Raw genomic sequence first — 57,671 nt, 5'->3', positions numbered from 1 at the left:
GCGCCCGGACCGGGTCGCCCACGTGCTGCAGCACCTGGTGGGCGTGGACGACGTCGAAGGAGTCGTCGGGGAAGTCCAGCGCGTGCACGTCGGCCACGGCGAACTCGATGCCGGCCGTACCCCGCCGCTCCGCCTCGGCGCGGGCCAGGCCGAGCGCCTCGGCGGTGACCTCGGCGGCGGTGACGGCGCCCGGCGCGACCCGCTCGGCCAGGTCCGCGGTGATGGTGCCGGGACCGCAGCCGACGTCCAGCAGCGACATCCCCGGTGACAGGTGGGGGAGCAGGTACGCCGCGGAGTTCTCCGCGGTGCGCCAGCGGTGGGAGCGCAGCACCGACTCGTGGTGCCCGTGGGTGTAGACGGCGTCCTTCGTGGCCATGACCACTCCTTCGGTCGAGTGGATCGACCGTAGCACTTGTCTCAGAAGATGAGAGACATCGTCTCAATAAATGAGAAAGAGAGAATCGATATCGCTGTCTACTTGCTCTTATGGGGAAAAGAGGGCAAGACTCGAATGGGTCGTCACCGTCACCAACGGGGGTGGTTCACGTGCGCGACGAGTTCACCACGCATGAGGTGTGGTCGCTGGAGTGCCAGTGCTGCGGGCGCGTCTGGCAGGAGGAGTACGCCGTCCGCCACACGGCGGACGAGCGCGGCCACGAGGCCGTGATCTGGACCCAGGCGGGGGAGCCGGTCCAGCCCCCGTGGTCGGGGGTGGACTGCCCCGGTTGCGGAGCCTCCAAGGTGAGCGCCTTCCCGCAGGGGGGACGCCTGCGGCCGGCCGCCGCGCGGGTGGACGCGGGCTCCGGTCGTCCGCCGGTGGAGACGCTGTACTCCCCCGTCCCGCGCAAGCCGCCCGTCCCGCTCTACTGACCGCCTCCGGGGCCGGTCCGGCGTCGGTCCGGGAGCGCTCGCCTCGGGTCCGGCCCGGGGAGGGGAGGCCTCCGGGTGGGTCCCGCGTATGCCGGTGGATCCGCGGGGACCGCGCCGCAGCACGCGGCCCCCGCGGTCGGAGCGACCCCTTCGGGATCGCTCTCTGAGGGCATGCCGCGATCATGATGGGGAGAACCCCGCAAAACGGTAAAGACCTGGCGGAACGTCAGCCGGGTCCTGCCGTCGGCCCGGTCTTTTCCCGGCCCGTCCTCTCCCCGGGGGAAGACCTCCCCTGGAGAGGCGGTGGCGGACGGCGGCGACGGATCACGGCCGGGACGAGCCCGCGGCTTCCCGTGGCTCCGGGTCCGGCCCGCAGAGCGATGCGGCCTCGATCCGCGCAAGCCTGCGATCAAGGACGCATGATGTCCACAACAGAAGAGTCGGGGGATTCCTTTCACGGGGAGCGACATTGGGCAAGCACGGAAAGATCCTCGCCGCATGCGCGGGGCTCCTGCTCGGCACGACGCTGTTATCCGCCCCCCAGGCGGCCCTCGCCGCGGCCGATCCCGTCCCGGTGGCCGCCTACGGCATGGAGGAAGGAGCCGGAACCGTCATCGGCGACGCGTCGGGCCAGGGCCACACCGGTACGTCCGCGTCCGGCCTCCCGATCACGTGGGCGGGCGGGAAGTACGGCAGGGCCATCGCCTTGGACCGGAGGAGCAGGGTGACGGTGCCGGATGTCCCGTCTCTGCGCCTGACCTCGGCGATGACGGTGGAGGCCTGGGTGAATCCCGACACGGACCCGGTGAGCGGGGGACTGACCGTCTCCAAGGGCTCCTACGGCTTCTCCGCCACCACGGCGACCGTCGGCACCTCCCCCGCGGGCCGGGTCACCTTCCGGCCCCTGCCCGCGCGGACCTGGAGCCATCTCGCCGCCACCTACGACGGCCAGGCCCTGCGCGTCTACGTCAACGGGGCCCTGGTGGCCTCCCAGCCCGCCCAGGGCGCCATCGGCGTCGGCGCCACCCCGCTCGGCATCTGGGGGACAGGCCTCATCGACGAGGTGCGGATCTACGACACGGCCCTCAGCGAGGCCCAGATCAACGCCGACATGGCCGCACCGGTGGCCGGAGGGTCCCTGAACGGCCCGCCGACCGCGCCGGAGGCCCTGACCGCCGTCCCCGGGTACGGCAAGACCGTGCTCTCCTGGCAGGCGAGCACCGACGACGACGGGATCGCCGGCTACGAGGTCCACCGTTCCGCACGGGCGGACTTCACGCCCACGGGTTCGACTCTGCTGGGCACGGTGACCACCACGTCCTATACGGACGTCCCCAAATACCGTGACACCTATCACTACCGCGTGCGCGCGATGGACACCTCACACCGGCTCGGCCCGCTGTCCGAGCCGGCGTCCGCCAAGGCGATGGAACCCGACAGCCCGCCCGGTGCGCCGTGGGGGGTCAGGGCGTACGGCCACGGCGGCTGGGCGACCGTGTGGTGGGGTGGTGTTTCCGACGACCACCCCGTCCACACCTGGGAGATCCACCGATCGACGGCCTCCGGCTTCGCCCCGTCGGCGGCGACTCTCCTCGCCCTGGTCGACAGCCCGCCCTATGAGTACATGGACACCGTGCAGGAACCCGGTACGTACTACTACCGGGTCATCGGGGTGGACTCGGCCGGCCAGCGCGGCACGCCTTCGGAGGAGCAGCGCGCGGCGGTCGGCCCGGCCCCCGATCTGTCGCAGACCCTGGCCGCGGCCTACGGGATGAACGAAGGCGGCGGCACCACCGTGCGAGACGGCTCGGGCCGGGGCAACACCGGCACGGCCTACGGCGCCGGATGGGCCGACGGCAGATTCGGCACGTCCGTGGAGTTCTCCGCCGGGGGCGCGGTCCTTGTGCCGTCGTCGAAATCGCTGGGAATGACCACCGGCATTACCATGTCCGCCTGGGTCAACCCCACGCGTTCCAAGACGAGCGAGACGATCCTCCGGCGGGGGAGCCTGCAAGAGACCCTCGAACTGTTCACCGCCAAGTCCTCCGCGCCGTACGGCCCCCATGTCCACGCCTCCGACCGGATGAACAGCACGGTCACCGTCCCGAGCGGGCCCAGCCTGCCCACCGGAGTCTGGAGCCATGTGGCGGCCGTCCTCGAAGGCGAGACCGCCGTCCTCTACGTCAACGGAGAAGTGGCGCGGATGGTCCGGTGGAGTCCCCACCTGACCGAGGAGACGGGCCAGCTGAAGATCGGTGGTGACGGATTGAGCCCCTTCGTCGGCAGGGTCGACGAAGTCAAGACCTACAATGCCGCCCTCAGCCCGTCCCAGATCAAGGCCGACATGGAGACGCCCGTTCCCTGACGGCGGAGGTGCGGCCGGCGCGTCCGCGCTCCGGCCGCACCCGCGCTCCGGCACCGGCCTCGCCGGTGTCCGCCCCGACCGCGGGAACGCTCCCGGCCGGCCCCGTCAGAGGCGGAAGCCCGGGTCGGGGACGATCTCGGCGACGTCCATCTGGGCCTTCTGCAGGCGGCCGGAGTAGTCCCAGTTCATCGCCTGCCAGCGGGTGAACTGGTCGAGCACCCACACGCCCGACTGGCGGCTGCCGTTGCCGGACTTGCCGTTCCCGCCGAAGGGCAGGTGCGCCTCGGCTCCCGAGGTGGAGTTGTTGACGCTGACCATGCCCGCGCCGACGCCCGCGCGGAACCGGAAGGCCGCCTTCGGGTCGGTGGTGTAGATCGACGACGAGAGCCCGTACCCGGGCCGGTTGGCCAGCGCGATCGCCTCCTCCAGCGTGCCGAAGGAGGTCACCCCCACGATCGGGCCGAACGTCTCCTCCAGGAAGAGCCGGTCGTCGGCGCGCACGCCGTCCACGACCACCGGGTGGTAGTAGAGGCCGCCGGAGCCGGTGAAGCCGCCCCGGGGGTTCTCCGGCGTGATCCGGCCGACCGGGCCGGAGACGACCGTGTGGTGCGGCTCGATCCAGCCGAGGTACTCCTCATAGCGCTCGGCGAACCTGTGGTCCAGCAGCGGCCCGCAGAGCACCTCCCCGGCCGGGTCGCCGATCTCCGCCCCGGCCACGGCCGCCGTGTAGCGGGCGAGGAACTCGCCGTGCACGCTCTCGTGCACGATCACCGTCCCGAGCGACGTGCAGCGCTGCCCTGCCGTGCCGAACCCGGCGAACAGCGCGCCCTCCACCGCCAGGTCCAGGTCGGCGTCCGGCATGACGACCATCGGGTTCTTGCCGCCCAGCTCCAGGCACGGCGACTGCAGATGACGCCCGCACAGCTCGCCGATCCTCCTGCCGACCCCGCTGGAACCGGTGAACCCGACCTTGTGCACCGTGCCCTCCTCCAGGGCGGTCTCCAGCCCCGCGAAGGTCTGCTCCCCGTCGGCCAGGACGAGGTTCAGCACGCCGTCCGGGAGCCCCGCCGCGGCCAGCAGCCGGTAGAGCGCGTGCGCGGAGGCCGCGGCGTACTCGGCGGGCTTCCACACCACGGCGTTGCCGCACAGCAGCGCCGGGACCAGGTACCACGACGGCACCGCGACCGGGAAGTTCCCCGCGGTGACCACCGCCGCCACCCCGACGGGGACCCGGAAGGTGAACAGGCTCTTGTCCGGCATCTCCGAGGGGACGGTCTGCCCGTAGAGCCGACGCCCCTCGCCCAGGAAGAAATCGCAGGTGTCGACGATCTCCCGGACCTCGCCCAGCGCCTCGGCGTACGGCTTGCCGATCTCCCGGGTGACCAGCCGGGCCAGCGCCTCGGCGTTGGCCTCCACCAGCCGCCCGACCGAGGCGATCACCCGTCCCCGCACCGGCGCGGGCACCCGCGCCCACTCCGCCTGCGCGGCCGCGGCGGTGCGGCAGGCGGCGGCGAACGCGCCGGCGTCGGCCAGGTGGGCGCGCGCGACGACCTCGTCCACGCGGGAGGGGTTGATCGAGTCGTAGGCCGTGCCGCCGGTGGCTTCCTTGCCGCCGACGACGGAGAAGATGTCGAGGGTCACCGTTGACCTCCTTCTTAGGGCGTGTGCCCGCATTCTCCCCGTACTCCGGCGGCCCGTCACTTCCGCTCCGGCCGGGCGCGGAAACCGGAACGGGGCGGGAGCCGCGGAGTTAACGGCGGGGCCGCCCGGGCAGCGAAAGGGTCATGAGTCTGACAAGAGACGACCACAGCGTCGAGATCGGCGGCCACACGGTCTCGGTGACGGGCGACACCGGACCGGTCCACGCCACCTGGGTGCTCCTGATCGACGGCCGGGAGGCCGACCGCGCCAGGGCGGCCGGGGACTTCACCCTCCGCGGCGAGCTGCCCGACGGCTCGGCGGTGCGCGCGGCGGTGCACCAGAGCCTGGTCGGGCCCACCGAGGTCGTCGTCCACCACGGCGACGAAGCGGTCGCGCGGTTCAGGGGCTTCGTCGCCTGAGCATGGGAACGGCGCCGTCTCCGGCGCGTCAGTCCGCCATGCGGAAGTCGGCGAAGTCGAAGCCGGGGGAGACGACGCAGCTCACCAGCACGCCCTGGTCCCCGGCGGGACGGGCGGCCTGCCAGGTGCCGCCGGGGACCAGGGCCTGCGGGACCTGGCCGTCCTCCACCCCCGGGCCGAGCGTCACCGTGCGGACCGGCTGGCCTTCGTGACCGCCCAGGACCAGGGTCAGCGGTCCGCCCCGGTGCCAGAGCCACACCTCGTCGGAGCGGACCACGTGCGGGCGCGACTCCTCGCCGGGCTCCAGCAGGAAGTAGATCCCGGTGGCGGTGGCGCGCGGCCCGCCGTACCCGGGCGGGGCGAGGTCGCAGGAGGTGCGCCAGGTCTCCCGGAACCAGCCGCCCTCGGGATGGGGCAGCAGGTCCAGGGCCTCGGCGAGCGGAGGGCGGGAAGACGTCGTCACCGCACCGATCCTAGGCCGTCGCCGCCCCGGTCCCGGAGGGCGGACGGGACCGGGGCCGGGCACGCCCGGGACGGGCAGGCGGCGGTGAGAGCGTCCGGGACGGGCACGCGACGGGGAGTGCGGAGGTGAGGGCGTCCGGGACGGGCACGCGACGGGGAGCGCGGCGGTGAGGGCGTCCGGAACCATGATCGGAGGTTTTGTCGGGGCGCCCCGATAGCGTGCGGCACGTGATCGAACGGTGGAACCGGGACCAGGTGCTCGCGCTCGCGCCCGACGCCCCGTCCCAGAAGGCGGCCCAGGGGGTCTCCTCGCCCGGCAAGTGGTCGGGCGTCGGAGTCACCGCCGACGCGGTGTGGGGCGAGTGCAAGGGCAGCGGCTCCAAACCCTACCGGGCCTGCGTCGACCTGACCGAGCCCGCCTACAAGTGCACCTGCCCGAGCAGGAAGTTCCCGTGCAAGCACGCCCTCGGCCTGCTGCTGCTCTGGTCGGCCGGCGGCGTCCCGGACGCCGCCGAGCCCGCCGACTGGACGGCCGAGTGGCTCGACCAGCGCCGCGCCCGCGCGGCCAGGCCCGCCCGCGCCGAGCGGAGCGACCCGGCTCCCGACCCGAAGCGGGCGGAGCAGCGCGAGCAGCGGGTCGCGGCCGGCCTGGAGGAGCTGGAGCGCTGGCTGGCCGACCAGGTCAGGCAGGGACTGGCCGGGGCACGGCGGCACGACCAGTGGGACGGGCTGGTCAAGCGCCTGGTCGACGCGCAGGCCCCCGGGGTCGCGGGGACCGTCTCCCGCCTCGGCTCCGTCCTGACGGCCGAGGACTGGCCTGCCCGCCTCCTCGGCGAATACTCCCTGATCCACCTCCTGCTCACCGCCCACCGGCGTGCGGTCCCCGAGGGGGCGCCGGACGCGCTCGGCGCGGGGCTGCGGCAGACCGTGCGCACGCGGATCGGCTTCTCCGTCGCCAAGGAGGAGGTGCTCGCCGGCGAGACGGTCCGCGACCGGTGGGACGTGCTCGGGCGGCGCGACGAGGAGCAGGACCGGCTGACCACGCGGCGGGTGTGGCTGCGCGGCAGGACGACCGGCAGGGCCGCGCTCGTGCTCTCCTTCGCCCCCGCCGGGCAGGCGCTGGACGTCTCCCTGGTCACCGGCACCACGATGGACGCCGGCCTGGCGTTCTACCCCGGCTCGGCGCCGCTCCGCGCCCTGGTCGCGGAGCGCCACGGCGGGGTCTCCGCGGGCGCCCCGCCCGGCTCCTCCCTGGAGGAGGCCCTCGCGGAGGTGGCGGCGGCCCTGGCGGGCGACCCCTGGCTCGACTCGTGGCCGCTCGTGCTCGACCGGGTGGCCCCGGTAAGGGACGGCGGGTGGCTGCTCGGCGGCCCGGACGGCGGGCTCCCGCTGCACCCGTCGGCGGGCGTGCCCTGGCGGCTGCTCGCCGTCTCGGGCGGGCACCCGCTGACCGTCGCCGCTGAGTGGACCCCGCGCGGCCTGCTGCCGCTCGCCGCCTGGAACGAGGAAGGGCTGGTCGTGCTGTGAGCACTCCCGCGAACACCCCGCCGAGCACCCCCGCGACCGGCGTCGCGACCTCCTGGGAGGAGCTGGTCTCCACCGCCCTCGTCGGCACCGACCGCAGGCCGCTGCCCGGCGCGGCGGACCCGGCGGCGGAGCTGCTGGCGCAGGCCGCGGTGCACACCGTGCGGGCCCGCGCCGGGCGGCGGCCCCGCCCCGGGGAGCCGCTGGAGCCCGCCCCGGCCGAGGACCGGCCCGCCGTCCCGCGCGCCGCGGGCGACCGGCTGGCCCGGATCCTCGGCGGCGAGCAGGGCAGACTGCTCACCGAGTGGCTGCGGACCGCCGCCGGGCTCGGCCGCCGGGTCCCGGCGCACCTGCTGCCCGACCTGCTGGACCACGCCGCCCGCGACCGCTCGATCCGGCCCTACGCCGCCGTCCTCGCCGGGCGGCGGGGCCGCTGGCTGGCCCGGCTCAACCCGGCCTGGGACTTCCTGGACCAGGAGGCCGGGGCGGCCCGGCCGAGGCCGGAGGAGTGGGAGCTGGGCACACCCGGTGACCGCCGCGCCCACCTGGCCGCGTTGCGGGCCGCCGACCCCGCCGCCGCCCGCGAACTGCTCGCGGCGGCCTGGGAGAAGGAGACCCCCGACGACCGGGCGGCCTTCCTGGCGATCTTCGCCGACGGGCTCGGTCCCGAGGACGAGCCGTTCCTGGAGGCGGCGCTCGACGACCGCCGCCGCGAGGTCCGCCACCAGGCCGCCGACCTGCTCACCCGGCTGCCGGACTCCCGGCTGGCGCGGCGCATGGCCGAGCGGGCGGCCCGCTGCTTCACCGCGGCGGGCCGCCGGATCCTGGTCGATCCGCCGGAGGAGTGCGACGCCGCGATGGAGCGCGACGGCATCCGGTCCCGGCCGCCGCACGGCACCGGCGCCAGGAGCTGGTGGCTGCAGCAGCTGGTGGCCCGCACCCCGTTGCAGGTGTGGCCCGCTCTGCTCGGCCGCCCGCCGGGCGAGCTGGTCCGCGCGAAGATCCCCGACTGGGAGCGGGAGGTCACCTCCGGATGGGTCAGGGCGACCGTGCTCCAGCTCGATTCCGAATGGGCGCGGGAGCTGTTCGCCAGGGACCCGCTCGCCGACCTGCTGGCCGTACTGCCCCGCGAGGAGCAGGAGGCCGTGGCCGCCGGGTTCGTCCGGGGCCACGGCCTGGACGGGCAGCTCATCATGGTCCTCAGCGGCGCCGCCGCCCCCTGGGGGCCCGCACTGACCCGGGCCGTGCTGCAGAAGATCATCGATCTGTCCGGCACCCAGCCGTGGAACGTCGGCGAGCTGGCCAGGCTGGCCGGCGAGCGCGCCGACCCCGCCCTGCACGGCCTGGCCGAGCGCCTCTCGCTCGAACCCCCCATCCAGGAGGTCGCCGCCCTCCTGCGTTTCCGTGACGACATGCTGAAGGAGCTCATTCCATGACGACGGTGCTGCGCGCCCACGCCGAGGACCAGTACGCCGAGGAGCTGGCGGTGCTGGCCAAGGACGACGACCGGGCCAGGCCGCCGGGCTGGAAGCTGTCGCCGTGGGCGGTGACCACCTACATCCTCGGAGACGGCGACCGGATCACCCCGAAGTACATCGGACCCCGCCGCATCGTGGAGGTGGCGGTGGCGACGCTGGCCACCGACCGGGCGCTGCTGCTGCTCGGCGTGCCCGGGACCGCCAAGACCTGGCTCTCGGAGCACTTGGCCGCCGCGGTCAGCGGCGACTCCACGCTGCTCGTCCAGGGCACGGCGGGCACCGCCGAGGAGGCGATCCGCTACGGCTGGAACTACGCCCGGCTGCTGGCCGAGGGCCCGTCCCGGGACGCGCTCACCCCGAGCCCGGTGATGCGCGCGATGGCCGAGGGACGGATCGCCCGCGTCGAGGAGCTGACCCGGATGCCCTCCGACGTGCAGGACGCGCTGATCACCGTGCTGTCGGAGAAGACGCTGCCGATCCCGGAGCTGAACGAGGAGGTCCAGGCCGCGCGCGGGTTCAACGTCATCGCCACCGCCAACGACCGCGACCGCGGCGTCAACGACCTGTCCAGCGCGCTGCGCCGCAGGTTCAACACCGTGGTGCTGCCGGTGCCGGCCACCGCCGAGGAGGAGGTGGACATCGTCTCCCGCCGGGTGGAGCAGCTCGGCCGCTCCCTGGAGCTGCCCGAGACGCTGACCGGCCTGGAGGAGATCCGCCGCGTCGTCACGGTCTTCCGGGAGCTGCGGACCGGCGTCACCGAGGACGGCCGGACCAAGGTCAAGTCGCCCAGCGGCACCCTCAGCACCGCCGAGGCGATCTCCGTCATCACCAACGGCATCGCCCTGGCCGCCCACTTCGGCGACGGCGTGCTCCGCCCCTCGGACGTGGCCGCCGGGATCGCCGGAGCGGTGGTCCAGGACCCGGTCTCCGACCGCGTCGTCTGGCGCGAGTACCTCGAGACCGTCGTCCGGGAGCGCCAGGACTGGCGCGACTTCTACCGGGCGTGCCGTGACGCGGGCTGAGCCGCGGCCCCTCCCGCCGGCGGCCCCGGGCGGCCCCGGGACCACCGGCGGGCCGCACACCCCCCCGGCCCGCATCACGACAGGAGGCGAGCGATGAACGTGCACGTCCTCGGCGTGCGGCACCACGGTCCCGGCTCGGCGCGCTCCCTGCGCGCGGAGCTGGAGCGGCTGAAGCCCGACGTCGTGCTCATTGAGGGCCCGCCGGAGGCCGACGGGCTCGTGGACCTGGCGCGGGACCCCGACCTGCGGCCGCCGGTGGCGCTGCTGGCGCACGTGCCCGGTGAGCCGTCGAAGGCGGCGTTCTGGCCGTTCGCGGTCTTCTCGCCCGAGTGGCAGGCGATCCGCTACGCGACCGGGGCGGGCGTGCCGGTGCGCTTCTGCGACCTGCCCGCCGCGCACACCCTCGTGGCCTCCCCGGACACGCCGGACGCCCCCGCGGGGGAGGACGGGACCGGAGCCGGTGGGGACGCCGACGCCGGTGCCGATCCCACGGGCACCGGGGACGAGGGGGCGTGGGCCGTACGGGTCGATCCCATCGGGGCGCTCGCCCGCGCCGCCGGTTACGACGACCCCGAGCGGTGGTGGGAGGACGCGGTCGAGCACCGCGGCGACACGCCGTTCCAGGTGATCGCCGAGGCGATGGCCGCGGTCCGCGAGGGGCACGTCCCCGACGCGCACGAGGCGCGGCGCGAGGCCTTCATGCGCCGCACGGTCCGCGGGGCGGTCAAGGACGGGTTCGAGCGGATCGCCGTGGTCTGCGGCGCCTGGCACATGCCCGCGCTGACGGGCGCGCCGGGCACGGGCGGGGGCAGGGCCTGGGGCGCGGGGCTGCCGACGGCGAAGGCGGACGACGCGCTGCTGCGCGGCCTGCCCAAGGCCAAGGTGGAGACGACCTGGGTGCCGTGGACCTACGGCCGGCTGGCGGCCTGGAGCGGGTACGGCGCGGGCGTGACCTCCCCGGGCTGGTACCACCACCTGTTCGCCGCGCCCGACCGGCCGGTGGAGCGGTGGCTGACCGAGGCCGCCGGGGTGCTGCGCGCCGAGGACCTGCCGGTCTCCTCCGCGCACGTCATCGAGGCCGTACGGCTGGCGCGCTCGCTGGCGGTGCTCCGCGGGCGGCCGCTGGCCGGGCTCGCGGAGGTCACCGAGGCGGCCAGGGCGGTCCTGTGCGAGGGCGACGATCTGCCGGTGGAGCTGATCGGGCGGCGCATGGTCGTGGGGGAGAGGCTCGGCCACGTCCCCGACGCCACCCCGATGGTCCCGCTCCAGCGGCACCTGCGCGCCGAGCAGCGGCGGCTGCGGCTCAAGCCCGAGGCGTCGGAGCGCGACCTCGACCTCGACCTGCGCAAGCCGCTCGACCTGGAGCGCAGCAGGCTGCTGCACCGCCTGCGCCTGCTCGGGGTGGGCTGGGGCCGCCCGCGGGAGAGCACGGGCAAGGGCACCTTCCGGGAGTCGTGGACCCTCGCCTGGCGCCCGGAGTTCGACATCGACCTGATCGAGGCGGGCGCCTGGGGCACCACCGTCCCGGCCGCCGCCGCCACCCGCGTCCGGGACCTGGCGTCCGCGGCCGCCTCCCTGGCCGACCTGACGGCGCTGGTCGAGCGCTGCCTCCTGGCCGACCTGCCGGAGGCGCTGCCGGGCGTGCTGGACGCGCTGTCGGCGCGGGCGGCGCTGGACGGGGACGTGACGCACCTGATGGCGGCGCTGCCCGCGATGGTCAGGGCCCAGCGCTACGGCGACGTGCGCGGCACGCCCGCCGGGGGGCTGTCCTCCATCGCCGAGGCGCTGCTGACCCGGATCTGCGTCGGGCTGGCCGCCGCGGCGGCCGGGCTGGACGACGACGCCGCCCGCGACCTGGTCGGCCACGTCGACGCGGTGCACACCGCGGTCGGCCTGCTCGACCCCGGGGAGACCGCGGTGGAGGACGGGCCGAAGGCGCGCTGGCTGGGCGCGCTCCGCGCGGTGTCCCGCCGCTCCGACCTGCACGGCCTGATCGAGGGGCGGCTCGTCCGGATCCTGCTGGACGCCGGCGACCTGGACACCGACCGGGCGGAGCGGCGCATGTCCCGTGCGATGTCCGCCGGGCACCCGCCCGCCCGGGCGGCGGCCTGGATCGAGGGGTTCACCTCGGGAGGCGGGCTGCTGCTGGTCCACGACGCCCGGCTGCTCGGGCTGGTCGACGGGTGGCTGTCCGGGCTGGCCCCGGAGGCGTTCGTGGACGTGCTGCCCCTGCTCCGGCGGGCGTTCGGCGCCTTCGCCGCGCCGGAGCGCCGCTCGATCGGGGAGCGGGTCCGCGGCCTCGGCCGGGGGGCGGCCCAGGGCGCGGCCGAGGCCGACGACGACGTGGACGACGAGCGCGCGGCGGCGGCCGTGCGGACCGTGCTGGCGATTCTGGGGAGGGCCTGATGGACGACGGGGAGCGGCTGCGCCGCTGGCGGCTGGTGCTCGGCGGCGACGCCGACGGCACCGGGTGCGCGCTGAGCGGGACCGACGCGGGGATGGACGGGGCCCTGGCCGCGCTCTACAACGGCGGCGGGGAGGGCTCGCGGGAGCGGAGCGCCGGGCTGGGCGCGTCCGCGCCGAGGGTCGCCCGCTGGCTGGGCGACATCAGGTCCTACTTCCCCTCGACCGTGGTCCAGGTGATGCAGAAGGACGCCGTCGAGCGGCTGAACCTCACCCGGTTGATGCTGGAGCCGGAGATGCTGGAGGCGGTCGAGCCGGACGTCCACCTGGTCGGCACGCTCCTGTCGCTCAACCGGGTGATGCCCGAGAAGGCCAGGGAGTCGGCCCGCGCGCTGGTCCGCAAGGTCGTCTCCGAGCTGGAGCGGCGGCTGGTGCAGAAGACCAAGGCCGCGGTGACCGGCGCGCTGGACCGCTCGGCCCGCACCCACCGGCCCCGGCGGGTCGCCGACATCGACTGGGACCGGACGATCCGGGCCAACCTGAAGAACTACCTGCCCGAGAAGAACACCGTGATCCCCTCGCGGCTGGTCGGGTACGGCAGGCGCCAGCGGGCGGTCCAGCGCGAGGTGGTGCTCTGCATCGACCAGAGCGGTTCGATGGCCGCCTCGGTCGTCTACTCCAGCGTCTTCGGGGCGGTGCTCGCCTCGATGCGGTCGCTGAGGACGTCGCTGGTGGTCTTCGACACCGCGGTCGTCGACCTCACCGACCAGCTGCACGACCCGGTGGAGCTGCTGTTCGGCACCCAGCTCGGCGGCGGCACCGACATCAACCGGGCCATCGCCTACAGCCAGGGTCTCATCACCCGGCCCACCGACTCGATCTTCATCCTGATCAGCGACCTCTACGAGGGCGGGGTCCGGCAGGAGATGCTCCGCCGGGTCGCCCAGATGACCGCGGCCGGGGTGCAGGTGATCGTGCTGCTGGCGCTGTCGGACGAGGGCGCGCCCTTCTACGACCGGGAGAACGCCGCCGCCCTGGCCGCGATGGGGGTGCCCGCCTTCGCCTGCACCCCCGACGCCTTCCCCGACCTGATGGCCGCCGCGATCGAGCGGCGCGACATCGGCCGGTGGGCCGAGCGCCACCTGGAGCGCCCGGCGGGCTGACGGACCCGTCCCGGCGGGAGGCGGCACGGGGGCCGTCTTCCGCCGGGACGTCCGGGGCGCGTCCGGCAGAACGCCGCATGTCTGGCCGCCGGGACGTCCGGCGGGTCGCCTCGCGCCCGGCCGCCGGGACGTCCGGTGCGTGCCCGGCAAGAGGCCTCGCGCCCAGCCGCCGGGACGCTCAGTGCCCGCCGCCCTCCTCCTCGGGACGGGCCCGGAGCGGGAGCAGGAAGGCCGCGGCGAAGGCGACGGCGACCATGCCGCCGCAGACCCAGAGCGTGATCCGCATCGCCTCGGGGAAGGCCCGGCCGCCCTCCAGCAGGCCGAAGAAGAGCGTGCCGACCGCCGCGGCGCCGAGCGCGCCGCCGAGCTGCTGGACGGCGGTGAGCGTGCCGCTGGCGGAGCCGGACTCGTGCGGCTCCACGCCGGCCAGCACGATGTCGAAGAACGGCGCCATGACCATGCTCATGCCGGCGCCGGTGACGAGCAGGGCCGGGGTGAGCTGCCACGGCGTGACGCCCGTGCCGGCCAGGTCGAGGGTGACGGCGATGCCGGCCAGGCCCGCGACCATCACGACGGCGCCCAGGTGGATCAGCCGCCGGCCCGCCCTCTGCGCCAGGCCGGCGGCGTTGACGGCGATGAAGCCGAGCACGGTCCCGACGGCGCTGGGCAGGTTCGCCAGGCCCGCCTTCAGCGGGTCGTAGCCCAGGCCGAGCTGGAAGTACAGGCCGAGCACCATCGAGAAGCCGACCAGCGCGGTGAAGAAGACCAGGCCGGTGACCAGGCCGCCGGTGAAGGCGCGTTTGCGGAACAGGCCCGTCTCGAGCAGCGGGTCGCCGCCCGCGCGCCGCTTGCGGGCCTGGTGGCGGGCGAAGAGCGCGAGCACCGCGGCCGAGGCGGCCACGGAGGCGAAGGCCCAGGCGGGCCAGCCGAGGTCGCGTCCCTGCACCAGGGGGTAGACCAGCAGGAAGGCGGCGGCGGAGACCAGCCCCATGCCGGTGAGATCCAGCCGGGAGGCGCGCTCGCCGCGGGACTCGGGCAGCATGGTGACGGCTCCGGCGACCGCGAGCAGGCCGAGCGGGAGGTTGATCAGGAAGATCATGCGCCAGCCGGTGCCGAACAGGTCGGCGTCGACCAGCCAGCCCGCGAGCACCGGGCCGCCGACCATGGACAGGCCCATGACCGGGCCGAAGGCGCCGAACGCGGCGGCCATCTCCTTCGGCGGGAACATCTCCTTGATCATGCCCAGGCCCTGCGGGAGCATCACCGCGCCGAACAGCCCCTGCAGGATCCGCGCGCCGGTCAGCATCTCGGGGGAGAGGGCCAGGCCGCACAGGAGCGAGCCGGCGGTGAAGCCCAGGGCGCCGACCACGAACATGCGCCTGCGGCCGTAGATGTCGCCGAGGCGCCCGCCGGTGATCAGCCCGACGGCCATCGCCATGGTGTAGCCGGCGCCGAGCCACTGGATCACGCTGGTCGAACCGCCCAGATCGGCGCGGATCGACGGGGCCGCGATGTTGGTGATCACGGAGTCGACCAGGTCCATGACCTCGACGAGGAGGATCACGAAGAGGGCGGGCCAGCGCCATCGGTAGGGCTCGACGGCCGCGGCCTCGGGGCCGGTGGTGGCGGTGCGGGTCATGGGGGTCCCTTCAGAGGGGCGTGCGGCAATTCGCGAACACCGTTCGTCATATACGAACACTGTTATACAAACGAACAGTGTTCGCGTCAAGTACGCCGTTCGTTACCGGTACGGCGTTCGCCGACCGGAAATCCGGCCGGGTAGCATCGCCGCGTGACCGACATCCCAGCCCCGCCCTGGCGCAAGACCCGCGCCCCCAGCGCTCCCCGCACCGCGCTGAGCAGGGAGCTCATCGTCTCCACCGGCCTGCGGATCGTCGATGCCGAAGGGCTGGAGGCGCTGAGCATGCGCAGGGTCGCCCAGGAGCTGGGCACCGGTCCGGCCTCGCTCTACGCGCACGTGGCGAACAAGGAGGAGCTGCTCGACCTGATCTACGACCGGGTCATGGCCGAGATCCACGTCCCCGAACCCGATCCGGAGCGCTGGCTGGAGCAGCTCAGGGAGATGGTCATGGACGCGTTCCGGGTCTTCAGCTCGCACGCCGACATCGCCCGGGTGGGGCTGGCCAACATCCCGACCAGCCCCAACGCGCTGCGCATCGCCGAGGGACAGCTGGCCATCATGCTCGCCGGCGGCGTGCCGCCGCAGATCGCCGCCCTGATGCTCGACCGGTTCGGCATCTACATCTGCGCCGACGCCTACGAGAGCGCGCTCTACATCAACCGGCAGCGCGGCAGCGACAAGGACCTCGACGTCTTCCTGGAGGAGACGTTCGGGCAGATCAAGACCTTCTACCGGAACCTGCCCGCCGACCGCTTCCCCCGCCTCACCGCCCACGTCGACGCGCTGACCGGCCCGGACGGGGACGAGCGGTTCGAGTTCGGCCTCGACCTGATGCTGCGCGGCCTGGCCTCCTACGTCCGGGACGCCGGCGCCGGGAGTCCTACGTCCAAGGGCTGACCCGCCCGGCCGATGCGCCCGCCGGAGCGGCGGCCGTACGGTCCGATCATGACGACGACGGTTCTGGAACCTCCCCTGGGCATATTCGCGCGGCGCCACCGCGCGGTGACGATCGGCATGGTGGCCCTGATCGTGCTGGTCGCCTTCGAGGCGCTGGCGGTGGCGACCGCGATGCCGGTGGTCGGGCGCGAGCTCGACGGGCTGGGCCTGTACGCGCTGGCCTTCAGCGGGGCGCTGGCCGCGGGGATGATCGCCACCGTGCTGGGCGGGCGGTGGGGCGACCTGCGCGGGCCGGTGGTCCCGCTCTGGACGGGCGTGGCGGCCTTCGTGGCGGGACTGCTGGTGGCCGGTACGGCGCCCACCATGGACGTGTTCGTGCTGGGCCGGTTCGTTCAGGGCTTCGGCGGGGGGCTCTTCCAGGTCGCGCTGTACGTGCTGGTCTCCCGGGTCTACCCGGCCGAGACGCATCCGAAGGTCTTCTCGGTCTTCGCCGGGGCCTGGGTGGTGCCCTCCATGGTCGGGCCGGCGATCACCGGCGTGGTGGTCGAGCAACTCGGCTGGCGCTGGGTCTTCCTGGGGGTGCCGCTGCTGGTCGTCCCCGCCGCGCTGCTGCTCTGGCGCGGCCTGGCCGCCGTCCCGCCCGGTGAGCGCCCCGGGCACACCGGGCCCGGGGCGCGGACGCCGATCGCCCGGAGGTTCGGCTGGGCGGTGCTGGCAGCCGCGGGCGCGGCGCTCACGCAGTACGGCGGGGCGGCGCGCGGGGCGGGCGTGATCCTGCTGGCGGCCGGTCTGGCGGCGCTGGTCCCGGCACTGGTCCGGCTGCTCCCGCCGGGCACGCTGCGCGCCGGGCGCGGCCTGCCCACGGTGATCGTGCTGCGCGGGATCGCGGCCGGCACCGTCTTCGGGGGCGAGGTGTACCTGCCGCTCATGCTCACCCAGGAGCGCGGACTCTCCCCGGCGATGGCGGGCATGGTGCTCACCGGCGGCGCGCTCGCCTGGTCGCTCGCCTCCTGGATCGTCGGGCGCAGGCCGTACGACCGGGTCCTGATCCTGCGGACCGGCCCGCTGCTGATCGCGGCGGGGCTGCTGATGATGGCCCTGACCGTGTTCCCGGACGTCCCGGTCGTCCTCGCCTTCGCCGGGGAGATCGTCATGGGCCTCGGGATCGGCAGCGTGTACCCCACGCTCTCGGTGCTCGTCCTGGAGCTGTCCGCGCCGGGGGAGGAGGGCGAGAACAGCGCCTCGATGGGCGTCGGGGAGTCGGCGTTCACGGTGATGACGGTCGCCGCGGTGGGCGCCGTGGTCGCGGCCTTCGGTGCGGCGGGCCCCGTCTACCTGGCCTGCTTCGTGCTGACCGCGCTGATGGCGGTTACCGGCACGCTCGTCGCGGGCCGGGTCCGGGCCTGACGGGAGCATGCCGGCGGCATGGCACCATGGGAAGAACGTGCCTCTTCCTCACGTTGAAGGGTGGGTCCCGCCTCCGGGCGGGATTCGCGTTCACGGCACGGGGAGACCAAGGGGAGTTCATGCCACGCGTGTGCGAGCTGGAGGTGTACCGGCTGGTCCTGCCGTACGGCAGGCGGCCGGAGAGCGTCCTCGTCCGGCTCACCGACTACGGGGGCATGACCGGCTGGGGAGAGGTCGTCGACCCCGGCCCCGCGACCTGGCCCGCCCTGGTGGAGCGGCTGGCCGGGGAACTGGTCGGCGTCGACTGGGAGCACCCGGACGAGCTCGGCGAGATCCCCGGCGGCCCGGCCGCCGACATGGCCTGCTGGGACCTGTGGGCGCGGATGCGCGGCGTCCCGCTCGCCCACGCCCTCGGCGGCAGCCGAACCTCGCTGACGGCCACCGTGCGGATCGGTGCCGAGCGCAACCTGGAGAGCCTGGTCGCCCGGGTCAACCGGCACGTCTGCGCCGGATACGCGCACATCACCATGGACGTCCACCCCGGCTGGGACATCGAGCCGCTGCGCGCCGTCCGCCAGGCCTACCCGGCCCTGGGCATCGGCCTGGACGCCCGCTCCGCCTACACCGACGTCGACGCCCTCGAGGCGCTGGACGCCTACGCGCCCTCCGTCATCGAGCGCCCGTTCACCAACCTGTCGGACCACGCCGACCTGCAGGAGCGCGTCGCCGCGCCGGTGCTGCTGGAGGTGTCGTCGGAGCGGGAGCTGGACGAGGCGATCGCCGCGGGCGCGGGCCGGGCGCTGCTGCTCCGCCCCGCCGTGCTGGGTTCCCTGCGGGGTGTGCGGCGGGTGCACGACGGCGCCGTGGCGGCCGGCTGGGAGGTCGCCTGCGCCGGAGGCCAGGGCACGGGCCTGGCCAGGGCGGCCACCGTCGCCGCGGCCAGCCTGCCCGGGTGCAACCTCCCCTGCGACGTGGCCGAGCCGCCGCGCAGCGCCCAGATCGTCACCCCGCCGGTCGGCGCCTCCGGAGGGGTGGTGGCCGTCCCGCTGACCCAGCCCGGCCTGGGGCACACCATCGACGAGGAACGCGTCCGCCGGCTGGCCAAGCAGTCCCACCGCGTCTGAACGGCGGGCCCGTGCTCCGGCCGGTCCGTAGCGGCCGGTGTGCGTTCCGGTGGTTCGGCCACCGCCCGCAACCGGACCCGGCCGAACCACCGGAACGCACACCCGCACCGGCCACAGCAGAGCACCGGACCCGGCCGCGGCCGTTCAGCCGCAGCCGTCGGTGATGCCCTTGGGCGCGCTCGGATCCGCCGGCCCGGCGGTCGGCTTCGCGGTGGTCTTGACGGGCGCGGAGGCGCTCGGCGTGACGGCCGGCGTGGCCGCCGGGGTGGCGCTCGGCGTGCCGGCGGAGGTGGCGGCCGGAGCGGCGGCGGCCGAGGCGCGGATGGCCTTGGCGGTGACCGCGCGGATCCTGGCCCAGTCGGGGTAGCCGGTGTTGATCAGCGGCGGCACGAACTGCACGCTGGTCACCCTGGCGCCCTTGACCTTCAGCGCCAGCGGGACCAGGTGCTCCAGCATCGGGCGCGGGATGTCCGTCCTGATCAGTTCCCTGGTGGCCAGCGCCACCTGGTTGAACCGGGCCAGCACGGTCGCCGGGTCGGCCTGCTGCAGGATGGCGCCGAGCACGCAGCGCTGGCGGCCCATCCGGCTGAAGTCGTCGCTGTAGGTGCGCGAGCGGGCGAACCACATCGCGTCGGCGCCCCCGAGCTTGCGCCTGCCCGCCTTGACCACGCCCTCGTTGTACTTGCCGAACACCACGTCGTGCGGCACGGTGATCGTCACGCCGCCGAGCGCGTCGATGAGACGGGCGAAGCCCCACATGTTCACCAGGGCGTACCAGTCGATCTTCAACCCGAGCGTGTAGCCGACGGTGTCGATCAGGACCCGGGCGCCCTGCTCCTTCCGGCCGCCGAAGATCTCCGGGTGGGCGTCGGCGTACTCCCAGACCGCGAACAGCAGGTCCTCGCGCCCGCCTCCGGGTCCGGTCGGGAGACGGAAGCCGTTCGGGAACCGCCTGGCCATCGGGCTGCCCGGCACGAAGCGGACGTTCTCCAGGTTGCGGGGAAGGCTGAACAGCACGGTGTTGCCGGTGCGCACGTCGACGCTGGCCACGTTGATGCTGTCGGTGCGGACCCCGGGCCGGTGGTCGTCGGCGTCGCCGCCGAGCAGCAGGATGTTCACCCGGCTGCGGGCCGCCCACGGGTCCTGCTCGCGCCCGGCGGGAAACGTTGCGGCCGGGGAGGCGAAGACGCCCTGGATCGCGGTCTGGGAGGCCGCGGCGAGCTGCCCGACGAACCCGAACGGCAGGAGCACGGCCACCGCGAGCACGCCGGCGACCGTCCCGGCGACGGCCTGCCCCGCGGCGGGCAGCGTGCCGGGGTTCAGCACCATGAAGGAGTGCACGACCAGCGCGAACCAGGCGACCCCCAGGGCGAGCGAGACCACCGTGACGCCCGTCAGCCAGGACGACGCCAGCAGCTGCCCGGCGAGGCTGCCGAGGTCGGAGGTGAGCCCGACCCAGAGCAGGGCGAGCAGCAGCGCGGCGTACAGCGAGAGCAGCGCCAGCCCGGTCCGGCGCCAGCCCGCGCGCAGGTGCGCGGCCCCCGGCGCGATGACCGACAGCGCCGTCCACCCGATGACCGCGCCGATCCCGGGCGGTCTTGATCTGTCCCGCAACTGCTCCCCGTTTCCCGCGCTCCCCGGTGTGCTTGCCGCGCCTCGCGCCCGCGTCCGAGGGCTCGTGCACTCGTGCGCCGCACAGGAGATGGTAGGCGGAAGGGCAGGTCGCACAGGCGAAGAGCGTGTGAACAGATCAGAAAAACATCCCGATTAATCCAGACATTTGAACTGGAATAAGATTCGGTCATGTCCTTCACCGAGATCGAGTACGACGTGGCCGACGGTGTGGCCACCATCACGCTCAACCGCCCGGAACGCCTCAACGCCTTCACCTACGTGATGCGCGCCGAGCTGATCGAGGCCTTCGACCGCGCGGACGCCGACGACGAGGTGCGCGCCGTGGTCGTCACCGGACGGGGCCGGGCCTTCTGCGCCGGGGCCGACCTCGGCGGCGGCGGCGACACCTTCAACCACCGCAGGACCGGGGAGATGTTCGGCGGCGCCGACACCGTCGACGGCTCGCCGCGCGACGGCGGCGGCACGGTCGCCCTGCGCATCGCCCGCTCGCTCAAGCCGGTGATCGGCGCGATCAACGGCCCCGCCGTCGGCGTCGGGGTGACCATGACGCTCCCCATGGACGTCCGGCTCGCCTCCGACACCGCGAAGTTCGGCTTCGTCTTCGCCCGCCGCGGCATCGTGACCGAGGCCGCCTCCAGCTGGTTCCTGCCCCGGATCGTCGGCATCTCCCAGGCGATGGAGTGGGCCGCGACCGGCCGGGTCTTCCCCGCCTCCGAAGCGCTCGGAGGCCGCCTGGTCTCCCGGGTCCTGGCCCCCGCCGACCTGCTCCCGGCCGCCTACGCGCTCGCCCGCGAGATCGCCGACAACACCTCCGCCGTCTCGGTGGCCGCCATCCGCCGGCTCATGTGGTCGGGCCTGTCGGCCGCCTCCCCCTGGGAGGCGCACCGCGCCGACTCGATCCTGATGAACGTCCTCGGCGCCGCCCCGGACGCGGCCGAGGGGGTCACGTCCTTCCTGGAGAAGCGCCCGGCGGACTTCCCGATGAAGGTCAGCCGGGATCTTCCGGACGCCGTTCCCGCCTGGCCCGCCAACCCGTACGAAATATCCTGAAGCGCATGCACGACGTTCTCGGCCCCGACTACGAGCTCACGGTCCTGCCCCTGCCGGACGACTACGAGGGCGAGGTCGTCGCCTCCCTCGTACGGCGCCGCGCCGCGGACCCCGCCGGCAGGGCCGTGCTCTACCTGCACGGCTTCACCGACTACTTCTTCCAGACCCACCTGGCCGAGCACTTCGCCGCCCAGGGGATCGACTTCTACGGCCTGGACCTGCGCAAGTACGGCCGCTCGCTGCTGCCGCACCAGACCCGGGGGTTCGTGCGCAGCGTCACCGAGTACTTCCCGGAGATCGACGAGGCGGTCCGGATCATCCGGGCCGAGCACGGCCACGAGGAGGTGATCCTCAACGCCCACTCCACCGGCGGGCTCGTCGCCGCGCTCTGGGCCGACCGGGTCAGGGGCCGGGGACTGGTCCAGAACCTGGTGCTCAACAGCCCCTTCCTCGACCTCAACGTCCCCGGCCACCTGCGCCTGGCCGCCGACGTGCTGCACCTGCCGCTCTCCCGCCTGCCCGCCCGCGCCGTACTGCCCCTCGGGCTGTCCACCGCGTACGGCACCAGCCTGCACCGCGACCACCACGGCGAGTGGGAGTTCGACCTGGAGTGGAAGCCCGTCGGCGGGTTCCCGGTGCACGCCGCCTGGCTGGCGGCGATCCGCCGCGCCCAGAGACGGCTCCACGGCGGCCTGCGGGTGGACGTGCCGGTCCTGGTGCTCTGCGCGGAGAAGGGCCTGCGGCTGCGCGACTTCGCCCCCGAGGCGCAGGGCGCCGACACCGTGCTCGACCCCGAGCAGATCGCCCGCTGGTCGACCAGGATCGGCGGGCACGTCACCTGCGTCCGGGTGCCCGGCGGCATGCACGACCTGGTGCTGTCGCCCGCGCCCGCGCGCGAGCGGGTCTTCGCCGAGATGGACCGCTGGCTGGCCTGCTACCGCTGAGCGAGCCGCGCCCCCGTGGCCGGTCCCGGCGTCCGGCGCCCCGAGGGGGGCCGGCGTCCGCCGGGACCGGCCACGGGGGCGCCCTGGGAGGCGGCGAGAACGGCCCCCGGGAAACGGTCACCAGGGGAAGGCGAACAGGCCGTAGTAGGCCGCGGCGACCAGCAGCAGCCCGGTGCTGCCCAGGACGCCGGCGATCGCGACGTGCTGCGGGCGGCTGGGCTGCCAGCCCTCCCGCAGCGCCGAGACGACGGCGGCGGTGGCCGTCACCTCCTGCAGCAGCATCAGCACGGCCAGCCCCCGGATGACCAGCCAGCCGGCGAGGACCGCGGGCCAGGCCCCCGCCTGGTTGACCGAGAACAGCACCAGCAGCGTGATGAAGGCCAGCACCGAGGCGAGGAGCCCGGCCCCCGTCCACGCCATCCGGCGGAACCGGCGCCGGATGGGCGGCCAGAGCCGGGCGTTGGCCTCGGCCTGGGGGCGGCTGCCGCGCAGCCGCACCACCATCGCGGCGACCGGGCCGGCCACGTAGCCGACGGCGGCCAGGCAGAGCGTGAGCCCCAGGACCGTGCCCCCGGCGTACCACGGCGCGGACGGGACGTCACTGGCCTCGTAGCGCTGGACCGGGGTGGCGCCGGCGATGCGCGGGGAGGGCGGTGAACCGGAGGGGGGCGCCGCGGGATCCGCCGTGCCGGGCAGGCCCCTGACCCAGTTGGCCAGCGTCTCCAGGTAGCCGGGGGCGAACGGCCCACCGTGCACCCGCATGCCGTGGTCGGCCCCCTCCAGGTAGCGGATCGTGTAGGCGGAGTTGCCGCCCTCGGCGAGCGCGCGGGTGAGGGTCTGGCTGCTCTCCACGAACGGGATCGACGGGTCGCGCGTGCCGTACAGGGCCAGCACCGGCTGGCGGGTCCCGCGCAGCGCCGGCACGCCGTCGTGGCGCAGGAAGTTCATGTCCACCGCGGACATCGCCCGGATGAGCAGCTCGCGCACCCCGCTCGGGGCGTGCAGCCGGTCCAGCTGCTCGCCCAGCGCCCAGCTGACCTGCCGCACGGGTGAGACGTTCGGGGCGGAGACCAGTACGGCGAAGCCGACGTCGGCGCTGCGGGAGGCCGCGATCGGCACCACCCAGCTGCCCTCGCTGACCCCCCACAGCCCGGTGCGGGCCGGGTCCACGTCGGCACGGCCGCGCAGCTGGGCCAGCATGCGCAGCGCGTCGTCGGCGAGCAGGCCGAAGTCGCGGTGGCGGAAGTCGTAGCCGACGGTCCGCTTGTCGTAGACGAGCGTGACGACCCCGGCCCTGGCCAGCCACTCGGCCTGCGCGTCGAACTCGTTCCGCACGCCCGGTCCCGCGCCCTGCACGAAGACCAGTGCGGGATGCCGGCCCGGGGTGAGCGGCGCGCGGATCGTGGCCTCCAGGGTGGTGCCCCTGGCCGGGACGGTGACCTCCCGCACGGAGACGGGCGCCGTCGCGGAGACGGGCCGCAGCTCGTGGGCGGGCTGCGGCGGGAGCGTGCGGAAGGCCGGGTCCACCGTCAGCGGCGACGGGTCGAACGGCGGGGGCAGGGTGTAGCCCACCGTCGCCAGGGCCGCCATGATCAGGCCGGCGGCCACGCCCAACACGCCCCGGCCCACGCGCATGCCGCTCCGCTCCCCGATGGCCGTCCGTCCGAGTTCCGTCTTCGATCTTCAACCCTACCCAGAGTGGAGGAAGCGTGGGTATCCAGTGGATATCGATGAGACCGGCGAGGTGAGAGTGGCGGCATATGTCGCTGAGTCCTGTTAGCTTCAGGCGTCATGCGGGTGCTGCACACATCGGACTGGCACCTGGGCCGTTCGTTCCACCGGGAGAGCCTCCTGGCGGCCCAGGGAGTCTTCGTCGACCATCTGATCGAGACGGTCAGGGCCGAACGGGTCGAGGTGGTCGTCGTCTCGGGCGACGTCTACGACCGGGCGCTGCCGTCGGTCGACGCGGTCGACCTGTGCAACGAGGCGCTGCGGCGGCTGGTCGCCGAGGGCGTGCGGACCGTGCTGATCAGCGGCAACCACGACTCCGCGCGCCGCCTCGGCTTCGGGGCCGATCTGATCGACGCCGCGGGCGTGCACCTGCGCACCGACCCGGCCCGGGTCGGCACGCCCGTGCTCGTCGGCGACGTGGCGTTCTACGGCATCCCCTACCTGGAGCCCGAGCTGGTCCGCGGCCCCTGGGAGCTGACCGAGCGCACCCACACCGCGGCGGTCGGGCACGCCATGTCCCTCGTCCGGGCCGACCTCGCGAGCCGCGGCACCCGGTCGGTGGTGCTGGCCCACGCGTTCGTGACCGGGGGGCGGGCCAGCGACAGCGAGCGCGACATCAGCGTCGGCGGCGTCGCGCACGTCCCGGTCTCGGCCTTCGAGGGCGTCGACTACACGGCCCTCGGCCACCTGCACGGCCGCCAGCGGATGAGCGAGACCGTGCGCTACTCCGGCTCCCCGATCGCCTACTCCTTCTCCGAGCTCGGCCAGGTCAAGGGCTCCTGGCTGGTGGACATCGGCCCGGACGGGTTCGCCGGCGCCGAGTTCGCCGAGGCCCCGGTGCCCCGCAGGCTCGGCCGCCTCGAAGGCCGCCTCGACGACCTGCTCACCTCGGACGCCCACGCCGACCACGAGGACCGCTGGCTCCAGGTGGTGCTGACCGACCCCGTCCGGCCGAAGGGCGCCATGGAGCGTCTGCGCACCCGCTTCCCACACGCGCTCACGCTCTCCTTCGAACCCGAGGGCGGACCGCCGGAGAGCGCGGCCCGGCCCCGGCTGGCCGGCCGCCCCGAGATCGAGGTGGTGCTCGACTTCGTCCGCGAGGTGCGCGGCGAGGCCGCCGACGACGAGGAGACCCGGCTGCTCCGGCAGGCCGTCGAGGAGTCCCGCGCCAAGGAGGCGATGGCGTAGATGCGCCCCCACCGTCTGCAGATCACCGCCTTCGGCTCGTTCCCGGGCGAGGAGGAGGTCGACTTCGACTCCCTGGCCGAGGCCGGGCTGTTCCTGATCCACGGCTCCACCGGCGCGGGCAAGACCACCGTGCTGGACGCGCTCTGCTTCGCCCTGTACGGCCAGGTGCCCGGCCAGCGCAACAGCGCCCGCAGCCTGCGCTGCGACCACGCTCCGCCCGGCCGGGGCCCGCGCGTCGTCCTGGAGGTCACCATCCGGGGCCGCCGGCTGCGCGTCACCCGCTCGCCCGCCTGGCAGCGGCCCAAGCAGCGCGGCACCGGCACCACCCTGGAGCAGGCCAAGGTCCTGCTGGAGGAACTCGAGCCCTCGGGCGAGTGGACCGGCCTGACGACCCGGATGGACGAGGCGGGCGACCTCGTCGGCGGCCTGCTCGGCATGAACCTGGCCCAGTTCTGCCAGGTCGCGATGCTGCCGCAGGGTGACTTCGCGCACTTCCTGCGCGCCGACGGCGAGGAGCGCCGCAAGGTCCTGGAGCGGCTCTTCTCGGTGAAGGTCTACGCCGCCGCCGAGTCCTGGCTCGCCGACCGCCGCACCGCGGCCTTCCGCGACCAGCAGGCCCTGCGCCGGGAGGTCGACTCCGTCGTCAACCGGGTCGAGGAGGCGGCGGGTCCGGGCCTCCTGACCGCCCTCGCCGCGCCGGCGGCCTCCGCGGAGCACACCGTGGAGCACACCGAGGAGACGCGCGATGTGGCCGCCTGGATGGAGGACGACCCGCTGGGCTGGGCCGGGGCGCTGGCCGGGCTCGCGGAGGGGGCGGCCGCGCGGGCGGCCGCCGAATGCGCCCGGAGCGGGAAGGCGGCGCTGGAGGCGCGGCGGCTGCTGGAGGACGGTGTCGCGCTCGCCGACCGGCGACGGCGGCACGCCGAGGCCCTCACCCGGAGCCGGGCGTTGCAGGAGAGCACCGAGGAACGAGCCGACCTGGAGGCCGTCCTGGCCGAGGCGGCCCGGGCCGACCGGGTGCTCCCGCTGATCCGGGAGGTCGAGCAGCGCACCGAGGCCGCGGCCAAGGCCCGCAGCCTGGCCGCCGACGCGCTCAACCGCGCCACCCCCCTCCTGGACCGGGACCCCCTTCACGGCGGTGCCCGGCCGGCGGATCTCGACCGGCTTACCGCGCTGGAACGCGAGCGGCTGGACGAGATCACCCGGCTGGGGGAACTGCGCGCCGAGGAGCCGAGGCTGGCCGCGCTGCTCGAGGAGCGCGGACGGGTGGAGGCGGAGATCGCCCACCTGACCGGTGAGCAGCACGCCGCCGACACGCGGCTGGCGGTCCTCCCCGGTCTGCGGGCCGGGGTGGAGGCCCGTCTCGCCGCCGCCCGTCTCGCCGCGGCCCGACTGCCCGCCGCGGAGGAGGCCAGAAGGGCCGCCGCCCGGCTCGCGGAGCTGGAGACGGACCTCGCCCGGCTCGACGCCCGGCTGCACGACCTGGCCGGGAGGGAGACCTCGCTCGCCGAGGCCCGGCAGAAACTGCCCGCCGCGCTGGGCGAGACCGTCGCCCGGCTGGCCGCCGTGCGGGCCGAGGCCGCCGGGATCCCCGCGGCCCGGGCGGCGGTCGCGACCGCCGCCGCCGTGCTGGACGCCGTCCGGCGGCGCGACGGCCTGACGGTCCGGCTGGAGGAGGCCCGCCGGACCCGCGGCGTGGCCGTCGACCGCGCCCAGGAGTCCCGCGACCGGCTCCAGGAGATCCGCCAGTCCCGGATCGACGGCATGGCGGCCGAGCTCGCCGCCCGGCTCGTCCCCGGGGACCCCTGCGCGGTCTGCGGCTCGCCCGACCACCCCGCCCCGGCCGCCCCCGCCGACGCGGCACCCACGCCGGACGACGAGCGCGCGGCCGAGAACGCCTACGAGGCGGCGCTGAGACTGCGGCAGGACGCCGAGAACGAGGTCGCCGACCTCGCCTCCCGGCTGGACGAGACCCTCGCCGCCGCCGCAGGCCTCACCGCCGGGCAGGCCGGGGAGTCGCTCGCCGCGGCGGAACGGGAACACGCCGCCCTGGCCGGGGCCGCCGCGGGCGAACCGCGGCTGGCCGCCGAGGTGGACCGCCTCACGGCCGAACTCGAGGACGTGCGGGCGCAGGCGGAGGAGGTCACCGGCCTGCTGGCCGAGACCCGGGCCCGGCGGGAGAGCGCCGTGACCGAGCAGGCCCTGCTGTCCCCCCGCCTCCGCGCGGACCGGCACGGGACCGGGGACGCGCGCGAGGACGGGACCGCAGGCGAGACCGGGGAGGCCGATGCCGGGAGCGCGGACGAGACCGGGGAGGCAGGCACCGGGAGCGCGGCCGGGGACGGCGCCGCGGGGCCGGTCGCCCTGGGGGAGGGCCCCGCGTCCTCCGCGGGCCGGGCGGCGCAGGCGCTCCGCCGGGCGGAGGGGACCCTGCGGGAGCTCGGGGAGTCCGCCCGGGCCGTGCCCGGCCTGGAAGCCGAGGCGGCAGGGCTGGCCGCCGAACTGGAGGGGCTGCGGGAGCGGTCGAGGGAACTGGCGGTGGCGCTGTCGGCCCGCCGTACGAACCTGGAGCGGATCATCGCGGACGCGGGCCTGCTGACCGCGCGCCTGGACGCGGCCCGGGGCGGGGACCCGACGCTGGCCGCCCGGCTGGAGCGGCTGGCCGACGAGGCCGGGCTGCTCCGGGAGGCCGCGGAGGCCACCCGGCGGGAGCGGGACGCCGAGGACGAGCTGGAGACGGCCCGGGCACGGGCCGAGGCCGGGGCCGCCGAGGCGGGCTTCGCCGGGATCGAGGACGCCCGGGCCGCGGTCCGCCCCGCGGCCGAGCAGGAGGAGAAGGCCGAGCGGCTCCGCGCGCTCGACCGGGAGCGCGCGGCCGTCGACGCCCAGCTCGCCGATCCGGAGCTGATCGCCGCGGCGGCCGAGCCCGAACCCGATCTGGCCGCACTGAAGTCCGGCCGGGACGCGGCCGACACCGCGCACGCCGCCCTGCTGTCGGCCTCGGACCGGGCGCGCCTTCGCCGCGACCGGCTGGCCGCGCTCCGCACCGAGCTGGCCGAGTGCCTGGACCGGTGGCGGCCCGCCGCCGAACGGCACCGCATCGCCGAGGGCCTCGCCGCGCTGGCCGGCGGGAACTCCGCCGACAACCAGTGGAGCATGCGGTTGTCGGCCTACGTCCTGGGCGAGCGGCTCCGCCAGGTGGTCGCCTCGGCCAACGAGCGCCTGGACCACATGTCGGGCGGGCGCTACCTCCTCCAGCACGACCTGCGCCGCGCGGCGGGAGACCGGAGCCGGTCGGGCGGCGGGCTCGGCCTGCGGATCCTGGACGGCTGGACCGGAGTGGACCGCGACCCCGCCACCCTGTCCGGCGGGGAGGGCTTCATCACCTCGCTGGCGCTGGCCCTCGGCCTGGCCGACGTGGTCACCGCCGAGGCCGGGGGAGTGGAGCTCGGCACGCTCTTCGTCGACGAGGGCTTCGGCACCCTCGACGAGGACACCCTCGACGGCGTCCTGGACATCCTGGACGGCCTGCGCGACGGCGGCCGGGCCGTCGGCATCGTCAGCCACGTCGGCGAGCTGCGCACCCGCATCCCGGCCCGCCTGCACGTCCGCAAGGAGCGCCACGGCTCGACGATCCGCCAATGACGGACCGGTGGGCGGGGCCCGGAGCCGCGCCGGCGGACCCCGGTGGAGGCCCGGGCCCCGCCCGCCGCACCGCCGAGGGCGTCCGGCGGTGCGTCGGGCGCGCCGCCGAGGGCGTCCGGCGGGACCGCCGGGTCACTCCACCGGGACCGGGGGACGGCTGACGGACGACATCAGCGCCCGGACCCGCTCGGCGTGCCGGTCATGGCCGACGATCACCGGCGGCTCGTTGTACGGCATGGCGTCGGAGGAGCGGCGCAGCTTGACGTACTGCCCGCAGGCGTCCACCGCGTAGGGCTCCATGTCGTCCTGGAGCGCGCCGATCACCGTGATCCCGTAGGTCTCGCCGATCCGCCGGAACAGCGCCACGGCCTCGCGCCGGTGCTCCTTGCCGAGGTTGCGGCCCAGTTCGTCCAGGACCAGGCAGAGGTGCCCGCCGCCGGAGGAGGCGATCGCCGCCGCGCAGACCAGCTTCACGGCCTTCTCGTCCATCAGCGCGGTGTTGGCCCTGCGGTTGTACGGCACGAAGGACTGCCCCTCGCCCCGGCGCCACTTGGGCGTCACCCGCCAGGCCCAGCGCTGCTCGGGGTCGGCGGGCGCGGGCGGCACCGGGAACTCCAGCGTCGCGCCGTATCCGCCGTAGGCGGTGTCCAGCTTGTCGAACTCCTCGGCCACCCGGGTCAGCCGCGCCCTGATCGCAGCGGTCAGCGCCGCCCGGTGCACGGCGGTGGACTGGGCCGCCTCCTCGGCGCCCCTGGCGGCGACGGCCAGGTCGCGCTGCCGGGTGGCGAGCTGGGCCTCGATCTGGCGGCGCTGGTGCCGTTCGTACTCCTCCTGGCCGCGCAGGTAGGACGAGAGCGCCGCGCACACGCCGGGGAAGGTCGCCTGCTCCCGCGCCGTCCGGCCCGCACCGGGCTCGGTCCGCTGCCGGATCAGGAACCGCAGTTCCTCCGGCATCTCCTCGTCCTCGCCGGGGAAGGTGTCGCGCAGCGCCTCGTCCAGGCGGCGCTCGGCGGTCCGCCACCACTCCTCGGCGGTCAGCGGGCGCTCGGCCTCGGGCAGCTCCCGCAGCCACTCGCGCGCCTGCTCGGCGGTGCCGCCCCACTCGCGGGTCAGCGCCTCCAGGGCGAGCGCCTCGCGCTCCGCGGCGACCGAGGCCGCCTGCGCCCCGGCCCGGTCCCGCTCGGCCTCGTGCCGGGCCCGCAGGCCCTCCAGCCGCTCGATCTCCATGTTCCTGGTCCGGGAGCGGAAGTCCAGCGCGCCCGCCCGCCGTTCGGCCTCCGCCACCGCCGGGGAGACCTCGGCCAGCGCCCCGGCCAGCTCGGTCAGCCGGGCCCGCCGTTCGGCCAGCCGACGCTCGACGTCGGCCAGCTGCACGGCGGCCCGGGCGCCCTCCAGCCGCCGCCCGGCCTCGGCCACCGCCTCCTCGGCGGCCCGCACGGCCCCGGCCGCCTCCTCCTGCAGGTCGCGTGCCCGGTGCAGGCGCTGCTCGGCGGCCTTGATCCGGGTCTCCCGGCCGGTGGCCACCGCCTCGAAGGCCCCCACCACGGTGACGCCCGCCGCGCTGACCAGCACCGAACCGGGCAGCGCGGACAGGGCCCGCGCCGCCGCCTCCAGGTCGGCGGCGTCGACGACGACCGCGTGCTCCTGCGGCCAGCTCCGGCCGCCGGTGCCGCCGGACGGGGCCGCCACCCCGCCCGGCGGCACGGCGGCACCGCTCTCCGGCGCGGCTCCCCGGCCTCCGGCCGGAACGGCTCCCCCGGGAGCACCGCCCACCGGGAGCCCTCCCGCAGATCCGCCGTCCCGGGCGTGCTCGGCCACGTCGATCGCGTCGAGCAGGCCGGTCGCGCCCACGCCCGCCTCGGCGAGCGCCCGGAGCTGGGCGGCGGCCGGACCGCTCTCGGCGTCGTCCAGCGCGGCCCCGGCGTCCGCGGCCTCGCGGTCGGCCACGCCGAGCGCCTTCAGCGCCTCGCTCGACCGGGCCCGGGCCCGGGCCAGCTCGTCCTCCGCGGCGGGCACGTCCCGGCCGTCGGCCAGCCGCCGCCGCTCCTCCAGGCCGGGGATCCGTCCGCGCAGCTCGTCCGCCGCGCTCTCCGCCACCGCCCGGTCGGCGTCGAGCCGCGCCGCGCGGGCCTGGAGCGCGGCCAGCTCCGCGCGGGCCCCGGCCAGGCTCCGGTCCAGCGTGTCGTCCTTCAGCGTGGCGATCTCCGCGCGGACCGCCTCGATCTCCTCGGCCGCCCGCTCACCCGACCGGCGCAGCCCCTCCAGGTCGGCGGCGAGCGCCTCGTCCCGCAGCACCGCGTCTCCGAGCCTGCGCGCCTGCCGGCCCCGCCAGCAGCGCAGCGCGTCCGCCAGCCGCACCCGGGCGCGGTCGCGCCGGTCGAAGGTCTCCAGCAGGGTCCGGGACTCGTCCTCGAACTCCTTGAGCGTCTCCACGGCCCGCGCCGCCCGCACCCGCTTGGCGTGCTCGTCGCGGCGCGCCTCCCGCTCCTGGTCGAGCTCGGCGTCCAGCCCGGTCAGCGCGGCGATGGCCTCGAAGACCCGCTCGGGGGAGATCTCGTTGAGCGGCTGGGAGAGCAGGTTCGTGGCGACCTTGCTCCGCACCGAGGTGGACAGGAACGACACGCACCGCACGCGGTCGCCGTACAGGAACCTCGTCAGGTCGCGCGCGACCACGTCCCGCCGTCCCGCCGAACGCGGCAGGCCCGCCCAGATCTCGTCGGCCCGGACGACCCGCTCGGCCTCCGAGGCGGCGGCGGCCATCCGCACCCCCCGCGTCCACCGGACCTCCAGGTGCGGGGCCTCCTGGTTGACCCGCAGCCACACGGTCACCGCGTCGGGCAGCCCCGCCTCCGGGGCGCGGGGGTGGTCGAAGACGCCCACGATGTAACCGTGACCGGCGCTCGCCCACGTCCGCCCGCCGCCGCCGGCCGCGAGCTCGGCGTTGAACAGCAGCTCCGCGACCGACTTGGCGCCGGAGGCGAAACGCCACTGCTCGTCGCCGAGCAGGGCCGTGATCATCGCGATGAACGAGGACTTGCCCGCCCCGTTGGAGTCCTTCGGACCGGCCCCGGCGACCACGACGAGCGTGCCGGGGACGATCGGCACGGGGTGCGTGGACAGGCGGGAGATGTTGACCGCCTGCACGGCGATCAGCACCCGGTCGCCGACCACGTCGTGGCCCGGCTCGCCCGCCCGGACCTCCACCGGCACCAGGCTCGCCTGGCTCCCGGGCGCGTCCTTCGCCGTACGGCTCGACTGCTCGGCCAACCTCGTCGTTCCTTCCGTGTTCTGCTCTGATGCGCCCGGCGGCTATCGGCGCCGGGCCCGTACGGCCGCCGCCAGCGGGGTGTGCGGCCCCGCGGCGAGGATCAGCTCCTCCTGCAGGCGCCGCCTGGCCGCCGGGGTCAGCCGGTGGAACTGCGGGCCCGGCACGTAGCCGCCCGCCTCCTCGCCCGACTTCACCTGGGTGACCAGCCCCGCGTGGCGCAGGGTCCGCAGCGCGGCCTCCAGCTCGCCGATGGGCAGCAGGGTGTGCCGCCGCAGCTCCTCCGCCTGGGCGGGGAACGGCGACAGCCAGCTGTCGGCGGGCAGCAGGCCCTCGGCCCGGGGGATCGCCACCGAGTGGACCAGGACCAGCACCAGGACGGCCCGCTCGGCCTCGCCCAGGGCGGTGCCCGCTTCGGCCGCCACGTCGTCGGCGTATCCGGAGGTCCACGTCTCCCGGCCGGAGACCAGGACCCTGCCCCGGCGCCGGAGCATCTCCGCCAGCACGCGGCGGAGCACCGGGTCGCGCAGTGCTGGGAACCGGGCCTCGTGCACCGGCTCGGCCGCGTGCTCCACCGCCATGAACGCGGCGACGACCTCCGCGCGGCGGCGCTCGTCGAACGGGGCGAGCAGGTCGTCGTCCACGCCCTCGGGGAGGTCCAGGCCCGCGGCTGCGCCGTGGCCGGTCTCCCCGGCCACGGGCAGCACGGCGGGGACGCCCTCCTCGCCCGGGCCGGGCAGGCGCCGCACCAGCTCGCGCAGCTGCGCGTGGGAGGCGGCGGGCCAGGAGGCGCACCGGGGGCCGAGCCGTACGGTGCCGTCGGCGACCACCAGCCAGGCCGAGTCGTGCAGGCGGCGCAGGGCGCCGACGGCCCAGTTGCGCATGAGGTCGTCGGCGCGGCCGATCAGCGCCCGGTAGGCCGCCAGCACGTCGTCGACGGGCGCGGGGGTCCCCGGCCACGGGTCGGCGGTCAGGTCGCTCCAGCAGCACTTCAGGGCGGCGGCCAGCACCCGCCGGGTCTCCCCGGACCGTTCCACGGCCACCGGCGAGGCCTGGTATTCGGCCAGGAGCGAGGGGGTCGTCCCGTCCGGCCAGGCGGGCAGCGCCAGACCGGTGCCGTCGCCGCGGCCCAGCCGCGCCATGCCCGGGGGCGCGGCCTCGCCGGGGCCCAGGGGAAGGGGGCCGGTGGACCTGGCCCGGACGTGCGCGAGCGCTGCCGTCCCGGAGACCTTCGCGGCCCCGGAGATCTCGGCCGCCGCGGTGGCCGCGGCGGCGTCGGCGGCGCCGGATCCGGTGGACCCCGGCCGCGGGGCGGGAACCGCGGACCCGGCGGCCGAGGGTGCGGTGCCGGGCGCGCCGGTGCCGTCAGGCGTCATGGCCGGTCCTCTCCAGCAGGCCGTGGGAGAGCCAGGCGGGCTCGGCTCCGGGCTCGGCGGACAGGCCGTCGGACCAGCGCAGGCGGTAGGGCGACTCGGGGCGCAGATCGGCGGCGACGAGGTCGGCGAGCAGGCGGCGGACCGAGACCCACTCGCCGTCGGCGGTGAGCAGCTCCTCCAGCCGGGCCGAGGAACGCCCGCCGAGCGCGGTCTCGGCGACCGAGGCCAGGCGGTCGAGCCCGTCGGCGCCGGGCTCGTAGGAGTCCGCCGGACCGGGGTCGGGCAGCGCGGGGCGCGGAGGGGCGGGCTGGACGGGTGCGGGGCGGGGGCTCTCGTCGACCGCGCGGACGATGGCCGCCGGATCGTGCCACGGGGCGGGGGCGTCGAAGACGAAGCCGTCGAGCACCGCGGCCAGGCGCTCCCTGTCCGCCGTCTGGGCGAACGTCCGCCAGGTCTCGGCGGGCAGCAGCGTGAGGTTCCTCGTCGTGCCCGCGGAGTCGGCGAGCCGGCCGGCGGCGCGGCGGGAGGCGTCGCTGTAGGAGTAGATGGCCGCGCGCAGCTCGGTGCAGGTGCGGTCCAGGTCGGGCCAGCGGGTCAGGATCGTGGCGTGCAGGCTCTGCGCGCGCTGGGCGATCTCCTCGGTGCCCCAGAGCGTGGGCGCCTGCTCCCGGAGCTCCTCGATGGTGCCCCCGGTCAGGGTGATGAGCTCCAGTGCCCAGAGCCGGAAGGCCCGCGCCAGGTTCTGCGCGCTGACGCGCGCCTCCTCCATCGTCGTGCGCGGGTCGGCGACGTTGAGGTCCTCCAGCGCGAGGAGCCGGTGCACCTCGGACTGGCCGCCGTCGTGGAGCATGCGCCGGATGAACATCAGGCCCACCATGCTGGTGAACGACGCCCGGTAGCGGAGCTGGTGGGGCTTGGGGAAGACCTCCCGGACCGCGCCGAGGCCCTTGAGCACCCGCAGGCGGTTCTCGAACATCTCCAGCGGGTGGGCCCGGCAGGCGTGCCGCATCTGCTCGTGGGTCAGCCATTCCTCCCCGGCCTCGGCGAACGCCGTGAACAGGGTCTCGGCGATGTCGACGAGGGCCGGATCGTCCACCACCGCGCCGCTGTCGCGCGCGAGCGCGGCGAACATCCGGCGGTAGGTCGTGAGCACGGCCTCCTCGCTGAGGGCCGAGTCCAGCGTGATCTCGTGGGTCGTCTCTGGCACGCGCCCTACCGTAAGGCTTGCGCCTGACAATCCCGTCCTCCGCGTCCTCCGGACCCCTGCGAACCCCTATAAAAGAGGACATCACGCCTGGTGGGACGGTGTGGTGGCCGGAACCGGTCAGTGTTCGCCGTTCCTTCAGGTTAAATTCGGGTAACGCGGTAGTCGGCCGGTTCCACTGGGTAGCGCCGGGATCCGGGAGACGGATCGTGTGTCACCGTGAGAGGGAGACTGCGCGTGATAAATGTCCTGATAGCTGAGGACATGCACCTCGTCCGGGGGGCGATGGTCGCCCTGCTCTCGACGGAGGAGGACATCGAGGTCGTGGGAGAGTCGGGGCACGGCGACGAGGTGGTGGAGGCGTGCCTGCGCCACCGCCCCGACGTCGCGCTGATCGACATCGGCCTGCCCGGCACCGACGGCATCACCGCCGCGGCGGAGCTCCGGCGCGCCCTCCCCGGCTGCCGTGCGGTCATCCTCACCGGCCTCGCGACGCCGGCCGCGCTGCGCAGGGCGCTGGACGCCGGGGCGCGCGGCTTCGTCGTCAAGGACGCCCCCGCCGGAGAGCTCGCCGAGTGCGTGCGCCGGGTCGCGCGCGGCGAGCAGGTCGTCGACCCCGACCTGGCCGTCGCCGCGCTCAGCGCCAGGGAGAACCCGCTGACCTGCCGGGAGCTGGAGGTCCTGAAAGTGGCCGCCGAGGGGGCCCCGGTCGAGGAGATCGCCGACCGGCTCTACCTGTCCGGGGGCACCGTCCGCAACTACCTGTCGCGGATCCTGTCGAAAGTCGGCGCGAGGACCCGCGTGGAGGCGATCAGGATCGCCAAGCAGGACGGCTGGCTCTGGCCGGACGACCTCAGCGAGGTCGGGCTGGTCCGCCACCGCTCGCGCGTCTGAACCCCGCCTCGCCCCCACTCGCGTACCAGGGCCCCGTCCCCGCCCGCCGCGGCCGTCCGCGCGTCCCGGCCCCCGTCACCGTCCGGGCGGCGGGGGCCCGCGGCCGTCCGCGCGTGGCCCCGTCACCGTTCGGGCGGCGGGGCCTCCAGCCCGGTGTGCGCCGCCAGGAAGGCCAGCATGTCCGCCGCCAGCCAGGCCGCCCGCCCGGCGGCCCGGGCGCCGTGCCCGACGCCCTCCTCGTGGCGGAGCAGGACCGGCCGGTCGCCCGACGTGGCGTGCTGCAGCGCCGCGCACATCTTCCGCGCGTGCATGGGGTCCACCCGGGAGTCGCCGCCGAACGAGGCCAGCAGCGTCGCCGGGTAGTCCACCCCTTCGCGGACCCGGTGGTACGGCGAGTAGCCCAGCAGGTGGCCCAGTTGCTCCGGGTCCTCCGCGGAGCCGTACTCCCCCCGCCAGGACGGGCCCAGGCCGGAGAGCTCGTAGCGGACCATGTCGAGCAGCGGGGCCGAGCAGACGGCGGCGGCGAACAGCTCCGGCCGCTGGGTGATCGCGGCCCCGGCCAGCAGCCCGCCGTTGGACTCGCCGCAGGCGGCCAGCATCCCGGCCGTGGTCCAGCCGTCGGCGATCAGCCGCTCCGCGGCGGCCGTGAAGTCGTCGATGGAGTTCTGCTTGCGCTCCAGCATGCCGTCGCGGTGCCAGGCGGCCCCCTCCTCGCCGCCGCCGCGCACCTGGGCGAGCGCGAAGACGCCCCCGGCCTCCACCCACGGCAGGATGTAGGCGGAGTAGGAGGGGGTCAGCGGGATCCCGAACCCGCCGTAGCCGTACAGGATCGCCGGGCGGGGCCCGGTCCCGGGCCGGGCGAGCACGACCATCCGCACCGGCGTGCCGTCGGCCGAGGCGTAGACGATCTGGCGGGACTCCAGCTCGGGCACGTCGACGGCGCCGGGCGCGGCGGCCCAGAGAGAGGTCCGCCCGGTGCGCGCGTCGTAGCGGTGCACGCTGCCCGGGGTGACGCCGTCGGTGTAGGAGAACCACACCTCGCAGCCCCCCTCGGGGCGCGCGGACATCCGGCCCGCGGTGCCGAGCCCGGGCAGCGGCACCCCTCCCAGCCGCTCGCCGGTGGCCGCGTCGTGCACCCCGATCTCGCTGATCGCGTGCCGGGTCCGGCCGACGAGGAGCACCGGGCGGCAGGGACCGTCGAGGACCGCGAAGTCGGAGATCACCGCCTCGGGATCCGGGCCGACCAGCTCCCGCCAGCCCCCGGGGCCGGGATCGGCCGGATCGGCGACGCACAGCCGGCCCGTGGGCGCGTCCAGCGTGGTGAGCAGGTACAGCCGGCCGTCGCGGCCCACGGCGGGCACCGTGACCGCGCCCGCTCCCTCCTGCACCACCCGCAGGCCGGGCCGCTCGGGCGGGGACGCGGCCAGGTCGGCCAGCCAGACGTCGTTGCCGGCCCCGGCCGGAGCCGAGACCGTCAGCCAGCGGCCGTCGTGGCTGGAGCCCAGGCCGTAGGACCGCTCCTCGGCGCAGATCACGACGTCGTCCGCGGCGGGCGTGCCGAGCCGGTGCAGGCACACCCGCCGGTCGCGGACGTAGAAGAACGCCTTGCCGTCCGGGAGCCAGGCCACCGGGGCGTAGCGGCAGCGGTCGATCGGGCCGTCCACGGTCCGCCGGGCGCCGACGTCCATGACCCGCAGCTCCGACCGCTCGTCCCCGCCCCGCGACAGCTGGTAGGCCAGCAGCCGGCCGGTGAGGTCGGGCTGCCACCGGTCCAGGACGGTCAGCCCGGAGGGGTCGAGCGCGCCCGGGTCGACCAGCGGCTCCTCCGCCCCGTCCGGGCCGGCGGTGTACAGGACCGGGTGCTCCCGCCCGGCCTCGTGACGCAGGAAGAAGCGGCGTTCCCCGCGCCACAGCGGCGGCGTGACCGTTCCGGCGGAACAGAGCCCGGCCACCCGGGCGTGCCAGCGGTCGCGGCCGGGCAGGGCGGCGGCGTGCGCCCGCCACAGGTCCTCCTGGGCGGCCGACCAGCTGCGGGTCCGCGGGCTCGCCGGGTCCTCCAGCCACCGGTACGGGTCCGGTACGGCGTGCCCGTGCAGGAGGTCGGTGACCGGCTGCCGCTCGGCGGGGGGATAGATCATCTGATCGGCTCCTGGACGTCCGGGGTGAGGTCAGGCCGCGTGCCCGGAGGGCGCGTCCGGCCGGGTGCCGGGCGGCGCCTCCGCGGAGGCGGTTCGGGGGTCCCACCGGCCGACCAGGCCGGCGTAGAGGGGGGACGAGGCGAGCAGCTCCCCGTGCGTCCCCAGCCGCACGCGCGTGCCGTCCATGACGAGGACGCGCCGCGCGCGCAGGGCGGAGGCCGGCCGGTGGGCGATGACGAGGAGCGTGCCGCCGCGCCGGGCGAAGGCCTCCTCCGCGCGGGCCTCGGCCACCGGATCGAGATGACAGGTCGCCTCGTCGAGGACGATCAGGCGGGCCGGGGTCAGGTAGGCCCGGGCCAGTGCGACCAACTGGCGTTCACCCGGGGAGAGCAGGGAGGGGCGGATCTCGGCGCGGTAGCCGCCCAGCCGCTCCACCAGCCCGGCCAGGCCGACCGCGGCCACCGCCTCGTCCACCTGCCCGGCGCCGGCCCGCGCGAGGTAGGTCAGGTTCTCCATGAGGGATCCCCGGAAGACGTACGCCTCCTGGGGGATGAGCACCCGCTCGGCCGGGTCGAGGCGGTCGGCGGGCACGCCTCCGACCAGGACCTCGCCCGCCTCCGGCCGCAGCACGCCCGCGATGAGCCCGGCCAGCGTGGACTTGCCGATGCCGCTGGGCCCGACCACGGCGAGGTGGTCCCCGTCGGGGACGGACAGGTCGAGACCGGCGATCACCGGTTCGGCGTGCGGCCCGTAGGCGAACGTCACGCCGCGCAGTTCGGCGCCCCCGTGCGCGGCCGGGAGCCGGTCCCCCGCCGCAAGCGGCCGGTCCGCGCCGGTGCGCGCCGACTCCTCGATGCGGTCGAGGGAGACCCACAACCGGACCCCGCTGACGCCCAGGCCCTCCACGAGGTTGTCCAGGGCCGGGGCCAGCGACTGCGTGACGTAGGCCAGGGCGCCCAGGATCACGCCGGCGCCGGCTCCCTCGGACAGCAGCCACGGGGTGCCGGCCAGTACCAGCACGGCCGGGGACCAGCCGCCCACCGCCAGCGAGAGCGTGCGGGCGGCGGTCACCCGGGCGAGCGCGCGGCCCGCTTCGGCCTGCTCCGTCACCCGGCGCCCCACCGCGGCGGCCGCCCGCTCCTCCGCCGCGCAGGCCGCGATGTCGCGCAGGCCGCCGGCCACGGCCGTGACCGACTCCGCCGTCCGCTCGTCGGCCAGCAGGAACGCCCGCTGCCGCCGGGCCAGGACCGGCAGCGAGAGCAGGAAGAGGCCGAGACCGGCGGCGAAGGGCGGCAGCACCAGCACCAGCACCTGCGGGATCAGCGTCATCAGCCCGAGCAGCACGCTCACCGCGGTGAACACGAAGGACCTGACGACCGTGACGACCGAGGCGAGGGCGTCACGGGCCAGCTCGACCTGGAGGTTCGAGCGGGCCACCGCCGAGGCCTCCGTGCCCGGGCCCGGAGCGGCCGACCGGTCCAGCGCGCCCTCGACGACGTGGCTGAGCAGATCCTCCCGGAACGGCTCCACGATGGCGGCGACGGCCAGCACGACCCGCTGCGCGCCGACCGCGGCGACGAGCCAGGCACCGCCGAGGACCGCCAGCCAGGCCAGGCCGATCGCCGGTCTGCCCGCGGCGAAGCCGTCGTCGATCGCCCGCGCGACGGCCAGGCCGATGAGGAGTGCGGGCGCGCTCTCCAGCACGGACCACAGGCCGAGCCGGACCAGTACGCGCGGATCCCGGCGCAGCGCCCGCAGAACCGGCCGCTTCACGACGCGCCCGCCCGCTCCGCGGCGTCCGTCCGGCGCGGGCGGGGCCCGGGGTCGTCCGGCCCGGTCCGCCGCACCTCGAAGACGGCCCGGTAACCGGGGTCGTCCCAGAGCACCCGGTGCCGGTCGTAGCCGCGGACCCGGCCGCCCTCCAGCCAGATCACCCGGTCGGCCGCCGCCGCGGTCGCGACCCGGTGGGTCACGATCAGCCGGGTACGGCCCGCCAGCTCACCGGCGAGCGTCTCGCTCACCCGGCGCTCGGTCAGGGTGTCCAGGCTGGAGGTGGCGTCGTCCAGGACGAGCAGGCGCCGGCCGTGCGCGAAGGCGCGGGCCAGGCCGAGCCGCTGCCGCTCCCCGCCGGACATCGGCGCGTCGGCGAGCGGGGTGCCGTAGCCCGAGGGCAGTCTCCTGACGAAGGCGTCGGCGCACGCGGCGCGGGCGGCCGCCCGCAGCGCCTCCAGCCGCTCCGGGGTCGGCGGGGCGTCCGGCGCCCCCGGATCCGCTCCGGGGCCGGGCTCCCGCAGGCCGAGGCCGATGGCGTCGGCGACGGTCTCGCCGATCAGGACGGGGCGTTCGAAGGCGTAGCCGACGGCCTCGCCCAGCGCCTCCCGGGACAGGTCCGGCAGCTCGACGCCGTCGAGGAGCACCGCGCCGCCGGAGGGGTCGGCCAGGCGGCCCGCGAGGGCCGCGAGGACCGACTTGCCCGCACCCGACCGGCCGACCACGGCCACCGAGCACCCTCCCGGGACCAGCAGGTCGACGCCGGACAGGCCGTCGGCGGTGACGCCTCTCAGTTCCAGGGTGCCGGGACCGGGAGGCAGGGAGCGGCGGCCGTAGGCCCTGCGCGGTTCGGAGAGCAGCTCGCCGATCCGCCCCGCGGCGGCGCGCGCCCGGGCCAGGCGGCCCACGTAGCCCAGCGCCGAACCGAGCCCGGCGCCGAGGACGACGTAGCGGGCGGCCGAATACAGCTCCCCCGCGGTGAGGTCGCCCGCGGCGAGGCGGAATCCCCCCACCCCGAGCACCGCCACCTCCAGCAGCGGCACCACGACACCGGCCTGCACGCCCGCGCGGGCGTTGGTCCGCCACATCTCCATGGCGTGCGCGCGCAGCCGGGGGAGCGGGGCCAGCACCCGGGCCTTCTCCTCGGCGTGGGTTCCGGCGGCGGCGATGGTGCGCGCGCCGGCCAGGGCGTCGATCAGCCGGGCCGCGATGTCGCCCTGCGCCTCCTGGTAGTCGCCGGCGAGGGTGGTGCTCACCCTGAGGAAGGCCCGGAGTACGAGCACGATGACGACGAGGCCGGCGGCGAGGGTCAGTGTCAGCCAGGGATCGATGAGAGTGAGCGCCACCAGGCCTCCCGCGGTGGGGATGACCAGCGCCGCCCCGGTGACGAGGGTCTCCGGCGCGCGGCCCGCCTCCTCGGCGTTGACACCCGCGCGGGTGGCCAGCTCCCCCTCGGAGAAGCGCCGGCTCAGTGCGGGCCCGGCGCCGAGCACGTGCCGCACGGTCAGGTGGCGCAGCCACTCCGAGGCCCGGGTGCTGCAGGCCCCGGTCGCCCACACCCCGAGGGCGTCGCACGCCACGGCCGCGACCACGATCGCGGCGCAGGCGCCCAGCCACGTCCCGCGGGAGGGGGCGGCCGAGACGAGGGCGTCGACCGTCCGGCCCAGGACGAACGGGAGCGCCAGCTGCGCCAGGGCACCGGTCACGGCGGTGACGGCCAGGACGCCGAGCCACGGGCCGCTGCGCCGTACGATCCGGGCGACCAGCCGATCCGACGACCGCACCCGTCCCTCCTCTCCCGGTGCCGTCCGCAAAGGAAATGCCCGGGACGGCCTCCGCAGGCCGTCCCGGACACGTGTGCCGCTAGTGGCAGAGCGCGACGCTGAGGTTGCTGGGCTTGCCGGAGTTGCAGGTCAGCGCGGTCAGGGTGCTGCCGCCGCCGCCGCCGCTGCCGCCGCCGGTGGGGGCCTCGAGGGACTGCAGGTCGAGAAGGACCATGGGATTACTCCAGTTCTGTGTTCGGGGGATGGGGGTGGAACCGGGACTAGTGGCAGAGCGCGACGCTGAGGTTGCTGGGCTTGCCGGAGTTGCAGGTCAGCGCGGTCAGGGTGCTGCCGCCGCCGCTGCCGCCGCCGGTGGGGGCCTCGAGGGACTGCAGGTCGAGAAGGACCATGGGATTACTCCAGTTCTGTGTTCGGGGGATGGGGGTGGAACCGGGACTAGTGGCAGAGCGCGACGCTGAGGTTGCTGGGCTTGCCGGAGTTGCAGGTCAGCGCGGTCAGGGTGCTGCCGCCGCCGCTGCCGCCCCCGGTGGGGGCTTCCAGGGACTGCAGGTCGAGAAGTACCATTCGTTCACACCTCCTTCGGTGACTCGTCGGGGTGGGACCGCTCGGCGGGCTCGTGTGCAGGCGATGCCGTTGCCATGGCGCCTGCGCCGCCGGGCGGTTGGATGAAGGGGAGGAACACCGGGCGGTCGTTCAGCGCGGTGCTCATCGCGAACAGGACTCCGGCCGTGCCGGTCGCGAAGTCCATGGAGAGCCGGAGCAGCTGGTCGCCGGGGAAGGCCAGCCCGTCGCCGTGACTCAGCGCGTGCCAGGCCAATCCCCGGATCTGCTCGGCCAGGTCGGTGCCGGGACCGTCGGGGAAGGGGCCCAGCCCTCCGCCGAGAGCCGCGATCATGCCGGCCCGGCCGGTGAACAGCCCGGGCTGCACGAAGAACCCGCCGCGGGTGACGAGCCGGCAGGCGTCGAGCGCGGCCGCGAACCCCTCGTCGTCGCGGTGGGCCAGATAGCGGGCCAGGACCAGGCCGATGCCCACGGACCCCTCGTCGAGGTAGGGCAGGGTGCGCCAGCCCTGGTCGACCTGGAGCGTCCCGTCCTGGGTGGTCCTGCACCGCCGCAGGTCCTGGCGGAGCGCCACGGCGGCGTGCTCCAGCAGCGCGGCGTCGCCGGTGTGCTCGTAGGCGTGCAGGAAGAGCAGGGCGGAGCCGGCCGAGCCGTACATCAGGCCGGCGCGGGGGCCGGTCCCGCCGCTGAGCTCGGGCACGTCGTCGGGACCGCCGAGCCGGTCGGCGCAGATGCCGGCGGCGCGCAGCGCCGTGTCCGAGAGCGCGCGCTCACCGGTGGTCCGGGCGAGGTGGAAGAGGTTCAGGCCGATTCCGGCCAGGCCGCCGAACAGGCCGGTGTCGAGCAGTTCCCACTTCTCGCGCAGGCACCTGTCCACGATGTCCAGCGCGTCCTGCCGGTGGCCGAGCAGGTCCAGGACGTGCGCCACACCGTGCAGTCCGTCGTAGAAACCGATGCGCGCACCCCGTTCGAGGTCGCGCGCCCGGCGCCGCAGCCACTCCTCGTGCTCGGGGAGGCGTCCGGCCCCGGCCGCGTCCAGCGCGTAGAGCACCCCGGCGGCCCCGTGGGCGAAGGTGAGGCCGCCGCCGGGTTCGAACTGGGCCGGGTCGCCGGGGAAGAGCCGGTCGTCGCGGTCGGGGGTGGCGCTCGCCAGGATGGCGCGGACCATCGCGTCCCGCACCTCCGGCCAGGCGTCGTGGCCCGGCCGGGGCGCCGGCCGCGACGCCACCGGCTCCGTGCCCGTGATCGTCCGGACCGCGTCGTCGACCACCTCGGGCGGGACGGGGAAGGCCTCCTTGATCAGGCCCGCCAGCTGGGCGGCCTTGCCCCGGTCGAGCATCTGCATGATCATCAGCTGGGGGGCGAACAGCCCGATGCAGAGGCAGGCCAGGGCGTAGGCGTCCGTCTCGAGGCCGTGCCGGTCGCGGGGCGCGGCGAAGGCGGGGTGGCCGAGCGTGGCGCGTTCGCGGTTCTCGGCGAGGGTCGCGACCTCGTAGTCGATCAGGACCATGCGGCCCTCGGCGGTGACGAGGATGTTGTTCGGGTGCAGGTCGCCGAAGACCACCCCGCGCCCGTGCAGGGACTCGACGGCCGCGCGGACCTTGGGCAGCACGTCGAGCACCCAGGCGGTGTAGTCGGCGAGCTCCCGCGGGCCGCACGAGGCGCGGGTCAGCGGATACTTCTGCACGAGGAGCCGCTGCAGCGGGTTGCCGTCGACGAACTCCTGGACCAGGAAGTGGTGGTCGCCCAGCGTGAAGTAGTCGACGAGCGCGGGCACCGCGTCCAGCCCGGACAGCCGCTCCAGCATGTCCCGCTCGTGCGCCAGCCGGGTGACGGCGTCCCGGTCCATGGTGTCGAGCCCGGCGTACGGACGCGCCTCCTTCAGCACCACCCGCCGGTCGGTCCGCGCGTCCCGGCCGAGGTAGACCCCGCCGCCGTTGGAGAACTGGATGACGCTCTCGATCTCGTACGGCAGGCCCGCGGTGGTGACCGCGTTGCGCGCGGCCAGGTGGGGTTCGAGGAAGGCCGGCAGCGTCACCCAGGAGGGGAGGCTGAAGGAGGGGCCGCGGACGTCCGGGACGAGGTTGCCGTCCCCGTCCTCGAGGGCCAGGACCAGCTCGCCGTTGTCTCCCGTGCAGTGGCGCGGGACGAAGCCTCCGTACCGCACGAAGAGCGGGCCCTCGCCGTACCGGAGATCGCTGAGGATGTAGGGCCCCCTCACCCCCCGCAGCAGGATGTCGAGCTCCTTCAGGGTGAGTTCGAGCTGGCTGTCGTCCAGCGGGTAGACCGTGACCAGCTTGCCGCTCGATCCGCGGGCGGCCGCCTTGGAGTTCAGCATCGTCATGACCGGCCGGCTGCGCAGGAACTTGAACGGGATGTCCCGCGGCACGCAGTAGTCCCACACCGCTTCCATGGCGCGCTCGGCGTCCTCCACGCACGCCGACACGTGGATCTTCCATCCCTGCGGCGGCACCGTCCCCTCGGCCGGCGCGTAGTGCATCCACGTGTCGGTCGCCTGGTGCGTCCAGCCGTCCGGGACCTCCCGGGACGCGAGGGGGAAGTCGGGATGGCCGCCGCGGCTGCCGTCAAGAGTGTCGTAAAAGAGCGGATCCGCGAGGCAGTAAAGCTCGTACTGGTCATTCACGGGGATCTCCTTGCTGGCTTCCAAAGAGAGAATCCCGGACGTACCCGGCTATTTCCAGTTACAAGTTCCATCGCTCGAATATGCATAATTCACAGGCATGACGGTGAAGATGTGCGTCATGCGAGGTGGAGTCGATGAAGTGAAAGTTATTCAGAAAAGTCGACGGGGGCTTCGGCGACCAGCCGGAACCATCCGTCCGGCCCGGCCGCGGCTTCCACGGTGCCGCCGAGACGGGCCATCCGCTGCCGGAGATTGGCCAGGCCGCCGGCCTGCGGGTGCGGATCCGGGCACGGGCCGGGCGTGAGCGCGGAGCCGGGGGCGGGCTCGGTGGCGAGGGCTCCGGACGGGGACGCCGACCGGGAGTGCCCGGCAGGGAAGCGGCCGGGGCCGGCCGCCCCGTCGTTGGCGACGGTCAGCCGCAGCCGGCCGTCGTGCCGGGCCGTCTCGATCACGCACTTGCGGACCGCGCTGTGCCGGAGCATGTTGGTGACGCTCTCCCTGACCACGGCGCCCAGCGCCATGTTCAGGTCCGCGGGCAGGCCGGTGGCGTCCACCTGGATCAGGCAGTCGGCTCCCAGGCTCCACAGCAGGGCTTCGGCCCGTACGGCCTCACCGTGCAGGGAGAGGTTGCGGTGGGACCGGGAGGCGTTCCGCACGGCGTGGGCGGCGTGCCGTACGGCCTGGAGCGCCTCGGCGAGATCGCCGCGGAGCCGGGCGTCGCCGTGCGCCTGCCGGTAGGCCAGTTCGCTCTTGATCGACGCCAGCCAGAGCCAGTGGCCCACGAGATCGTGCATGTCCCGGGTGAAGTCCTCGCGCGCCCGGGCGACGGCCCTGTCCCGCTCGGCCGCCTGCTCCTGCCTGAGCCGTCTGAGTCGCGCCCAGAGAAGGGCCGTGACGCCCAGCGAGGCGAGAAAGAGCAGAGCCGTGACCGCCACCGCGGGATGGATGTGAGACAGCATGCCGACTCTCGCCGGAGGGGGAGTAACTCCGCCATAAAACCATCTATTAGGTTAACTGTCAACAAAACCAAACAATGCTCGGTTATGTCAACGAGTCCGAAATGTCAACACTGATGATGGTCAACCCTCTATGTTATTTTCACCGGACGGCGCTTCCGCGCCGGGCGCGGACCGGAGCCGCACAAGACGCCGACCGGAGCCGCTACGGCAGGACGAGCGGGAGCGGGACCAGCAGGTAGACGCCGGCCAGCAGGGCCGCGCCCGAGACCAGCAGGAAGAGCAGCACCCAGAACCCGCCGGGCAGGAAGGTCAGCCGGGCGAGCTGGTCGGCGTCGGAGTCGGGGGCGCGGCCGTGGCGGCGCTTGCGGCCCAGCTCGAGGATCGGCCGGATCCCGCCGAACAGCAGGAACCAGACGGCCAGGTAGGCGATGACCGCGTCGACGTCCGGCGGGGCGTACCAGGTGAGCGCGGCGATCGCCCCGCCGACGGCCAGCAGGCTCACCGCCCCGAACAGGTTGCGGATCACCACCAGCATGCAGACGAGCAGTGCGACCACGACGGTGATGAGCACGGCGACGTAGCCGGAGGAGGTCAGCCAGGCGCCGCCCAGCCCCAGCAGGGAGGGGGCGACGTAGCCCGCGGCGGCCGTCAGGATCATGCCCGGGCCGGTGGGCCTGCCGCGGGTGAGCGTCACGCCCGAGGTGTCGGAGTGCAGCCGGATGCCCTGCAGCTTGCGCCGGGTGAGCAGCGCCATCAGCGCGTGCCCGCCCTCGTGGGCGATGGTGACCAGGCCCCGGGAGAGTTGCCACGAGGCCGACCACGTCACCACGGCCAGGGCGGCCAGTGCGGACAGCAGCACGACCCATGCGGGCGGTCCCGGCCGGGCCGTGGTGAGAGTCACCCACACTTCGGTCAACGTTCACTTCCCCTCGCGGATGCCCCGGAACGCCAGAGCAAAGCGTCCCACGGGAACAAGTCTGGCGGAGACAGGTCCAGGGTGCTGTATACCTGTGAAGTATCTGCCGTTATTAAGCTCGAAGTGCAGAATGGCAATGATCGGGAGATGCCCGTGAGCGAGACCGACGCCACCCTCGTCAGGACCTTCTACGGCGCGCTCGCGCGCCGCGACCTCGACGCCATGGAACGCTGCTACCACCCCGACGTCACCTTCGGCGACCCGATCTTCCAGGAGCTGGAGGGCCGGCCCCGGATCATGGGCATGTGGCGCCTGCTGATGGAACGGGGCGCCGGCCTGGACGTCTCGCTCAGACGGGTGACCGCCGGCCCCCACGAGGTCACCGCCGGCTGGATCGCCGGATACACCTTCACCGCGACCGGGAGGAAGGTCGTCAACCAGATCGACTCGCTGTTCCGGTTCGAGGGCGGGCTGATCGTCCGGCAGCACGACGACTTCGACTTCAGGCACTGGTCGAAGATGGCCCTCGGCAGGCCGGTGGGGCTCGTCGTCGGCTGGACTCCGGCGCTCCGGGCGCGGATCCGGAGCCAGGCGATGGAGGGCCTCAGGGAGTCGATGACCCCCGCCTGAGGCCGGTCCCGCGCCTGCGCCGGAGCTCCCCGCCCGGCCCCGGCGCGCGCCGTCCCCGCCCAGGGGCGCGGGGCCCGCCGCGGCCCGTCAGCCGAGGAGCTTGCGGGCCGCCTCCTCGATCTCGCCCTCCGAGAGCAGCACGTGCTTGGCCGCGTCGCCCAGCGGGACGAAGCTGTCGGAGGAGGTCACCCGGGCGATCCTGCCGCCGAACCCCGCGTCCAGCAGCTCCGCGACGATCCCCTCCGAGACGCCGCCGCCGCGGCGGGTCTCGTCGGCGATCAGCACGCTGCCGGTCAGCTCGGCCGCGCGCAGCAGGTCCTCGACCGGCAGCGGGGCCAGCCAGCGCAGGTCGAGCACCCGGCAGCCGTATCCCTCCGCGGTGAGCCTGACCGCGGCGCGCAGGCTCATCCGCAGGCCGTTGCCGAAGGTCACGATGGTCAGGTCGCGGCCGTCGCCGTAGCTGCGGGCACGGCCGATCGGGACGTGCGTCTCCGCCCAGCGGGACGGCGGGGCGTACGGCGCGAGCCAGCCGTTGTCGCCTTCCTCGAACATGTCGCGCGCGGTGTAGAGGGCGATCGGCTCGAGGAAGACGCAGACGCTGCCGTCGGTGCGCGCGGCGGCCAGGCAGGTGCGCAGCATCGCGGCGGCGTCGTCGGGCCGGGCCGGGGAGGCGACGACCAGGCCGGGGATGTCGCGCAGCGCGGCGACGGAGTTGTCGTTGTGGAAGTGGCCCCCGAAGCCCTTCTGGTAGGCGTAGGAGGGCAGGCGCAGCACCATCGGGTTGCGGAAGGCGCCGCGGGAGAAGAACCGCAGGGTGGCGGCCTCGCCGCGGATCTGGTCCAGGGCGTTGTGCAGGTAGGCGAGATACTGGACCTCGGGGACCGGGAGCAGGCCGGACACGCCCGAGCCCAGCGCCAGGCCCAGCACCGTCTGCTCGTCCAGGAGCGTGTCGAACACCCGGTTCGGGCCGAAGCGCTTCTGCAGGCCGCGGGTGACGCCGTAGACGCCGCCCTTGCGGGCCACGTCCTCACCGAAGACCAGGACGTCGGGACGGGCGGCCAGCTCGTCGGCCAGGGTCCTGTTGATCGCCTGGGAGAGGGTCAGCGGCCCTTCGTTCTCGGGCAGCCGCCCGCCGAAGGCCCGCTCACGGGCCGCGGCGGGGGCGGCGGCCGCGACCGCCTCGGCCACGGCGCCGGGGGTGCGGGGGGCCAGCGGCTCCACGATGTCGACGGCGGAGGTCAGCTTCGGCCGCCTGGAGCTCTCCATGGCCATCCGGAGCAGGTGCTCGCGCATCGTCTCGTAGCGGGTGATCAGCTCGTCGGGGGTGGCCAGCCCGGCCTCGACGAGCAGGCGGGCGGTGGCCACCAGCGGGTCGCGGGCGAGGTCGGCGTTGATCTCCCGCTTGGTCCGGTAGGACAGTTCCACGTCGGAGCCCGCGTGGCCCATCAGCCGGACGGTGCCCAGGTGCAACAGGGCGGGGGAGCGGCTGGTGCGCACGTGGTCGGCGGCGGCCCTGGCCGCGTCGTGGGCGTCGGCCAGATCGCAGCCGTCGGCCTCGAAGTACTCCAGCAGGGGGTGGCGGGACGCCTCCACCCAGCCGCCCGGGGTGCGCACGCTGATGCCCAGGCCGTTGTCCTCGCAGACGAACAGGACCGGCATCCCCAGGCCCTGGTAGGAGCCGTAGGCGGCGGTGTTGAGGCCCGACAGGGCGCTGGCGTGGTTGACCGAGGCGTCGCCGAAGCTGCACACCGCGATCGCGTCGTCCGGCCAGGCCCCCCGCACGCCGAGCTGACGCGCGCGCTCGATCGCGAAGGCGACGCCCACCGCGCGCGGCAGGTGGCTGGCGATCGTCGAGGTCTGCGGGATCACCGCGAGGTCGGGGTGGCCGAAGACCTTGTGCCGGCCGCCCGCGATCGGCTCCTCCGCCGAGGCGACCAGGCCGAGCAGCACGTCCCGCAGGCCCTGCTCGGGCAGCCGCCCGGCCATCGCCGAGCGCACCAGGTAGAAGGCGCCGGAGCGGTAGTGGAGCAGCGCCGGGTCGGTCGTGCGCAGGGCCGCGGCGACCGCGGCGTTGCCCTCGTGACCGGCGGAGCCGATGGTGTAGAAGCCCTCGCCGCGTTCGCGCAGGAGGCGGGCGGTGACGTCCAGGAGCCGGCTGCCGAGCTGGAACTCGAACAGCTCCCGGCAGCGGACCCCCGTCAGACTCGTGCCCTCGCGCACCGGCAGGGCCGGGTCGCGTCGGGTCCCGGCGGTCAGGCCCGCCACCGCTTCGGCGAAATGAGTCTCAACAGAGTCGCGCGCCACAAGCCTGATTATGTCCCGGCGAGCCGTCCCCGTCGCCGTCCTTGGCCTCTTTCGTCCACCGGATCTTCCGTCCGGTCCGCTGGCGGGTCCGCCCGGTCCGCCGGGGGCGGCGGGATCCGCACCGGGACCGAGGCCTGCCGACCGAGCCGCTGGAGGCTCGCCGCCGAAGTTAACGAACCCTAACGTCGCGCCTCGGCGAGCGCCGCGCGGGCCATGGCGTGCAGCAGCGGGGTCATCGCCTCCGGCGGCAGCTCGCCCGCGCTGTGCGGAGTCGAGTTGAGCAGGCCGAAGACCGCGTGGGTGGCCGCGCGCAGCCGGGGCGGCGGGCAGCCCGGGTGCAGTTCGCTCAGCACGGTCACCCACTCCTCCACGTACAGCCGCTGCAGCCGGCGGATCCGGCGGCGGGCCGGCTCGGGGACGTTGCCCAGCTCGCGGTCGTGCACGGTGATCAGCGCCGGATGGCTGAGCGCGAACTCGATCTGCCCGGCCAGCAGGGCGTCCAGTGCGCTCTCCGCGTCGGGTGCCGCGGTGACGCGCTCGGCCGCCGAGGCGTGCAGGCGCTCGCTGATGTCCAGCAGCATCTCCGCCAGCAGCGCCTCCTTGCCGCTGAAGTGCCGGTAGAGCGCCGGCCCCGAGGTGCCGACCGCCCCGCCGATGTCCTCGATGGAGACGCCGTGGAAGCCGCGCGCCGCGAACAGCTCCGCGGCGGCGTCCAGGATCTCCGCGCGCCGGGAGCGGCGTTCGCGGGTAGGGGTACGGGCGGTCGTCACGACTCGCATGGTAGACGGTGGCGTTAACGATGACTAACATCACCGGTGGAGTTAGCGGCCGTTAACCCCCGGCAACGGCGCCGGGCGGTGATCTGCGAAGGAGGCCCGCATTGAGCAGCTGGCCGGTGCTGCGCAGCACCTGCGACCCGGGCGGTGTCGCCTTCAAGGCGAACACCGAGGTCAACGAGCGGCTCGCCGCCGAGCTGCGGGAGCGGGTCGCCGCCGCCGCGCTGGGCGGCCCGGAGAGGTCGCGGGCCCGGCACGTCGCCCGCGGCAAGCTCCTGCCCCGCGAGCGCGTGGACACCCTGCTCGACCCCGGCTCCCGCTTCCTGGAGCTCTCCCAGCTGGCCGCCACCGGCCTGTACGGCGGCGACGCCCCCGCGGCCGGGATCATCACCGGCGTCGGCCGGATCTCCGGCCGCGAGTGCGTGGTGGTCGCCAACGACGCGACGGTCAAGGGCGGCACCTACTACCCGATGACGGTCAAGAAGCACCTGCGGGCCCAGGAGGTCGCCCTCGACAACCGGCTGCCGTGCGTCTACCTCGTCGACTCCGGCGGCGCGTTCCTGCCGAGGCAGGACGAGGTCTTCCCCGACCGCGAGCACTTCGGCCGGATCTTCTACAACCAGGCCACCATGTCGGCGCGGGGCATCCCGCAGATCGCCGCAGTCCTGGGCTCCTGCACGGCCGGCGGCGCCTACGTCCCGGCGATGAGCGACGAGGCCGTGATCGTCCGCAACCAGGGCACGATCTTCCTGGGCGGGCCGCCGCTGGTGAAGGCCGCCACCGGCGAGGAGGTCACCGCCGAGGAGCTCGGCGGCGGCGACCTGCACTCCCGGACCAGCGGGGTCACCGACCACCTCGCCGAGGACGACGCGCACGCCCTGCGGATCGTCCGCGACATCGTGGCCACCCTCGCCCCCCGGCCGGAGGCCCCCTGGGAGCGCGCGCCGGCCGAGGAGCCCGCGCACGACCCCCGCGACCTGTACGGCATCGTGCCCGCCGACACCCGCACGCCGTACGACGTCCGGGAGGTCGTCGCCCGCCTCGTCGACGGCTCCCGTTTCCTGGAGTTCAAGGCCGAGTACGGCACGACGCTGGTGACCGGCTTCGCCCGCATCCACGGCCACCCCGTCGGGATCATCGCCAACAACGGCATCCTGTTCGCCGAGTCCGCGCTCAAGGGCGCGCACTTCATCGAGCTGTGCGACCGCCGCAACACCCCGCTGGTCTTCCTGCAGAACATCAGCGGGTTCATGGTCGGCAGGGCCTACGAGGCCGGCGGCATCGCCAAGCACGGCGCCAAGATGGTCACCGCCGTCGCCTGCGCCCGGGTGCCGAAGTTCACCGTCGTCGTCGGCGGCTCGTTCGGCGCAGGCAACTACGCCATGGCCGGCCGGGCCTACTCGCCCCGGTTCCTGTGGATGTGGCCCAACGCCCGCATCTCGGTGATGGGCGGCGAGCAGGCCGCCAACGTGCTGTCCACCGTCGGCGACGCCGACCCCGACGCGATCCGGCGGCAGTACGAGGAGCAGGGCAACCCCTACTACTCCACCGCCCGCCTCTGGGACGACGGCGTCATCGACCCGCTCGACACCCGCACCGTCCTCGGCCTGGCCCTGTCCGCCGCCGCGGGCGCCCCCCTCGACCCCGTCGGCTACGGCGTCTTCCGGATGTGACCGAGACCATGACCCCGACCACGACCACGACCACGACGATGATCCTGACCGCGACCTCCACCGCGACCTCCACCGCGGGCGTGACCCCGGTCACGACCCGCCCGCTCCGCCGGGGGCACCCCTGATGCTCTTCCACACCGTCCTCATCGCCAACCGGGGCGAGATCGCCCTGCGGATCATCCGCACGCTCCGGCGGCTCGGCATCCGCTCCGTCGCCGTGCACAGCGACGCCGACGCCGGCGCGCCGCACGCCCGCGAGGCCGACACCGCGGTCCGGCTGCCCGGCGGCTACCTCGACATCGAGGCGGTCGTCGCGGCCGCCGCGGCCACCGGGGCCCAGGCCGTCCACCCCGGCTACGGCTTCCTGGCGGAGAACACCGCCTTCGCCCGGCGCTGCGCCGAGGCCGGCCTGGTCTTCGTCGGACCGCCCGCCGAGGCCGTCGAGGCCATGGGCGACAAGATCCGCGCCAAGGCGACCGTCTCGGCGGCCGGGGTGCCGGTCGTGCCCGGCGCCGCCGAGCCGGACGACGACCTGCTCACCGCGGACATCGGCTTCCCCGCACTGATCAAGCCGTCGGCGGGCGGCGGCGGCAAGGGCATGGTGCTGGTCCGCTCGGCCGCCGAGCTGCCGGACGCGCTGGAGTCCGCCCGCCGTACGGCCGCCGCCGCGTTCGGCGACGCGACCCTGCTGGTCGAGCGGTTCGTGGAGGACCCCCGGCACATCGAGATCCAGGTGCTGGCCGACGCCCACGGCAACGTGATCCACCTCGGCGAGCGCGAGTGCAGCCTGCAGCGCCGCCACCAGAAGATCGTCGAGGAGGCGCCGTCCCCGCTGCTGGACGAGGAGACGCGGGCCAGGATGGGCGCGGCGGCGGTCGAGGCCGCCCGGTCCGTCGGCTACGTCGGGGCCGGGACGGTGGAGTTCATCGTCCAGGGCTCCACGGCCGACTACTACTTCATGGAGATGAACACCCGCCTGCAGGTCGAGCACCCCGTCACCGAGCTGGTCACCGGCCTGGATCTGGTCGAGCTCCAGCTCCGGGTGGCGGCCGGGGAGCCGCTCCCGCTCACCCAGGACGACGTGCGGCTGCACGGCCACGCCGTCGAGGCCCGCGTCTACGCCGAGGACCCCGCCCGCGGGTTCCTGCCGACCGGCGGCCGGATCCTCGCCCTGCACGAGCCCGGCGTGCCCGGCCCCGGCCGGCCCGCCGCCGACGGGACCGTCCGGGTCGACTCCGGCCTCGCTGCCGGCGCGGTGGTCGGCAGCGACTACGACCCGATGCTGTCGAAGGTCATCGCCTGGGGGCACGACCGGCCGAGTGCGCTGCGGACCCTTGACCGGGCGCTCGCCGGCACGACCGTGCTGGGCGTGACGACGAACATCGCCTTCCTGCGGGCCCTGCTCGCCCACCCCGAGGTGGCGGCCGGGGACCTCGACACCGGTCTGGTCGAGCGCCGGCTCGGCGAGCTGGTCCCGCCCGCGGGCACCCCGGACGACGTCCTGGCCGCCGCCGCCCTGCTGCTGCAGCACGAGCTCGTGCCCGCCGCCCCGGCCGACCCGTGGGAAGTGCCGGACGGCTGGCGGCCCGGCGCCGGGGCCGCGTGGACCGTCTGGCGGCTGGAGGGTCCCGGCGGCGTGACCGCGGTCGGGGTGCGCGGGCTGCCCGCCGCGGGGAGCGGGGCCGCCGAGGTCCGCCTGCCGTCCGGCGGCGGCGACGCAGCCGGCGCGACCGGCGCGGACCGGGTCCTCCGGGCGGACCTGACCGTGGACGGCTCCGACGTGCTCGTCACCCTGGACGGCGTCCGGCGGCGCTACGCCGCCGCCCGCGACGGCGACACCGTCTGGCTCGGCCGCGAGGGGAGCACCTGGGCCCTGACCCGCCACCGCCTGGGCGACCCCGGAGACCGGGCGGGCGCCGGGGCGGCCGGTGACGGCGTGGTCCGCAGTCCGATGCCCGGCACCGTGCTCGTGGTGAAGACGGCGGTGGGGGAGCGGGTCGCCGAGGGGCAGCCGCTGGTGATCGTCGAGGCGATGAAGATGGAGCACACCGTGACCGCCCCCGTCGGCGGGACGGTCGCCGAGCTGCCGGTGCGCGCCGGGCAGGCGGTCGACATGGACGCCGTGCTCGCCGTCGTCCGGCGGGAGGAGGAGCCGTGACGACCAGGGGAGCGACCGGGGGAGCGCGGCCCGCGCCGTACCCGGCGGAGGGCCTGCCGGAGCGGGTCACGGTCTACGAGGTGGGGCCGCGCGACGGGCTGCAGAACGAGCCGGTGGTCGTCCCCGTGGAGGTCAAGGCCGAGTTCGTGGCCCGGCTCGCCGCCGCCGGCCACACGGTGATCGAGACGACCAGCTTCGTGCACCCCAGGTGGGTGCCGCAGCTCGCCGACGCCGCCGAGCTGCTGGCCGCCGTCGAGCGGGTGCCCGGGGTGCGCTACCCGGTGCTGGTGCCCAACGCGCGCGGCCTGGAGCGGGCGCTGGAGCTGGGCGTCACCGAGATCGCGGTCTTCGCCAGCGCCACCGAGACGTTCGCCGCCAAGAACCTCAACCGGACGCTGGACTCCCAGTTCGAGATGTTCGAGCCGGTCGTCGCGCGGGCGCTGGAGCACGGCCTGAAGGTGCGGGCGTACGTGTCGATGTGCTTCGGCGACCCGTGGGAGGGTCCCACCCCGATCGACCAGGTCGTCGAGGTCGGCCGCAGGCTGCTCGACCTCGGCTGCTTCGAGCTCTCCCTCGGCGACACCGTCGGCGTCGGCACTCCCGGCCACGTGGCCGCGCTCATCGGGGCGTTCGGCGGTCCCGAGCGGCTGGCGGTGCACTTCCACGACACCTACGGCCAGGCCCTCGCCAACACGCTGGCCGCGCTGCGCGCCGGGGTGACCGTGGTCGACGCCTCGACCGGCGGCATCGGCGGCTGCCCGTACGCCGAGTCCGCCACCGGCAACCTCGCCACCGAGGACCTGGTCTGGATGCTGCACGGCCTCGGCGTGGAGACCGGCCTCGACCTCGGCGCCCTGGTGGAGACCAGCACCTGGCTGGCCGGAAGGCTCGGCCGTCCCAGCCCGTCCCGGGTCGTCCAGGCCCTGTCCAAGGCCCTGTCCAAGGCCCCGTCCGAGGCCCCGTCCGAGGCCCCGTCCGAGGCCCCGTCCGAGGCCCCGCCCAAGGAGTGACAGCAGCGATGAAGCTGACCGAAGAGTACGAGGACCTGCGCAAGACCGTCGAGGCGTTCGCCCGCGACGCGGTCGCCCCGGTGATCGGGGAGCTGTACGAACGCGAGGAGTTCCCCTACGACATCGTCCGCCAGATGGGCCGGATGGGCCTGTTCGGCCTGCCCATCCCCGAGGAGTACGGCGGCATGGGCGGCGACTACTTCGCGCTCTGCCTCACCCTGGAGGAGCTGGCCCGGGTCGACTCCAGCGTGGCGATCACCGTCGAGGCGGCCGTCTCGCTGGGCGCCATGCCGATCTACCGCTTCGGTACGGCCGAGCAGCGCGAGCGGTGGCTGCCGAAGCTGGCGAGCGGCGAGATGCTGGGCGCGTTCGGCCTGACCGAGCCGGGCGGCGGCTCCGACGTGCCGGGCGGCATGCGGACCACGGCCGTGCTGGACGGCGGCGAGTGGGTGATCAACGGTTCCAAGGCCTTCATCACCAACTCCGGCACCGACATCACCGGAGTGGTCGGCGTGGCCGCGATCACCGGACGCCGGGAGGACGGCCGTCCCGAGATCTCCACCATCCTGGTCCCGGCCGGCACCCCCGGCTTCACGGTCGCCAAGAAGTACTCCAAGGTCGGCTGGAACTGCTCCGACACCCGCGAGCTGTCCTTCACCGACTGCCGGGTCCCGGCGGAGAACCTCCTCGGCGAGCGCGGCCGCGGCTACGCGCAGTTCCTGCAGACCCTCGACGAGGGCCGCATCGCGATCGCCGCCCTCTCGGTGGGCCTGGCCCAGGGCTGCGTGGACGAGTGCCTGGGCTACGTCCGCGAACGCCAGGCTTTCGGCCACCCGATCGGCCACTACCAGGCCATCCAGTTCAAGATCGCCGACATGGAGGTCCGCGCGCACACCGCCCGCCTGGCCTACTACCACGCGGCGGAGAAGATGCTGGCGGGCGAGCCGTTCAAGAAGGAGGCCGCCATCGCCAAGCTGGTCGCCTCCAACGCCGCGATGGACAACGCCCGCGACGCCACCCAGATCTTCGGCGGCTACGGGTTCATGAACGAGTACCCCGTCGGGCGCTTCTACCGGGACGCGAAGATCCTCGAGATCGGCGAGGGCACCAGCGAGGTCCAGCGCATGCTGATCGCCCGCGAGCTGGGCCTGTCCGGCCTCTGACCCGGAGGCACGCGCGGAAGGGGCGGAGGCCGATGAGCCCCTTCCGCACGGTGGCGGACCGCCGCCGCCGTTCGCCGGGTGCGGTCCCCGGGGCCGCGGTGAGGGCGGTGGACGGCACGCGTCCCGGGCCGCCGCTCCGTCTCCCATGCACCGGAAGGGGATGGGCGGTTCAGGCGCGCCAGCCGCCGTCCACGGTCAGGTCGACCCGGGCGGCCGGTCGCGGGCGGTTTCCAGAGCCGGTCAAGACCCGTGGAGGACGGCGGCGGCACCGGTGTCCCGCCCAGCGGGAAGGGAGGCGATGGCAATCGCCTCGCAGCAGGGGCTCCCCGCCCGCCGGGGCCCGGCGGACTCCGATGTGCCGTCAGGCCGGGCCGAGCAGGTCCCACCGGTTGCCGGCGACGTCCAGGAACACGGCGATCCGGCCGTAGGGCTCCGTGCGCGGCGCGGTCACGAACTCAACCCCGGCCGCCGTCATCCGCCGGTGGGCCGCGTCGAAGTCGTCCACCCGCAGGAAGAACCCCACTCTGCCGGCGACCTGGTCGCCGACGGCGGCGCGCTGGCGTTCGCCGTCCGCCCGGGCGAGCAGGAGGCCGGTCCCTCCGCCGGGCGGCCGGACGACGACCCACCGCTTCGGCCGGCCGTCGTTCGTCAGGGACGGCGAGTCCTCGGCCGGCTCGAACCTCAGGGCGCCGGTGAAGAACTCGAGGGCTCGGTCGTAGTCGTCCACGACGATCGTGACCAGGTCGATCCGCATCCCCGTGATCATAGGTGCTTCCGGTGCGCAGGGACGCGGCGGCGCCCGCAGGCCGTTCAGCGGCTGCCGCCGGTCCCCGCCGGGGTCACTCCTGCGCGCGGGCCGCGACCGCGGCGGCGAGGGCCTCGCTGATGTGGGCCTCCGCGGCGGCCTTGGTGACGCCGAGGCCGGAGAGCACGCCCGTGCCGTCCTCGAGCTCCAGCAGCGCGAGCAGGATGTGCTCGGTCCCGATGTAGTTGTGGCCCAGCCGCAGGGCCTCCCGGAACGTGAGCTCCAGGGCCTTGCGGGCCTGGGGGCCGTACGGGACGAGGTCGGGCACCTGCTCGGCCGCAGGAGGCAGCGCCGCGACGGCGGCCTGCCGTACGGTCTCCAGGGGCACGCCCCGCGCGACGAACAGCCCGGCGGCGATCGCCTCCGGCTCGCTCAGCAGCCCCAGCACCAGGTGCGCGGGGCCGATCTCGGGGTTGCCCGCCGCTTTGGCCTCGTTCGTCGCCGCCATCACGACGTTCCTCGCCCGGGGGGTGAAGCGCTGGAACCCCTGGTCGGGGTCGAGGTCCGAGGGGTCGCCGGGGGTCTTCGGGACGAAGCGCTTCTGGGCCGCCTGCTTGCTGACGCCCATGCTCCTGCCGATGTCCGTCCAGGACGCGCCCGAGCGCCGCGCCTGGTCCACGAAGTGGCCGATCAGGTGGTCGGCCACCTCTCCGAGGGCATCGGCGGCGATGACCGCGTCGGAGAGCTGGTCGAGGGCGTCGGAGTGGGCCTTCTTGATGGCCTCGATGAGGTCGTCGAGCCGGACTGGGCTGGTGAGCCGGACGGGTTTCGTCATGCGTCAACCATAGGTTGACGATGCTGTAGCGTCAACCCGGGGTTGACGATTTCGCGGCTGTCCCGCCCCGGAGCGGCGAGGTCCGGGGCTGGCCCGCCCGGCGGCCGCTCCGGCATCATGGGGGTGTGGATCTCAACTACTACGACACGCTCATCGCGGTCGCCGAGGACTGCCCGGTCGACGAGAGCACGGTGCCGCCCCCGGGCCGGGACGGGAAGAGGACGATCGCCGTCGTGCAGTTCGAGATGCTCTCGGA

General features: G+C 74.9%; 45 protein-coding genes (2 of these 45 cut by a window edge). 23 read left to right on the top strand and 22 right to left on the bottom strand.

What is annotated here, in order from left to right:
• Positions 1-376, bottom strand: partial view of a class I SAM-dependent methyltransferase gene (locus tag IEZ07_RS21160; RefSeq protein ID WP_191896326.1) — the beginning only. It extends 434 nt beyond the left edge of the window; only the first 376 of its 810 coding nucleotides appear in the window; the start codon lies at positions 374-376; its stop codon lies beyond the left edge, outside the window.
• Positions 377-546: 170 nt separating this feature from the next.
• Between IEZ07_RS21160 and IEZ07_RS21155 the strand changes: the two genes are divergently transcribed.
• Positions 547-870 (top strand): hypothetical protein, encoded by a 324-nt coding sequence (locus tag IEZ07_RS21155; RefSeq protein ID WP_191896325.1) that lies wholly within the window; start codon positions 547-549, stop codon positions 868-870.
• A 469-nt stretch (positions 871-1,339) separates the two neighbouring features.
• Complete coding sequence (locus IEZ07_RS21150) at positions 1,340-3,235, top strand: LamG domain-containing protein (RefSeq protein ID WP_191896324.1); 1,896 nt, start codon at positions 1,340-1,342, stop codon at positions 3,233-3,235.
• A 105-nt stretch (positions 3,236-3,340) separates the two neighbouring features.
• Here IEZ07_RS21150 and IEZ07_RS21145 read toward each other — a convergent pair whose 3' ends face one another.
• Positions 3,341-4,876, bottom strand: a complete 1,536-nt coding sequence (locus tag IEZ07_RS21145; RefSeq protein WP_204054491.1) for an aldehyde dehydrogenase family protein — start codon at positions 4,874-4,876, stop codon at positions 3,341-3,343.
• Positions 4,877-5,019: 143 nt separating this feature from the next.
• Here IEZ07_RS21145 and IEZ07_RS21140 point away from each other — a divergent pair, with 143 nt between their 5' ends.
• Positions 5,020-5,295, top strand: coding sequence for a hypothetical protein (locus IEZ07_RS21140; RefSeq protein ID WP_191896322.1), 276 nt, complete (start codon positions 5,020-5,022; stop codon positions 5,293-5,295).
• A 28-nt stretch (positions 5,296-5,323) separates the two neighbouring features.
• Here the strand turns inward: IEZ07_RS21140 and IEZ07_RS21135 are convergent, their stop codons facing one another.
• The gene (locus IEZ07_RS21135; RefSeq protein WP_068895700.1) at positions 5,324-5,758 is read right to left on the bottom strand and encodes a cupin domain-containing protein; all 435 of its coding nucleotides are present in this window, start codon (positions 5,756-5,758) and stop codon (positions 5,324-5,326) included.
• A 227-nt stretch (positions 5,759-5,985) separates the two neighbouring features.
• On the opposite strand from IEZ07_RS21135, the gene IEZ07_RS21130 reads away from it, so the two are divergent.
• From IEZ07_RS21130 to IEZ07_RS21110, 5 genes are all read left to right on the top strand, one after another.
• Positions 5,986-7,284: an SWIM zinc finger family protein gene (locus tag IEZ07_RS21130; RefSeq protein ID WP_191896321.1), complete on the top strand. Its 1,299-nt coding sequence runs from the start codon at positions 5,986-5,988 to the stop codon at positions 7,282-7,284.
• On the top strand, positions 7,281-8,717 hold the full coding sequence (locus IEZ07_RS21125) for a DUF5691 domain-containing protein (protein WP_239320307.1): 1,437 nt from the start codon (positions 7,281-7,283) through the stop codon (positions 8,715-8,717). Before IEZ07_RS21130 ends, IEZ07_RS21125 begins: the two co-directional genes overlap by 4 nt.
• Positions 8,714-9,781, top strand: coding sequence for an ATP-binding protein (locus IEZ07_RS21120; protein ID WP_068895698.1), 1,068 nt, complete (start codon positions 8,714-8,716; stop codon positions 9,779-9,781). Before IEZ07_RS21125 ends, IEZ07_RS21120 begins: the two co-directional genes overlap by 4 nt.
• A gap of 93 nt (positions 9,782-9,874) precedes the next feature.
• The gene (locus IEZ07_RS21115; RefSeq protein WP_191896320.1) at positions 9,875-12,187 is read left to right on the top strand and encodes a DUF5682 family protein; all 2,313 of its coding nucleotides are present in this window, start codon (positions 9,875-9,877) and stop codon (positions 12,185-12,187) included.
• Positions 12,187-13,347 carry a VWA domain-containing protein gene (locus IEZ07_RS21110; RefSeq protein WP_191896319.1) on the top strand — a complete coding sequence of 387 codons (1,161 nt, stop codon included), beginning with the start codon at positions 12,187-12,189 and terminating at the stop codon, positions 13,345-13,347. The genes IEZ07_RS21115 and IEZ07_RS21110 overlap by 1 nt, the downstream gene beginning before the upstream one ends.
• A gap of 178 nt (positions 13,348-13,525) precedes the next feature.
• Here IEZ07_RS21110 and IEZ07_RS21105 read toward each other — a convergent pair whose 3' ends face one another.
• On the bottom strand, positions 13,526-14,986 hold the full coding sequence (locus IEZ07_RS21105) for an MFS transporter (RefSeq protein WP_191896318.1): 1,461 nt from the start codon (positions 14,984-14,986) through the stop codon (positions 13,526-13,528).
• 153 nt (positions 14,987-15,139) lie between these two features.
• On the opposite strand from IEZ07_RS21105, the gene IEZ07_RS21100 reads away from it, so the two are divergent.
• From IEZ07_RS21100 to IEZ07_RS21090, 3 genes are all read left to right on the top strand, one after another.
• On the top strand, positions 15,140-15,886 hold the full coding sequence (locus IEZ07_RS21100) for a TetR/AcrR family transcriptional regulator C-terminal domain-containing protein (RefSeq protein WP_191896317.1): 747 nt from the start codon (positions 15,140-15,142) through the stop codon (positions 15,884-15,886).
• 48 nt (positions 15,887-15,934) lie between these two features.
• Positions 15,935-17,293 carry an MFS transporter gene (locus IEZ07_RS21095; protein WP_191896316.1) on the top strand — a complete coding sequence of 453 codons (1,359 nt, stop codon included), beginning with the start codon at positions 15,935-15,937 and terminating at the stop codon, positions 17,291-17,293.
• Between the two features lie 119 nt (positions 17,294-17,412).
• Positions 17,413-18,417 (top strand): enolase C-terminal domain-like protein, encoded by a 1,005-nt coding sequence (locus IEZ07_RS21090; protein WP_068895689.1) that lies wholly within the window; start codon positions 17,413-17,415, stop codon positions 18,415-18,417.
• Positions 18,418-18,561: 144 nt separating this feature from the next.
• On the opposite strand, the gene IEZ07_RS21085 is transcribed toward IEZ07_RS21090, so the two are convergent.
• Complete coding sequence (locus IEZ07_RS21085) at positions 18,562-20,031, bottom strand: LCP family protein (RefSeq protein WP_239320309.1); 1,470 nt, start codon at positions 20,029-20,031, stop codon at positions 18,562-18,564.
• 189 nt (positions 20,032-20,220) lie between these two features.
• On the opposite strand from IEZ07_RS21085, the gene IEZ07_RS21080 reads away from it, so the two are divergent.
• Both IEZ07_RS21080 and IEZ07_RS21075 read left to right on the top strand, forming a co-directional pair.
• Entirely contained in the window at positions 20,221-21,102 is an 882-nt protein-coding gene (locus tag IEZ07_RS21080; RefSeq protein WP_068895687.1) for a crotonase/enoyl-CoA hydratase family protein, read from the top strand.
• A gap of 5 nt (positions 21,103-21,107) precedes the next feature.
• The gene (locus tag IEZ07_RS21075; protein WP_191896315.1) at positions 21,108-22,046 is read left to right on the top strand and encodes an alpha/beta hydrolase; all 939 of its coding nucleotides are present in this window, start codon (positions 21,108-21,110) and stop codon (positions 22,044-22,046) included.
• 117 nt (positions 22,047-22,163) lie between these two features.
• Here the strand turns inward: IEZ07_RS21075 and IEZ07_RS21070 are convergent, their stop codons facing one another.
• Positions 22,164-23,681: an alpha/beta hydrolase family protein gene (locus IEZ07_RS21070; RefSeq protein ID WP_191896314.1), complete on the bottom strand. Its 1,518-nt coding sequence runs from the start codon at positions 23,679-23,681 to the stop codon at positions 22,164-22,166.
• Between the two features lie 156 nt (positions 23,682-23,837).
• On the opposite strand from IEZ07_RS21070, the gene IEZ07_RS21065 reads away from it, so the two are divergent.
• Both IEZ07_RS21065 and IEZ07_RS21060 read left to right on the top strand, forming a co-directional pair.
• On the top strand, positions 23,838-24,965 hold the full coding sequence (locus IEZ07_RS21065) for an exonuclease SbcCD subunit D (protein ID WP_191896313.1): 1,128 nt from the start codon (positions 23,838-23,840) through the stop codon (positions 24,963-24,965).
• Positions 24,966-28,610, top strand: coding sequence for an AAA family ATPase (locus IEZ07_RS21060; protein ID WP_191896312.1), 3,645 nt, complete (start codon positions 24,966-24,968; stop codon positions 28,608-28,610).
• 132 nt (positions 28,611-28,742) lie between these two features.
• On the opposite strand, the gene IEZ07_RS21055 is transcribed toward IEZ07_RS21060, so the two are convergent.
• The 3 genes from IEZ07_RS21055 to IEZ07_RS21045 are packed head-to-tail and all read right to left on the bottom strand — an operon-like array spanning position 28,743 to position 34,458.
• Positions 28,743-31,877 (bottom strand): coiled-coil domain-containing protein, encoded by a 3,135-nt coding sequence (locus IEZ07_RS21055; RefSeq protein WP_239320311.1) that lies wholly within the window; start codon positions 31,875-31,877, stop codon positions 28,743-28,745.
• A 42-nt stretch (positions 31,878-31,919) separates the two neighbouring features.
• Positions 31,920-33,251, bottom strand: coding sequence for a hypothetical protein (locus IEZ07_RS35830; RefSeq protein WP_239320313.1), 1,332 nt, complete (start codon positions 33,249-33,251; stop codon positions 31,920-31,922).
• Positions 33,241-34,458 carry a hypothetical protein gene (locus IEZ07_RS21045; RefSeq protein ID WP_191896311.1) on the bottom strand — a complete coding sequence of 406 codons (1,218 nt, stop codon included), beginning with the start codon at positions 34,456-34,458 and terminating at the stop codon, positions 33,241-33,243. Before IEZ07_RS21045 ends, IEZ07_RS35830 begins: the two co-directional genes overlap by 11 nt.
• 234 nt (positions 34,459-34,692) lie before the next feature.
• Here IEZ07_RS21045 and IEZ07_RS21040 point away from each other — a divergent pair, with 234 nt between their 5' ends.
• A complete protein-coding gene (locus IEZ07_RS21040; RefSeq protein WP_191896310.1) occupies positions 34,693-35,349 on the top strand; it encodes a response regulator transcription factor in 657 nt (218 codons plus the stop codon).
• Positions 35,350-35,471: 122 nt separating this feature from the next.
• Here the strand turns inward: IEZ07_RS21040 and IEZ07_RS21035 are convergent, their stop codons facing one another.
• The 9 genes from IEZ07_RS21035 to IEZ07_RS20995 form a co-directional block, all read right to left on the bottom strand.
• Positions 35,472-37,487, bottom strand: a complete 2,016-nt coding sequence (locus IEZ07_RS21035) for a prolyl oligopeptidase family serine peptidase (RefSeq protein WP_191896309.1) — start codon at positions 37,485-37,487, stop codon at positions 35,472-35,474.
• Between the two features lie 30 nt (positions 37,488-37,517).
• Positions 37,518-39,260, bottom strand: a complete 1,743-nt coding sequence (locus IEZ07_RS21030) for an ATP-binding cassette domain-containing protein (protein WP_191896308.1) — start codon at positions 39,258-39,260, stop codon at positions 37,518-37,520.
• Positions 39,257-41,041 carry an ABC transporter ATP-binding protein gene (locus tag IEZ07_RS21025; RefSeq protein ID WP_191896307.1) on the bottom strand — a complete coding sequence of 595 codons (1,785 nt, stop codon included), beginning with the start codon at positions 41,039-41,041 and terminating at the stop codon, positions 39,257-39,259. Before IEZ07_RS21025 ends, IEZ07_RS21030 begins: the two co-directional genes overlap by 4 nt.
• 79 nt (positions 41,042-41,120) lie before the next feature.
• The gene (locus IEZ07_RS21020) at positions 41,121-41,255 is read right to left on the bottom strand and encodes a SapB/AmfS family lanthipeptide (RefSeq protein WP_191896306.1); all 135 of its coding nucleotides are present in this window, start codon (positions 41,253-41,255) and stop codon (positions 41,121-41,123) included.
• A 46-nt stretch (positions 41,256-41,301) separates the two neighbouring features.
• A complete protein-coding gene (locus tag IEZ07_RS21015; protein WP_153054127.1) occupies positions 41,302-41,430 on the bottom strand; it encodes a SapB/AmfS family lanthipeptide in 129 nt (42 codons plus the stop codon).
• A 46-nt stretch (positions 41,431-41,476) separates the two neighbouring features.
• Positions 41,477-41,605: a SapB/AmfS family lanthipeptide gene (locus IEZ07_RS21010; RefSeq protein ID WP_153054127.1), complete on the bottom strand. Its 129-nt coding sequence runs from the start codon at positions 41,603-41,605 to the stop codon at positions 41,477-41,479.
• Between the two features lie 4 nt (positions 41,606-41,609).
• Complete coding sequence (gene lanKC / locus IEZ07_RS21005; RefSeq protein ID WP_191896305.1) at positions 41,610-44,246, bottom strand: class III lanthionine synthetase LanKC; 2,637 nt, start codon at positions 44,244-44,246, stop codon at positions 41,610-41,612.
• 146 nt (positions 44,247-44,392) lie between these two features.
• Entirely contained in the window at positions 44,393-45,205 is an 813-nt protein-coding gene (locus IEZ07_RS21000; protein WP_191896304.1) for a sensor histidine kinase, read from the bottom strand.
• Between the two features lie 202 nt (positions 45,206-45,407).
• Positions 45,408-46,106 (bottom strand): M50 family metallopeptidase, encoded by a 699-nt coding sequence (locus tag IEZ07_RS20995; RefSeq protein WP_373868868.1) that lies wholly within the window; start codon positions 46,104-46,106, stop codon positions 45,408-45,410.
• Positions 46,107-46,268: 162 nt separating this feature from the next.
• On the opposite strand from IEZ07_RS20995, the gene IEZ07_RS20990 reads away from it, so the two are divergent.
• Positions 46,269-46,751 (top strand): nuclear transport factor 2 family protein, encoded by a 483-nt coding sequence (locus tag IEZ07_RS20990; RefSeq protein WP_191896303.1) that lies wholly within the window; start codon positions 46,269-46,271, stop codon positions 46,749-46,751.
• A gap of 87 nt (positions 46,752-46,838) precedes the next feature.
• Here IEZ07_RS20990 and IEZ07_RS20985 read toward each other — a convergent pair whose 3' ends face one another.
• Together IEZ07_RS20985 and IEZ07_RS20980 are read right to left on the bottom strand one after the other, a co-directional pair.
• The gene (locus IEZ07_RS20985) at positions 46,839-49,055 is read right to left on the bottom strand and encodes a thiamine pyrophosphate-dependent enzyme (protein ID WP_191896302.1); all 2,217 of its coding nucleotides are present in this window, start codon (positions 49,053-49,055) and stop codon (positions 46,839-46,841) included.
• Positions 49,056-49,234: 179 nt separating this feature from the next.
• Positions 49,235-49,834 carry an SACE_7040 family transcriptional regulator gene (locus tag IEZ07_RS20980; RefSeq protein ID WP_191896301.1) on the bottom strand — a complete coding sequence of 200 codons (600 nt, stop codon included), beginning with the start codon at positions 49,832-49,834 and terminating at the stop codon, positions 49,235-49,237.
• Between the two features lie 101 nt (positions 49,835-49,935).
• Here IEZ07_RS20980 and IEZ07_RS20975 point away from each other — a divergent pair, with 101 nt between their 5' ends.
• Genes IEZ07_RS20975 through IEZ07_RS20960 form a run of 5 tightly spaced genes read left to right on the top strand, consistent with a single transcriptional unit; the run spans position 49,936 to position 55,835 of the window.
• Positions 49,936-51,504 (top strand): carboxyl transferase domain-containing protein, encoded by a 1,569-nt coding sequence (locus IEZ07_RS20975; RefSeq protein WP_191896300.1) that lies wholly within the window; start codon positions 49,936-49,938, stop codon positions 51,502-51,504.
• Positions 51,501-51,629, top strand: coding sequence for a hypothetical protein (locus tag IEZ07_RS35825; RefSeq protein ID WP_275413851.1), 129 nt, complete (start codon positions 51,501-51,503; stop codon positions 51,627-51,629). Before IEZ07_RS20975 ends, IEZ07_RS35825 begins: the two co-directional genes overlap by 4 nt.
• On the top strand, positions 51,629-53,662 hold the full coding sequence (locus IEZ07_RS20970) for an acetyl/propionyl/methylcrotonyl-CoA carboxylase subunit alpha (protein WP_191896299.1): 2,034 nt from the start codon (positions 51,629-51,631) through the stop codon (positions 53,660-53,662). The genes IEZ07_RS35825 and IEZ07_RS20970 overlap by 1 nt, the downstream gene beginning before the upstream one ends.
• Positions 53,659-54,672 (top strand): hydroxymethylglutaryl-CoA lyase, encoded by a 1,014-nt coding sequence (locus IEZ07_RS20965; protein WP_239320318.1) that lies wholly within the window; start codon positions 53,659-53,661, stop codon positions 54,670-54,672. The genes IEZ07_RS20970 and IEZ07_RS20965 overlap by 4 nt, the downstream gene beginning before the upstream one ends.
• 8 nt (positions 54,673-54,680) lie before the next feature.
• Positions 54,681-55,835: an acyl-CoA dehydrogenase family protein gene (locus IEZ07_RS20960; RefSeq protein WP_191896298.1), complete on the top strand. Its 1,155-nt coding sequence runs from the start codon at positions 54,681-54,683 to the stop codon at positions 55,833-55,835.
• A gap of 361 nt (positions 55,836-56,196) precedes the next feature.
• Here the strand turns inward: IEZ07_RS20960 and IEZ07_RS20955 are convergent, their stop codons facing one another.
• Both IEZ07_RS20955 and IEZ07_RS20950 read right to left on the bottom strand, forming a co-directional pair.
• Positions 56,197-56,589, bottom strand: coding sequence for a VOC family protein (locus IEZ07_RS20955; protein ID WP_191896297.1), 393 nt, complete (start codon positions 56,587-56,589; stop codon positions 56,197-56,199).
• An 85-nt stretch (positions 56,590-56,674) separates the two neighbouring features.
• Positions 56,675-57,415 (bottom strand): Clp protease N-terminal domain-containing protein, encoded by a 741-nt coding sequence (locus IEZ07_RS20950; protein ID WP_191896296.1) that lies wholly within the window; start codon positions 57,413-57,415, stop codon positions 56,675-56,677.
• Between the two features lie 125 nt (positions 57,416-57,540).
• Between IEZ07_RS20950 and IEZ07_RS20945 the strand changes: the two genes are divergently transcribed.
• Positions 57,541-57,671: the beginning of a DUF6157 family protein gene (locus IEZ07_RS20945; RefSeq protein WP_191896295.1), read on the top strand. 298 nt of this gene lie beyond the right edge of the window; 131 of the gene's 429 nt are visible here — the first part of the coding sequence; it begins with the start codon at positions 57,541-57,543; the stop codon falls past the right edge of the window.

The organism is Planomonospora parontospora, assembly GCA_014647935.1.
Lineage (GTDB): Bacteria > Actinomycetota > Actinomycetes > Streptosporangiales > Streptosporangiaceae > Planomonospora > Planomonospora parontospora.
The sequence above is the reverse complement of the archived record's forward strand: the minus strand, read 5'-3'. Positions and strand labels throughout refer to the sequence as shown.

Excerpts from the sequence above, each read along its gene's own strand:
- IEZ07_RS21140 (WP_191896322.1), top strand. The coding sequence starts at position 5,020 with ATGAGTCTGACAAGAGACGACCACAGCGTCGAGATCGGCGGCCACACG.
- IEZ07_RS21120 (WP_068895698.1), top strand. The coding sequence starts at position 8,714 with ATGACGACGGTGCTGCGCGCCCACGCCGAGGACCAGTACGCCGAGGAG.
- IEZ07_RS21115 (WP_191896320.1), top strand. The coding sequence starts at position 9,875 with ATGAACGTGCACGTCCTCGGCGTGCGGCACCACGGTCCCGGCTCGGCG.
- IEZ07_RS21110 (WP_191896319.1), top strand. The coding sequence starts at position 12,187 with ATGGACGACGGGGAGCGGCTGCGCCGCTGGCGGCTGGTGCTCGGCGGC.
- IEZ07_RS21105 (WP_191896318.1), bottom strand. The coding sequence starts at position 14,986 with ATGACCCGCACCGCCACCACCGGCCCCGAGGCCGCGGCCGTCGAGCCC.
- IEZ07_RS21095 (WP_191896316.1), top strand. The coding sequence starts at position 15,935 with ATGACGACGACGGTTCTGGAACCTCCCCTGGGCATATTCGCGCGGCGC.
- IEZ07_RS21090 (WP_068895689.1), top strand. The coding sequence starts at position 17,413 with ATGCCACGCGTGTGCGAGCTGGAGGTGTACCGGCTGGTCCTGCCGTAC.
- IEZ07_RS21080 (WP_068895687.1), top strand. The coding sequence starts at position 20,221 with ATGTCCTTCACCGAGATCGAGTACGACGTGGCCGACGGTGTGGCCACC.
- IEZ07_RS21075 (WP_191896315.1), top strand. The coding sequence starts at position 21,108 with ATGCACGACGTTCTCGGCCCCGACTACGAGCTCACGGTCCTGCCCCTG.
- IEZ07_RS21070 (WP_191896314.1), bottom strand. The coding sequence starts at position 23,681 with ATGCGCGTGGGCCGGGGCGTGTTGGGCGTGGCCGCCGGCCTGATCATG.
- IEZ07_RS21065 (WP_191896313.1), top strand. The coding sequence starts at position 23,838 with ATGCGGGTGCTGCACACATCGGACTGGCACCTGGGCCGTTCGTTCCAC.
- IEZ07_RS21060 (WP_191896312.1), top strand. The coding sequence starts at position 24,966 with ATGCGCCCCCACCGTCTGCAGATCACCGCCTTCGGCTCGTTCCCGGGC.
- IEZ07_RS35830 (WP_239320313.1), bottom strand. The coding sequence starts at position 33,251 with ATGACGCCTGACGGCACCGGCGCGCCCGGCACCGCACCCTCGGCCGCC.
- IEZ07_RS21035 (WP_191896309.1), bottom strand. The coding sequence starts at position 37,487 with ATGATCTATCCCCCCGCCGAGCGGCAGCCGGTCACCGACCTCCTGCAC.
- IEZ07_RS21020 (WP_191896306.1), bottom strand. The coding sequence starts at position 41,255 with ATGGTCCTTCTCGACCTGCAGTCCCTCGAGGCCCCCACCGGCGGCGGC.
- IEZ07_RS21015 (WP_153054127.1), bottom strand. The coding sequence starts at position 41,430 with ATGGTCCTTCTCGACCTGCAGTCCCTCGAGGCCCCCACCGGCGGCGGC.
- IEZ07_RS21010 (WP_153054127.1), bottom strand. The coding sequence starts at position 41,605 with ATGGTACTTCTCGACCTGCAGTCCCTGGAAGCCCCCACCGGGGGCGGC.
- IEZ07_RS21000 (WP_191896304.1), bottom strand. The coding sequence starts at position 45,205 with ATGCTGTCTCACATCCATCCCGCGGTGGCGGTCACGGCTCTGCTCTTT.
- IEZ07_RS20990 (WP_191896303.1), top strand. The coding sequence starts at position 46,269 with ATGCCCGTGAGCGAGACCGACGCCACCCTCGTCAGGACCTTCTACGGC.
- IEZ07_RS20980 (WP_191896301.1), bottom strand. The coding sequence starts at position 49,834 with ATGCGAGTCGTGACGACCGCCCGTACCCCTACCCGCGAACGCCGCTCC.
- IEZ07_RS20970 (WP_191896299.1), top strand. The coding sequence starts at position 51,629 with ATGCTCTTCCACACCGTCCTCATCGCCAACCGGGGCGAGATCGCCCTG.
- IEZ07_RS20960 (WP_191896298.1), top strand. The coding sequence starts at position 54,681 with ATGAAGCTGACCGAAGAGTACGAGGACCTGCGCAAGACCGTCGAGGCG.
- IEZ07_RS20955 (WP_191896297.1), bottom strand. The coding sequence starts at position 56,589 with ATGCGGATCGACCTGGTCACGATCGTCGTGGACGACTACGACCGAGCC.
- IEZ07_RS20950 (WP_191896296.1), bottom strand. The coding sequence starts at position 57,415 with ATGACGAAACCCGTCCGGCTCACCAGCCCAGTCCGGCTCGACGACCTC.